This window comes from Streptomyces sp. NA04227 (assembly GCF_013364195.1).
Taxonomy (GTDB): Bacteria; Actinomycetota; Actinomycetes; order Streptomycetales; family Streptomycetaceae; genus Streptomyces.
Genome location: NZ_CP054918.1, coordinates 2,765,885 through 2,817,300 on the forward strand (window position 1 = coordinate 2,765,885; position 51,416 = coordinate 2,817,300).

Annotated in this window: 76 protein-coding genes and 2 tRNA genes (2 of these 78 running past the window's edge); 7 read left to right on the forward strand and 71 right to left on the reverse strand. The window is 69.7% G+C overall.

Translation table 11 applies throughout. From position 1 onward, the window contains the following. From HUT18_RS11610 to HUT18_RS11705, 20 genes are all read right to left on the reverse strand, one after another. Positions 1–358 carry the start of a hypothetical protein gene (locus tag HUT18_RS11610; protein WP_176100177.1) on the reverse strand. Its footprint begins 539 nt before the window's first position, so only the first 358 of its 897 coding nucleotides appear in the window; it begins with the start codon at positions 356–358; the stop codon falls past the left edge of the window. After that, positions 355–1,767 (reverse strand): hypothetical protein, encoded by a 1,413-nt coding sequence (locus tag HUT18_RS11615; RefSeq protein ID WP_176100178.1) that lies wholly within the window; start codon positions 1,765–1,767, stop codon positions 355–357. The genes HUT18_RS11610 and HUT18_RS11615 overlap by 4 nt, the downstream gene beginning before the upstream one ends. Before the next feature lie 152 nt (positions 1,768–1,919). Next, a tRNA-Gly gene (locus HUT18_RS11620) sits at positions 1,920–1,994 on the reverse strand. Positions 1,995–2,241: 247 nt separating this feature from the next. Continuing rightward, on the reverse strand, positions 2,242–2,703 hold the full coding sequence (locus HUT18_RS11625; RefSeq protein WP_176100180.1) for a site-specific integrase: 462 nt from the start codon (positions 2,701–2,703) through the stop codon (positions 2,242–2,244). 432 nt (positions 2,704–3,135) lie between these two features. Continuing rightward, on the reverse strand, positions 3,136–4,062 hold the full coding sequence (locus HUT18_RS11630; RefSeq protein WP_176100182.1) for an ATP-binding protein: 927 nt from the start codon (positions 4,060–4,062) through the stop codon (positions 3,136–3,138). Positions 4,063–4,082: 20 nt separating this feature from the next. Beyond that, a complete protein-coding gene (locus HUT18_RS11635) occupies positions 4,083–4,589 on the reverse strand; it encodes a hypothetical protein (protein ID WP_176100184.1) in 507 nt (168 codons plus the stop codon). A 203-nt stretch (positions 4,590–4,792) separates the two neighbouring features. Beyond that, complete coding sequence (locus HUT18_RS11640; RefSeq protein WP_254878537.1) at positions 4,793–6,541, reverse strand: DNA cytosine methyltransferase; 1,749 nt, start codon at positions 6,539–6,541, stop codon at positions 4,793–4,795. 183 nt (positions 6,542–6,724) lie between these two features. Beyond that, positions 6,725–7,186, reverse strand: coding sequence for a hypothetical protein (locus HUT18_RS11645; protein WP_176100186.1), 462 nt, complete (start codon positions 7,184–7,186; stop codon positions 6,725–6,727). Positions 7,187–7,274: 88 nt separating this feature from the next. Next, positions 7,275–8,348 carry a hypothetical protein gene (locus HUT18_RS11650; protein ID WP_176100188.1) on the reverse strand — a complete coding sequence of 358 codons (1,074 nt, stop codon included), beginning with the start codon at positions 8,346–8,348 and terminating at the stop codon, positions 7,275–7,277. A gap of 89 nt (positions 8,349–8,437) precedes the next feature. Beyond that, positions 8,438–8,890, reverse strand: coding sequence for a hypothetical protein (locus tag HUT18_RS11655; protein ID WP_176100189.1), 453 nt, complete (start codon positions 8,888–8,890; stop codon positions 8,438–8,440). Positions 8,891–8,965: 75 nt separating this feature from the next. Further along, a complete protein-coding gene (locus HUT18_RS11660) occupies positions 8,966–9,403 on the reverse strand; it encodes a hypothetical protein (protein ID WP_254878538.1) in 438 nt (145 codons plus the stop codon). A 58-nt stretch (positions 9,404–9,461) separates the two neighbouring features. Continuing rightward, complete coding sequence (locus HUT18_RS11665) at positions 9,462–9,686, reverse strand: hypothetical protein (protein WP_176100193.1); 225 nt, start codon at positions 9,684–9,686, stop codon at positions 9,462–9,464. A 94-nt stretch (positions 9,687–9,780) separates the two neighbouring features. Then, a complete protein-coding gene (locus tag HUT18_RS11670; RefSeq protein ID WP_176100194.1) occupies positions 9,781–10,608 on the reverse strand; it encodes a class I SAM-dependent methyltransferase in 828 nt (275 codons plus the stop codon). A gap of 71 nt (positions 10,609–10,679) precedes the next feature. Further along, complete coding sequence (locus HUT18_RS11675) at positions 10,680–11,885, reverse strand: ParB/RepB/Spo0J family partition protein (RefSeq protein ID WP_176100196.1); 1,206 nt, start codon at positions 11,883–11,885, stop codon at positions 10,680–10,682. Between the two features lie 57 nt (positions 11,886–11,942). Continuing rightward, entirely contained in the window at positions 11,943–12,284 is a 342-nt protein-coding gene (locus HUT18_RS11680) for a hypothetical protein (RefSeq protein ID WP_176100197.1), read from the reverse strand. 117 nt (positions 12,285–12,401) lie between these two features. Further along, entirely contained in the window at positions 12,402–12,704 is a 303-nt protein-coding gene (locus HUT18_RS11685) for a hypothetical protein (RefSeq protein ID WP_176100199.1), read from the reverse strand. After that, positions 12,701–14,107: a DUF3560 domain-containing protein gene (locus tag HUT18_RS11690; RefSeq protein WP_176100200.1), complete on the reverse strand. Its 1,407-nt coding sequence runs from the start codon at positions 14,105–14,107 to the stop codon at positions 12,701–12,703. Before HUT18_RS11690 ends, HUT18_RS11685 begins: the two co-directional genes overlap by 4 nt. Before the next feature lie 34 nt (positions 14,108–14,141). Then, positions 14,142–14,591, reverse strand: coding sequence for a hypothetical protein (locus HUT18_RS11695; protein ID WP_176100202.1), 450 nt, complete (start codon positions 14,589–14,591; stop codon positions 14,142–14,144). Positions 14,592–14,655: 64 nt separating this feature from the next. Then, the gene (locus HUT18_RS11700; RefSeq protein ID WP_176100204.1) at positions 14,656–15,285 is read right to left on the reverse strand and encodes a hypothetical protein; all 630 of its coding nucleotides are present in this window, start codon (positions 15,283–15,285) and stop codon (positions 14,656–14,658) included. 56 nt (positions 15,286–15,341) lie between these two features. Continuing rightward, complete coding sequence (locus HUT18_RS11705) at positions 15,342–15,608, reverse strand: hypothetical protein (RefSeq protein ID WP_176100205.1); 267 nt, start codon at positions 15,606–15,608, stop codon at positions 15,342–15,344. A 172-nt stretch (positions 15,609–15,780) separates the two neighbouring features. Here HUT18_RS11705 and HUT18_RS11710 point away from each other — a divergent pair, with 172 nt between their 5' ends. After that, on the forward strand, positions 15,781–16,068 hold the full coding sequence (locus tag HUT18_RS11710) for a sigma-70 family RNA polymerase sigma factor (protein ID WP_176100207.1): 288 nt from the start codon (positions 15,781–15,783) through the stop codon (positions 16,066–16,068). Positions 16,069–16,138: 70 nt separating this feature from the next. Here HUT18_RS11710 and HUT18_RS11715 read toward each other — a convergent pair whose 3' ends face one another. From HUT18_RS11715 to HUT18_RS11760, 10 genes are all read right to left on the reverse strand, one after another. Beyond that, positions 16,139–16,585: a hypothetical protein gene (locus HUT18_RS11715; RefSeq protein WP_176100209.1), complete on the reverse strand. Its 447-nt coding sequence runs from the start codon at positions 16,583–16,585 to the stop codon at positions 16,139–16,141. A 66-nt stretch (positions 16,586–16,651) separates the two neighbouring features. Further along, positions 16,652–17,707, reverse strand: a complete 1,056-nt coding sequence (locus HUT18_RS11720; RefSeq protein ID WP_176100210.1) for a hypothetical protein — start codon at positions 17,705–17,707, stop codon at positions 16,652–16,654. A 32-nt stretch (positions 17,708–17,739) separates the two neighbouring features. After that, entirely contained in the window at positions 17,740–18,747 is a 1,008-nt protein-coding gene (locus HUT18_RS11725; RefSeq protein ID WP_176100212.1) for a DUF6884 domain-containing protein, read from the reverse strand. A 132-nt stretch (positions 18,748–18,879) separates the two neighbouring features. Then, positions 18,880–19,530, reverse strand: a complete 651-nt coding sequence (locus HUT18_RS11730) for a hypothetical protein (protein WP_176100214.1) — start codon at positions 19,528–19,530, stop codon at positions 18,880–18,882. Positions 19,531–19,547: 17 nt separating this feature from the next. After that, complete coding sequence (locus HUT18_RS11735) at positions 19,548–20,021, reverse strand: hypothetical protein (RefSeq protein WP_176100216.1); 474 nt, start codon at positions 20,019–20,021, stop codon at positions 19,548–19,550. Between the two features lie 25 nt (positions 20,022–20,046). After that, a complete protein-coding gene (locus HUT18_RS11740; protein ID WP_176100218.1) occupies positions 20,047–20,394 on the reverse strand; it encodes a hypothetical protein in 348 nt (115 codons plus the stop codon). A 219-nt stretch (positions 20,395–20,613) separates the two neighbouring features. Further along, positions 20,614–21,117, reverse strand: a complete 504-nt coding sequence (locus HUT18_RS11745; RefSeq protein WP_176100219.1) for a hypothetical protein — start codon at positions 21,115–21,117, stop codon at positions 20,614–20,616. Between the two features lie 37 nt (positions 21,118–21,154). Next, positions 21,155–22,396, reverse strand: coding sequence for a hypothetical protein (locus tag HUT18_RS11750; protein ID WP_176100221.1), 1,242 nt, complete (start codon positions 22,394–22,396; stop codon positions 21,155–21,157). A 176-nt stretch (positions 22,397–22,572) separates the two neighbouring features. Next, a complete protein-coding gene (locus HUT18_RS11755) occupies positions 22,573–22,755 on the reverse strand; it encodes a hypothetical protein (protein ID WP_176100223.1) in 183 nt (60 codons plus the stop codon). A 9-nt stretch (positions 22,756–22,764) separates the two neighbouring features. Further along, positions 22,765–23,787, reverse strand: a complete 1,023-nt coding sequence (locus HUT18_RS11760; protein ID WP_176100224.1) for a hypothetical protein — start codon at positions 23,785–23,787, stop codon at positions 22,765–22,767. Positions 23,788–23,927: 140 nt separating this feature from the next. On the opposite strand from HUT18_RS11760, the gene HUT18_RS11765 reads away from it, so the two are divergent. Then, entirely contained in the window at positions 23,928–24,197 is a 270-nt protein-coding gene (locus tag HUT18_RS11765; RefSeq protein WP_176100226.1) for a hypothetical protein, read from the forward strand. 2 nt (positions 24,198–24,199) lie between these two features. Here the strand turns inward: HUT18_RS11765 and HUT18_RS11770 are convergent, their stop codons facing one another. The 12 genes from HUT18_RS11770 to HUT18_RS11820 all read right to left on the reverse strand — a co-directional run bounded on the left by HUT18_RS11770 (position 24,200) and on the right by HUT18_RS11820 (position 30,568). Further along, positions 24,200–24,343 carry a hypothetical protein gene (locus tag HUT18_RS11770; protein WP_176100228.1) on the reverse strand — a complete coding sequence of 48 codons (144 nt, stop codon included), beginning with the start codon at positions 24,341–24,343 and terminating at the stop codon, positions 24,200–24,202. 107 nt (positions 24,344–24,450) lie between these two features. Further along, on the reverse strand, positions 24,451–24,705 hold the full coding sequence (locus HUT18_RS11775) for a hypothetical protein (protein ID WP_176100230.1): 255 nt from the start codon (positions 24,703–24,705) through the stop codon (positions 24,451–24,453). Between the two features lie 179 nt (positions 24,706–24,884). Further along, positions 24,885–25,124: a hypothetical protein gene (locus tag HUT18_RS11780; RefSeq protein ID WP_254878539.1), complete on the reverse strand. Its 240-nt coding sequence runs from the start codon at positions 25,122–25,124 to the stop codon at positions 24,885–24,887. Between the two features lie 21 nt (positions 25,125–25,145). Beyond that, a complete protein-coding gene (locus HUT18_RS11785; RefSeq protein ID WP_176100233.1) occupies positions 25,146–26,417 on the reverse strand; it encodes a hypothetical protein in 1,272 nt (423 codons plus the stop codon). Between the two features lie 65 nt (positions 26,418–26,482). After that, positions 26,483–26,890 (reverse strand): hypothetical protein, encoded by a 408-nt coding sequence (locus HUT18_RS11790; protein WP_176100235.1) that lies wholly within the window; start codon positions 26,888–26,890, stop codon positions 26,483–26,485. Between the two features lie 33 nt (positions 26,891–26,923). Next, entirely contained in the window at positions 26,924–27,787 is an 864-nt protein-coding gene (locus tag HUT18_RS11795; protein WP_176100236.1) for a hypothetical protein, read from the reverse strand. Positions 27,788–27,789: 2 nt separating this feature from the next. After that, positions 27,790–28,458 carry a nuclease-related domain-containing protein gene (locus tag HUT18_RS11800; RefSeq protein WP_176100238.1) on the reverse strand — a complete coding sequence of 223 codons (669 nt, stop codon included), beginning with the start codon at positions 28,456–28,458 and terminating at the stop codon, positions 27,790–27,792. Beyond that, positions 28,455–29,582, reverse strand: coding sequence for a hypothetical protein (locus HUT18_RS11805; protein ID WP_176100240.1), 1,128 nt, complete (start codon positions 29,580–29,582; stop codon positions 28,455–28,457). The genes HUT18_RS11800 and HUT18_RS11805 overlap by 4 nt, the downstream gene beginning before the upstream one ends. Before the next feature lie 122 nt (positions 29,583–29,704). Beyond that, positions 29,705–29,827, reverse strand: coding sequence for a hypothetical protein (locus HUT18_RS34170; RefSeq protein WP_303246538.1), 123 nt, complete (start codon positions 29,825–29,827; stop codon positions 29,705–29,707). Between the two features lie 17 nt (positions 29,828–29,844). Further along, positions 29,845–30,051 carry a hypothetical protein gene (locus tag HUT18_RS11810; RefSeq protein ID WP_176100241.1) on the reverse strand — a complete coding sequence of 69 codons (207 nt, stop codon included), beginning with the start codon at positions 30,049–30,051 and terminating at the stop codon, positions 29,845–29,847. Further along, on the reverse strand, positions 30,048–30,236 hold the full coding sequence (locus HUT18_RS11815) for a hypothetical protein (protein ID WP_176100243.1): 189 nt from the start codon (positions 30,234–30,236) through the stop codon (positions 30,048–30,050). The genes HUT18_RS11810 and HUT18_RS11815 overlap by 4 nt, the downstream gene beginning before the upstream one ends. After that, positions 30,236–30,568: a hypothetical protein gene (locus tag HUT18_RS11820; protein WP_176100245.1), complete on the reverse strand. Its 333-nt coding sequence runs from the start codon at positions 30,566–30,568 to the stop codon at positions 30,236–30,238. Before HUT18_RS11820 ends, HUT18_RS11815 begins: the two co-directional genes overlap by 1 nt. A 278-nt stretch (positions 30,569–30,846) precedes the next feature. On the opposite strand from HUT18_RS11820, the gene HUT18_RS11825 reads away from it, so the two are divergent. Beyond that, positions 30,847–31,140: a hypothetical protein gene (locus HUT18_RS11825; RefSeq protein ID WP_176100247.1), complete on the forward strand. Its 294-nt coding sequence runs from the start codon at positions 30,847–30,849 to the stop codon at positions 31,138–31,140. 560 nt (positions 31,141–31,700) lie between these two features. After that, positions 31,701–32,429, forward strand: a complete 729-nt coding sequence (locus HUT18_RS11830; RefSeq protein WP_176100248.1) for a GntR family transcriptional regulator — start codon at positions 31,701–31,703, stop codon at positions 32,427–32,429. A gap of 141 nt (positions 32,430–32,570) precedes the next feature. Here the strand turns inward: HUT18_RS11830 and HUT18_RS11835 are convergent, their stop codons facing one another. The 8 genes from HUT18_RS11835 to HUT18_RS11870 form a co-directional block, all read right to left on the reverse strand. Beyond that, positions 32,571–33,131, reverse strand: a complete 561-nt coding sequence (locus tag HUT18_RS11835; protein WP_176100250.1) for a DUF3307 domain-containing protein — start codon at positions 33,129–33,131, stop codon at positions 32,571–32,573. A gap of 461 nt (positions 33,132–33,592) precedes the next feature. Continuing rightward, positions 33,593–34,183 carry a hypothetical protein gene (locus HUT18_RS11840; protein ID WP_176100252.1) on the reverse strand — a complete coding sequence of 197 codons (591 nt, stop codon included), beginning with the start codon at positions 34,181–34,183 and terminating at the stop codon, positions 33,593–33,595. 283 nt (positions 34,184–34,466) lie between these two features. Continuing rightward, positions 34,467–34,943 carry a hypothetical protein gene (locus HUT18_RS11845; protein ID WP_176100253.1) on the reverse strand — a complete coding sequence of 159 codons (477 nt, stop codon included), beginning with the start codon at positions 34,941–34,943 and terminating at the stop codon, positions 34,467–34,469. Between the two features lie 91 nt (positions 34,944–35,034). Continuing rightward, the gene (locus HUT18_RS11850) at positions 35,035–35,832 is read right to left on the reverse strand and encodes a hypothetical protein (RefSeq protein WP_176096579.1); all 798 of its coding nucleotides are present in this window, start codon (positions 35,830–35,832) and stop codon (positions 35,035–35,037) included. A gap of 19 nt (positions 35,833–35,851) precedes the next feature. Next, positions 35,852–36,298, reverse strand: a complete 447-nt coding sequence (locus HUT18_RS11855; RefSeq protein ID WP_176100255.1) for a hypothetical protein — start codon at positions 36,296–36,298, stop codon at positions 35,852–35,854. Then, positions 36,298–36,486, reverse strand: a complete 189-nt coding sequence (locus HUT18_RS11860; protein WP_176100256.1) for a hypothetical protein — start codon at positions 36,484–36,486, stop codon at positions 36,298–36,300. The genes HUT18_RS11855 and HUT18_RS11860 overlap by 1 nt, the downstream gene beginning before the upstream one ends. Continuing rightward, positions 36,483–36,929 carry a hypothetical protein gene (locus HUT18_RS11865; protein WP_176100258.1) on the reverse strand — a complete coding sequence of 149 codons (447 nt, stop codon included), beginning with the start codon at positions 36,927–36,929 and terminating at the stop codon, positions 36,483–36,485. The genes HUT18_RS11860 and HUT18_RS11865 overlap by 4 nt, the downstream gene beginning before the upstream one ends. Beyond that, entirely contained in the window at positions 36,926–37,963 is a 1,038-nt protein-coding gene (locus tag HUT18_RS11870) for a hypothetical protein (RefSeq protein ID WP_176100260.1), read from the reverse strand. The genes HUT18_RS11865 and HUT18_RS11870 overlap by 4 nt, the downstream gene beginning before the upstream one ends. 136 nt (positions 37,964–38,099) lie before the next feature. On the opposite strand from HUT18_RS11870, the gene HUT18_RS11875 reads away from it, so the two are divergent. Further along, entirely contained in the window at positions 38,100–38,315 is a 216-nt protein-coding gene (locus tag HUT18_RS11875) for a hypothetical protein (protein ID WP_176100262.1), read from the forward strand. A gap of 8 nt (positions 38,316–38,323) precedes the next feature. Here HUT18_RS11875 and HUT18_RS11880 read toward each other — a convergent pair whose 3' ends face one another. The 18 genes from HUT18_RS11880 to HUT18_RS11965 form a co-directional block, all read right to left on the reverse strand. Further along, complete coding sequence (locus HUT18_RS11880; RefSeq protein ID WP_176100263.1) at positions 38,324–38,629, reverse strand: hypothetical protein; 306 nt, start codon at positions 38,627–38,629, stop codon at positions 38,324–38,326. A 176-nt stretch (positions 38,630–38,805) separates the two neighbouring features. Further along, entirely contained in the window at positions 38,806–39,045 is a 240-nt protein-coding gene (locus tag HUT18_RS11885) for a helix-turn-helix domain-containing protein (RefSeq protein ID WP_176100265.1), read from the reverse strand. Further along, positions 39,042–39,422 (reverse strand): hypothetical protein, encoded by a 381-nt coding sequence (locus HUT18_RS11890; RefSeq protein WP_176100267.1) that lies wholly within the window; start codon positions 39,420–39,422, stop codon positions 39,042–39,044. The genes HUT18_RS11885 and HUT18_RS11890 overlap by 4 nt, the downstream gene beginning before the upstream one ends. Before the next feature lie 59 nt (positions 39,423–39,481). Further along, complete coding sequence (locus HUT18_RS11895) at positions 39,482–39,667, reverse strand: hypothetical protein (RefSeq protein WP_254878540.1); 186 nt, start codon at positions 39,665–39,667, stop codon at positions 39,482–39,484. Between the two features lie 43 nt (positions 39,668–39,710). Continuing rightward, complete coding sequence (locus tag HUT18_RS11900) at positions 39,711–40,052, reverse strand: WhiB family transcriptional regulator (RefSeq protein ID WP_176100271.1); 342 nt, start codon at positions 40,050–40,052, stop codon at positions 39,711–39,713. A 280-nt stretch (positions 40,053–40,332) separates the two neighbouring features. Continuing rightward, positions 40,333–40,557, reverse strand: coding sequence for a helix-turn-helix domain-containing protein (locus HUT18_RS11905; RefSeq protein WP_176100273.1), 225 nt, complete (start codon positions 40,555–40,557; stop codon positions 40,333–40,335). Then, positions 40,554–40,910 carry a hypothetical protein gene (locus tag HUT18_RS11910; protein ID WP_176100275.1) on the reverse strand — a complete coding sequence of 119 codons (357 nt, stop codon included), beginning with the start codon at positions 40,908–40,910 and terminating at the stop codon, positions 40,554–40,556. Before HUT18_RS11910 ends, HUT18_RS11905 begins: the two co-directional genes overlap by 4 nt. After that, positions 40,907–41,443 (reverse strand): RusA family crossover junction endodeoxyribonuclease, encoded by a 537-nt coding sequence (locus tag HUT18_RS11915; RefSeq protein ID WP_176100277.1) that lies wholly within the window; start codon positions 41,441–41,443, stop codon positions 40,907–40,909. Before HUT18_RS11915 ends, HUT18_RS11910 begins: the two co-directional genes overlap by 4 nt. Then, positions 41,440–42,123 (reverse strand): hypothetical protein, encoded by a 684-nt coding sequence (locus HUT18_RS11920; protein WP_176100279.1) that lies wholly within the window; start codon positions 42,121–42,123, stop codon positions 41,440–41,442. The genes HUT18_RS11915 and HUT18_RS11920 overlap by 4 nt, the downstream gene beginning before the upstream one ends. Further along, positions 42,116–42,364: a hypothetical protein gene (locus tag HUT18_RS11925; RefSeq protein WP_176100281.1), complete on the reverse strand. Its 249-nt coding sequence runs from the start codon at positions 42,362–42,364 to the stop codon at positions 42,116–42,118. The genes HUT18_RS11920 and HUT18_RS11925 overlap by 8 nt, the downstream gene beginning before the upstream one ends. Next, entirely contained in the window at positions 42,357–43,088 is a 732-nt protein-coding gene (locus HUT18_RS11930; RefSeq protein WP_176100282.1) for an exonuclease domain-containing protein, read from the reverse strand. The genes HUT18_RS11925 and HUT18_RS11930 overlap by 8 nt, the downstream gene beginning before the upstream one ends. After that, the gene (locus tag HUT18_RS11935) at positions 43,085–44,095 is read right to left on the reverse strand and encodes a recombinase RecT (RefSeq protein ID WP_176100284.1); all 1,011 of its coding nucleotides are present in this window, start codon (positions 44,093–44,095) and stop codon (positions 43,085–43,087) included. Before HUT18_RS11935 ends, HUT18_RS11930 begins: the two co-directional genes overlap by 4 nt. Before the next feature lie 2 nt (positions 44,096–44,097). Continuing rightward, entirely contained in the window at positions 44,098–45,147 is a 1,050-nt protein-coding gene (locus HUT18_RS11940) for a YqaJ viral recombinase family protein (RefSeq protein ID WP_176100285.1), read from the reverse strand. Beyond that, a complete protein-coding gene (locus tag HUT18_RS11945) occupies positions 45,144–45,383 on the reverse strand; it encodes a hypothetical protein (protein WP_176100287.1) in 240 nt (79 codons plus the stop codon). The genes HUT18_RS11940 and HUT18_RS11945 overlap by 4 nt, the downstream gene beginning before the upstream one ends. Further along, positions 45,376–46,239 (reverse strand): hypothetical protein, encoded by an 864-nt coding sequence (locus HUT18_RS11950; RefSeq protein WP_176100289.1) that lies wholly within the window; start codon positions 46,237–46,239, stop codon positions 45,376–45,378. The genes HUT18_RS11945 and HUT18_RS11950 overlap by 8 nt, the downstream gene beginning before the upstream one ends. Further along, on the reverse strand, positions 46,239–46,382 hold the full coding sequence (locus tag HUT18_RS11955) for a hypothetical protein (RefSeq protein ID WP_176100291.1): 144 nt from the start codon (positions 46,380–46,382) through the stop codon (positions 46,239–46,241). Before HUT18_RS11955 ends, HUT18_RS11950 begins: the two co-directional genes overlap by 1 nt. A gap of 86 nt (positions 46,383–46,468) precedes the next feature. Beyond that, complete coding sequence (locus tag HUT18_RS11960) at positions 46,469–46,759, reverse strand: hypothetical protein (protein WP_176100294.1); 291 nt, start codon at positions 46,757–46,759, stop codon at positions 46,469–46,471. Next, a complete protein-coding gene (locus tag HUT18_RS11965; RefSeq protein ID WP_176100296.1) occupies positions 46,756–47,031 on the reverse strand; it encodes a helix-turn-helix domain-containing protein in 276 nt (91 codons plus the stop codon). The genes HUT18_RS11960 and HUT18_RS11965 overlap by 4 nt, the downstream gene beginning before the upstream one ends. 244 nt (positions 47,032–47,275) lie before the next feature. Between HUT18_RS11965 and HUT18_RS11970 the strand changes: the two genes are divergently transcribed. After that, positions 47,276–47,755, forward strand: coding sequence for a helix-turn-helix transcriptional regulator (locus HUT18_RS11970; protein WP_254878541.1), 480 nt, complete (start codon positions 47,276–47,278; stop codon positions 47,753–47,755). 7 nt (positions 47,756–47,762) lie between these two features. Next, positions 47,763–48,341 (forward strand): hypothetical protein, encoded by a 579-nt coding sequence (locus HUT18_RS11975; RefSeq protein WP_176100300.1) that lies wholly within the window; start codon positions 47,763–47,765, stop codon positions 48,339–48,341. 5 nt (positions 48,342–48,346) lie between these two features. Here HUT18_RS11975 and HUT18_RS11980 read toward each other — a convergent pair whose 3' ends face one another. The 3 genes from HUT18_RS11980 to HUT18_RS11990 form a co-directional block, all read right to left on the reverse strand. Beyond that, the gene (locus HUT18_RS11980) at positions 48,347–50,167 is read right to left on the reverse strand and encodes a site-specific integrase (RefSeq protein ID WP_176100301.1); all 1,821 of its coding nucleotides are present in this window, start codon (positions 50,165–50,167) and stop codon (positions 48,347–48,349) included. 103 nt (positions 50,168–50,270) lie between these two features. Further along, positions 50,271–50,353: transfer RNA gene (locus tag HUT18_RS11985), tRNA-Leu, on the reverse strand. A 350-nt stretch (positions 50,354–50,703) separates the two neighbouring features. Further along, positions 50,704–51,416: the 3' portion of a cyclopropane-fatty-acyl-phospholipid synthase family protein gene (locus HUT18_RS11990; protein ID WP_176100303.1), read on the reverse strand. 751 nt of this gene lie beyond the right edge of the window; 713 of the gene's 1,464 nt are visible here — the last part of the coding sequence; its start codon lies off the right edge, out of view; the stop codon is at positions 50,704–50,706.

The window sequence follows — 51,416 nt, forward strand, 5'->3', positions numbered from 1 at the left end:
CGAGGTCTTCGATCTTCTCGTAGAGGGTCTTGAGGATCGCCAGATCGTCTTCCCCGGCGATCGAGTTGTGCGAGAGCTGGATGGCGAGGCGCTGCGACTCGGTGAGCAGGTCGGAGGTCTCTAGCCAGGTGATCTCTTCGATTCCGGCCTCGATGGCGGCCTTCGTGCGGTGGTTACCGGAGAGGACGATCCGCTCGCCGGACCCGATGTCGTGCCAGACGAACGGGGTGGAGGTCAGGGCTTCGTCGCGGCGGACGTTCGCGACGAGCTGCTGATACTGCTCGTGCCGCATGTAGCGCGCGTTCAGGTCGAGGAGCTTCAGCGAGCGGGGGTCGCCGGTGCGGATCTCGGTCTTCACTTCTTCACGTCCTTGCCGTATCGCTTCTTCCACTCGCGCAGGACCTCGGCGAGCGGCTTGCCAGAGAATGCGGCTCCGTACTGGAGCTGGTACTGCTGGGCGTAGTACGAGTCGGTCGGGTCGATGCCCTTCGCCCAGTCCTCCTTGAGGACGTCTTTCTGATCACGCTTCAGGAGGCGGAGCACGCCGCGGTACTTCATCGACACCGGGCGCTTCGTGAAAGCGGTGGTGGCGAGCGACTGGTAGCGGCGATGTCCGTGCCGCCAGGTGAGGAGCTGCGCTTCGCGGCTGATCGCGGCCATGACGATCAGCTTCGACAGCTTGGCGTAGCGGCTGGTGGAGACCGGGAAGTCGGACAGCATGTAGACGGTGGGCTGCTGAGGCAGGTGCGCGCCCCAGTTCCCGAGGGTCGGTGCCCACGAGTACGCGAACACGCCGACCAACTTCCCGTCGACGAGGACTGCGACGCCGAGCGATTCGGAGCCGGGGCGGATGTTGGCGTTCATGTACGCCGAGCGGAGCGCTGCGAACTGGCCTCCGCTGAGGACGGCGAGGCTGATCCTGTCGCCGATCTCCTCGTCGCCGAGGTGAGGGCCGGGCCACGCCTCGGTCTTCTGACGGGGCTCGACCAGGCGCATCGGCCCTGAGTTCGCGTAGACGTAGATCGGGATGCCGCGGTTCGTCGTCCTGGTCCGGCCGCGCAGGAACGGCGCCATCTCGGGGACCTCCTCGTTGGTGCCGAGGAGCCAGTGGTCCCGGTCGGTGATCCGTTGGATCAGGTACTCAAGCTCGGGGTCCTCCATGATCGTGAACTCGGGCGGCGTCCACTCGAACATCTCCTCCAGCTTGGCGAAGTCGCGGACGAACGCCGCGCCGGCGCCGTGGAACGGCGGGTAGGACACGACGCCAGCGCCAGGCGGGATCTTGTCGACCCAGGTCAGGGCGTCCTCGGCGCTGTAGGAGGCAAGCTTGAGGACTTCGGCCGCTGCGGTGACCTTCGCGACGGTCTTGGCGTGCAGGTCGGGCCACTGCTGCTCGTATGCCTTGCGCATCTTCGACCAGTAGACGTGCGATTCGTTCTTGCCCATGAGCGGGGCGAGGCGCGTGCACAGCAGCATCGTGGCGAGCTGTTCGGCCGGGGTGTCGTGGCGCTCCAGCGCCCACGGGAACTCGGCCTCGGCGGTTGGGGTGAAGACGAGCGGCATCGGGTCGTCGGCGAGGTACCGGCCGATTGCGGTCGAGTACATGAGCACGTCGCAGGAGTGGAGGTCTTTCCCCAGCGACGCGAGGGTCTTCTCGACGGTGAAGTTCCCGCAGCACACGTTGTAGACGTCGGTCACGTCGGTCCACAGGGAGACGTGCTCTCGGACGATTCGGCACATGTCGCTGGGGATCGAGCCGTGGAACATGGCTGGCTCCCTGGTGGTTCTGGCGGGGCCGGGCGGTGCATCCGGCCGGGCGGGGATGGTAGCCGACCAGTGACGGACCGTGTCCGCGTCGCCGCAGGCCAAGGAGGGCCTAACAACGGGGAAGCCCCCCGGCTGCGGAGGGCTTCCTCTTCTGGAGCGCCGGCCAGGATTCGCACCTGGACCTCCCGCCCGGAAGGCGGATGTGCTGCTGTTGCTACCACCGGCGCACTACGGTCGGCCGCGCCGCTGCTCAGGACGGCCGATCGCAGAGAGGGATGATACACACACTCTCAGCAATCACATCTGCGCGCGGTGGAGGGCTGCAATCGCGGGCTGCACCTAGGCCCGGCTACGCCCGTCGGGCGGCGCCACCGCGTTCCCTCTTTCCGCCAGCACGGAATCCGTGCATCGACTGCCCTTCGCGGCGGGCCGCCCGGGATGCTGACTCCCGACTCAACGCCTCGCCGCGCGAGTTCAGCAGGAGTGGACCTGCGTCGCGTCCAGCCATGGCGGCGCGGACCAGATCGTCCGCCTTGCCGGAGAGCGGGACCGCGCGCTGCCCCGGCCGCGAATATCCTCCGCAGTGGCGGTCTTCCCCTCGGGGTCGATGTCGCGGACGTCGAGGGAGAGGGCTTCGGCCAGCCGGAGTTCGCTCTCCCACATCAACGCCCACAGTGCCCGGTGCGCGGCAGGGATCGACTCGTCGGCGATGAGGCGCCGGTACTCTTCGGGGCTCACCTCAAGTTGCGGAAGGTCGGTGCGGTGCCCCTTGCCGGGCATGCACTGGCGGGCGGCCTCGGCGGCAGCCCTGTCGTACCTCATGGCTCCGGTGTCGGGGTCGCGGTCGATCGCATCGACGGGGGCGAGGACACGGCGCGCGGCGGCGGCGCTCAGGCCCCAGCGCTGGGCGCATTCTCGGACAGTGGTCAACTCCATGAATCCGCGACCTAGACACAGGGTGTGCAGAGGTCAAGCGTTATCCACGGGGGTGGGGTGGCCTCGAAGAACGCGGCACAAGCGGCGCAGAGGGGGCTTCTGGGCGGGGCTGTAGCCGCTCGATCGAGCAGCGTGGAGGAGGGAAGGCTGCCCGATCAGTAGCCCCGGAGACGCGCAGAAGGGGCCCTGACGGGCGTGTGCCGTCAGGGCCCCTTCGGGGCTATCGCAGTTCAGGCCACGAACAGCGTTCCCTGTTCGGCGACTTGCCGTACGGCACGAATGGGTGCCCTGTGGTGGTCGAGGTACGGGGTGAAGTCGGGGCTGTAGCCCATCGTGGGCTCCGATCTGGACGTTCGGGTGAAGAGAAGGAAAGCGTCGGGGCCGTAGGGGCTGTGTGTGCGCCCTGTACGGCCCCGGACCGGCGGCGGCTGGTCAGGCGCCGACGGGTTCGATGGCGTCGGCGGCGCAGTCCGGGCACTGCTGCCGGTAGGTACACGGCCTGTGCGCGCCGCGGCGACCGTTGCAGTGCACGCAGTTGCCGGGGTGGTGGGCGTGGCCTGCCAATAGGTTCAGCGCCTCGCTGAGGGTCGAGGCACCGAGGACACGGATACCGTCGACCTCGCGGGCCTCGGGCACGTTCGCGTCCGGGACTAGGACGACCGGGGCTCCGGCGTCGGCAGCGGCCCGCACCAGGTCGCGAATGTCGCGGACCGACCGCAGCTTGCCATCCAGGCCGAGTTCCCCGATCAGCACGAGCCCGGCCAGCGCCGAAGCGGCGAGTTGCCCGGTCGCGGCGAGCACCGCGCACGCGAAAGCCAGGTCAAGGCTGCTGCCACCGGGCTCGTCGCCGAGCGCGACGACGCCCACCGTGACATTCGACTGGTTCCAGGTCAGGCCGCTGTTCACCATCCCTGCGCGCACTCGGTCGCGAGTCTCGATGCGGTTCCGCTCGCGCACCCCGAACACGTTGAAGTTCGGCACGCCCGGGGTGCTGGTGCCCTCCAGCCGGTACACGGTGGCCCCGGCGACGGCGAGCGCTTCGGCGCTGCCGTACGGCTCGATGGCCGGGGCGGCGTCGCCGAGGGGGCCGTACGCCTCCATGTTGCTGTCCGGGCTCAGCCCGTAGTTGTCGACGCCGCTGCGCTCGCGCAGGTGGGCAACGTGCTGGTCGACGGCCGCGCGGGCGCTGGCGGCCCACATGGTGGTGACCTCGCCGAAGGCGTCCATGGCCTCGACGCCGATCTCTTCGAGTGCGATGGCGCACTTCGTGGCGTCGGTCGGCGCGGGGGCGACGTCCCACAGGGTGTAGCTGCTGCCTTGGTCCTGGCCGACGATGATGTACTCGCGGGTCTCGCTCATGGCGTTGCCCTTCCGGCTGGTCACTGGGCGTCGGTGAGGTCGAAGTGCGCGCCGAGCGCTTCGATCTGCTCGGTCTGGGTGCGGCTGAGGGCGTCGCCGGGGTCGCCGCAGGTGCGGTACAGGTCGACGGCGGAGCGCAGGACACCGAGGACGCCAAGGACGTCGAGGGGTTCGAGCACGGACACGGGACCGGCCAGCGTCGTCTCGGGCGTAACCAACTCGCGCTGGACGTCGACTAGGTCGCGGCAGCGGAAGATGCGGAGGCCGTAGGCCAACTCGCCGATGCTCGACTCTTCCTCCCGGACGTAACGGACGATTGTCCAATCCGGAGAGCGCCCAGCGGCCATGCGGAAGATGGCCTGGGCCGTGGGGTGGTCCTCGCCGAACATGGCGGCGGGGTCGTCCTCGTCGTTCCAGACGTCGAGAACTTCCCGCCATTCGCCGTCGATCAGGGCGGTGTCGGTGTCTTCAAGGTCGGCCGCGCGGACCGAGTCGGCGGTCCAGGTGGATCGGGTCGGGGTGCTCACGCGTTCCTCCAGTGATCTGAATGGGCGGTACGGTGGGCTCCACGTGCCGAATCGGGTTGTGAAGCCCCGCGGTTGGCGCGGCGGCCGACGGATTCCCAAGGCATTTATGCCCCGTCGGCCGCTTTGCTGTTGTTGAAGGTGGTACACACCCATTCTTCCCCAAGTTTACTTTGGAAAACCAGGTTGGGGAAGAAAGTTGCAGGTCAGGCGGTCAGGGCCAGGGAGAGCGGGCCACGCCCCTCGGCGAACCGGGACAGCTCCTCGCCGGTGATCGCCTCGACCAATGCGCAGTACAGGTTCTCGGCGACGCCCGGGGTGACCGCGTTGCCGAGCTGGCGCACCTGATGCCGCTTCGAGCCCATGATCTTGTAGCCCGGCCGGAAGGCCATCGCCCGTGCGATCTCGTGGGGCTGCAACATCCTGAACAGGACGTCGTCGATGTTGAACTCGCCCTTCACCAGGGCGTATCGGTCGCGGGTCGGCAGAGCGCCGATCGGCTCGCTGAGTTCCCGGGCCCGGCCGTTGCCGTAGTACGGGACCAGCAGATGGTCAGGCGCGGCCACCAGACCGTGATGGTTACCGCCAGCCGACACTGTGTGGAGCGGGGCGCTGACGTGCCGGGCTTTCTCCTTGTCGCCGCCGCCGCGCATGGGGATCACGAAGGGCGGCAGATGAGCGAGGGCGGTCTCCAGGCGGGCCGTCTGGGTGCGCAGCGGGTCGCCCAAACTCATGGGCTTCTTGCCGTCGCGTCCCTCACAGGGGACCAGGAAGGGCGGGACCACGACGCCGTCGGTCTCGACTGTTGTGCGGGTCGACATCGGCCGGTCGAGGGTGACAGCCTTGTCCCGCCAGGTACCGCCGGTCGGAACGAGGAGCGGGCCGGGGGCGGCCTGCGGGGCGTCATCCACGTCTCCGAACAGCGTTTCCTGTCCGTCGTTCGCCTGCGCTCCCCAGCCCCAGAACTGGGCGAACCCGGCACGGGTCCGCGCGATCGTGGCCGGGGCCAACCCCTCGGGGCACTCTTCCGTCTTCGGGCGGTCGCCGATCGGCGTCCCGGGTAGCGACCAGTCGATCGCGGCAGCCGCAGGGAGCACCATGGGCTCAACGACTGCGCGGCAGGCCTTGCGGGGGCACCTGTAGTCGTAGCTCTGGCGATACCTGCCCATGTCCTTGCCCGGCTTGCGGAAGACCTGGACGGCCTCAACCTTCTCGTCGCAGTCGAAGCAGAAAGCCGCCGGGCGCAGGATCCACTTGTCCCACTGGGGCGTGCGGCCGATGCTCCTGTGGATGTAGGCGACGTACAGCCGGTCTCGGCTCTGCGGGATGTGGTCGAGGCTGCGCGGGTCGACGTGCATTGAGTTGATCGCGAAGACCCACGTGGCGTAGTTCATCTTGTCGAACTCGGCCATCCAGCGGTCCCAGTCGTCCCAGTCGCGGCAGTCGATGACGTTCTCGACAACACCCGCCTTGACCAGGCCGCCTCGGGCGATCACACCGCGCAGGTACATGGGGACTTCTTCCATGAGGGCGCGCGAGCGCTCCTCTGCCGCCCGCCGCTCCTTGTCGCTCTTGAACTCGGGCTCGTCGAAGTCAATCTGACCCTGGAGCGTCTTGTCGAAGTCGCGCTTCACGCCCCGCGCCGCCGACCACTTGGGGCACTCCGGGCTGGCCCAGAAGATGTCGCACACCGGCCAGCGTTCGACGGGGGCCCGGCGAATGTCACCCTTCCAGACCTCGCAACGCGGGTTGTTCCACGCGTGCGTCGCGAGGGCCACGTCCCAGTGGTTCGCGGCCCTGGTGACCTGGACGTTGGGGACGGCGTCCGCGCCCTGCGTGTCGCCGCCAGCTCCGCAGAACCAACTCATGACGGTGAGTTCGCTGCCGTCGTGCTTGTAGGCGCGGGCCGGTCTGCCTGCGGCCCATGCCTGGGTGGTGGAGTCGATATAGGGCACGGTGAAGCTCCTCGTGAAGCTAGGCGGTTGGCGGCCGGGCGAGCGGGGATTCCCGCCCCCTGCTCACACGGCCGGAGTGGTGAAGGTGGAACCAGTCCCATTCTCCCCCAAGTCAACTTTGGGTATTCGAGTTTCCAAAGTAAAGTTGGCAAAAGAATGGAAGATAATCCCAGGTCAGCGTGATCACGGCAGGGAGAGCGCTGCGGCCTTGCCTAGGTCCAGCCGCCATACCCGAGTACCGTCACGGTCGGGTAGGCGCTCACTGATCGGCTCCCACACCTCGCGGTTGGTGTCGTCGAGGTACGACGTCCACTCGTTCATGTCGAGGACCGCATTCATTCCTTCGGTCTGGCCGAGGTCGTCGACGAACGTGCGGCGCTCGCCGGCCGCCATCCAGTACGCGCCGGTCGCGAACAGTGACCCGCTCCAGGTCTCGGTGAACTCGGCCCATGCGGCATCGAACGGGGCGTCGTGGTCGCAGCCGGTCAGGATGTCGCGGACCGTCGCGGCGGCTACGACAGTCATGGCGCGACCGGCTCGCTGCTGCGCTGCGTACAGCTCGCGGATCGCCTTGTCTACGGCCCGGGACAGCTCGCGGCCGTCAGGCAGCGGGTAGGCGCGGTTCTGGGAGCCGTGGGTGGCCACGTGGCGTCCTCGTTTCGTCCGGGTGGATGAAGGGGGTGCGGCCCCGGGGCGGGCACGTGGCCCGCCCCGGGGGCCAGGTATGCGGTGGCTACTCGGCCGGGAAGACCAGGACGTACGCGCCGTCCACGTGCGGCGGTGTGTCGTCGCTCCAGCCGCACGCGGTCAGGTCGTCGCCGGTCGGATTGAAGGCGAGCAGCCCGGCCAGCCGGTCGTGGACCTTCTGTGCGACGTCGCTGGGCACCGGAGTGCTCGCCTGGCCCTTGGTGTCGTCGACAAGGAACATCACGAACGGCTCGTCGGCGTGAGGGTCGATGACGATGCCAACCGCGTCGGGGCAGGCCGCGCGGACGTCGTCGACGAGGTACGGCACGGTCTCGGTGAGCAGCTTCCGCCGCGCGGTGATGAACCGTTCGCGGGCCTTCTCCAGTGGGCCGTCTCCGCACTCCTCGGCGCCGACGGGCGGGAACACGATGCGGTGCAGTTCGGGCAAGCCGATGTCGCGAGCCGGGCACCATCCGCCGATCTCCAGGTCGGTGTGGCCGTCACGGTGGTCGAGGGCCTTGCGCAGCACCTCGTCCGCCTCGCCCAGTGTCTCGGTGTCGAACGGGCCGTACCCGTCTTCGCCGTCGCTGTCGTCTCCGGCGGGCCAGCCGGGATGGCCGGTGGCCTCAATGTGGGCGATGTGGCCGAGACCGTCCAGGCACAGGAGCGCCGACGTCGCCTCCGGCATCTGGGTGCGGACGATCTCCCCGGCCCGGCGGGCGGACTCGGCGAGTACCTGCTTCCACGCCTCGAACGTCGCCTTCTTCGTGTAGAACAGCGGGCCGTCTGCGACCTCGTACCAGCACCATTCCCAGCCGCCGATCCAGTAGCGGCCGTTCTCGTCGGGCTTGACGACGTTCGCGGCGCTGCCGGGCTCATCGTGGAGGCACGACCAGCGGATATGCAGCACGACCGGCACAGGGCCGTCGATGACCTTGATCTCGTCAGTGCCGTCGTGCCCGGACCTCTCGGCCAATTCCTTGGTGTGGGCGGCGAGCTGGCGTACGGCGTCCAGCGTGAGGCCGGGCGACAGCCAGCCGTTCCAGCGGTTCGCCAGGTCGACCAGCGCGGGGTAAATGTGCTCGTCGTCCACGCAGACGAACGTCTCGGTGTAGCCCATGACAGGGCTCCCTTCAAGTGTGAAGTGTTCGCGGTTGTCTGCCGGGCGAGCGGGGATTCCCGCCCCACGCCCGTCCGGCTGCGCCCCGGCTACCGCTCAGGGCGGAAGGGGATCTGCGGGTGGATGCCGTCGGGACCGATCGCGTACCAGCACCACGGGAACCCGCCGATCGCGTACAGCGGTTCGCCCTGGTACTCCGGGTCGTAGTCCCCGCCGTCCTCGCGGTGGTAGCGGGGCGTGACGATCGTGGTGGCGCCGTCGACGCCCTTGACGGCGATGTCCATCCAGGAGATGACAACGACGAGGCTCCACGGGTCCTCGTCGACCTCGCCGTCGATGAAGTCGATGGCGTCGATGACGTGGACGGTGTCGATCGCGTCGTGCCCGAATTCGGCTGCGGCGGCCTGGGTGTTGGCGGCCAGTTCGCGGACGGTGTCCAGGTCGAAGTACGGGCGGACCCAGCCCTCGTCGTGGCGCTCGTCGGCGTCGACGCAGGCCGGGTACTTGTCGGTGTAGTTGTTGCTGACCATCACGCGGTGCACGGTGGTCTCCCTTCGGTCATGGGTCGGGCCGGGCGCGCACTGGTCGTGTGCGTCCGGCCCGGGGTGGGTGATTGGTCAGAACTCGAACAGCGCGGGCGGCGCCTGCGGCGGCTGGACTGCTGCGGCGCCCAGTTCGGGCACCTCCTGGCCGGTCTGCTCCGTCCACCACTTCGCGAAGTGCGTGCGGTGGCACCAGTTGCCGGGCTTGCTGAGCTTGTCGAAGCACAGCAGCACGACCGGCACCTCCAGGTCGTTCGCGCCCGCGATGGCCGTCAGCTCCTCGCGGATGGCGTCGATGCCCCGCTCGTTCAGCAGCCGCCGGTAGATGAACTCGTACGCGTCCTCGGACTCGATCTTGAGCAGGGACCGTGTGGGCGTCACAGAGCGCGCGATTCCGCCGAGTTGGTAGGAGAGGGGGAAGCGGGGGTGACCGACCGTGGTACGCACCGGTGTGCCCATGTGCGGGGCGAATTCCTGGTACGTGCAGGTGGCCAGCTTGATCTGTTCGGTCACGTTGATCTCTTTCTGTTGTGCCATCCCGGCCGGGCCAGGCTGGCCCGGCCGGGGGACGTTAGCCGCGGCAGACGCAGGTCTCCTTGGATTCGGAGGGCGTGCCGTAGAGCCGGTTGGAGAGCCGAAGGATGCGGCTCGTGAGTTGACACAGGTCGGAGTTCTCGTCCTTCTTCTCCTGGCCGGTGAGGGTTTCGCGGAGCCAGGGGAGGAGAAGCCGCATTTCCTCGCCGGTGAGGACGAAGAGGTCACCTTCTTGAACTGCCCTGGTGGTCTCGCTGTCCATGGGACTTCCCTTGGGTGAGGTAGTGGGTGCAAGATCAACTCTATTGGGTACCCACTATCTCGATCAGGGGAACGGCCCTGAAAAGCCGGGAAGTTTAGGCCGCCGCGAACAGGTCGAGCTGGCGCGGCTGCCGCATGTGCCACTCATGGGTCCTCAGCGGGCCGCCCGGGTAACCGGGCAGGAACAGCAGGCACGTGCGGATGCTCGTCCCGCATACCGCGAACGAGTCGTCGGGCAACTTCTGGATGTCGCCGCCGACTTCGTCGACCATCTCGCGGAACTCCACGGTGGCCTTGTCGCTCCACCACATCAGCCCTTGGCTCATGATCGAGACGAGGATCGAGTTCTCGCCCATGAACCCGATCGCGTGCTTGATGTGGTCGAGCCCGTTGGCGAAGGGCGGGTTCATCACGAGCCGCTCGAACGGCTCCTCGTAGTCCAGCGGGTCGGCGGCCAGGAAGTCGCCGTGCACCACGCGCCGCGCGTCGCCCTGCTCGCGCAGGATCTCCACTCGCCGGGAGTCGATCTCGAAGGCGTCGACGATGCCGCCGCGCCGGGCGATCTCGCCAGCCATCGCACCGGAGCCAGCCGACGGCTCTAGGACCGTCATCCCGGCGTAGATCCCGGCCAGGTCGCAGACCTGCATCACCAGGGCCGGCGGAGTCGGGAACCATCCCTGCTCATACTTCGACGGGTAGTCGTTCGCTGCGAGGCACTGCCGCATGAACTCCTCGATGCGGTACGGGTAGACGTGCGCGCGGACCGCCTTGCGGCCGTCCCAGGCGCCGCCCATCTCCTTGAGCACCTTGTTCAACTGCTCGTACACCGGCCGGTCGATCTCGAAGGGCACGCTGACCTGGTCGTCACGGATCACTGTGCGCGGGTCCGTCAGGACTCGGAGCACTTCGGTTGGGAACTGCATGGGGAACCTCCGCTTAGGGGGCAGCGGCCGGGGCGCGTACGCGAAGCGCCCGGCCCGAAAATGGGGGTGGGTCAGGCGGCGTCGGCCGCGGCCTGCGGGTTGATCTCGATGCCGCCCGCGCGGACGGCGGCGACCGCCTGGGCGTCGCGCAGGTTCTTGATGGCCTTGGTCGTCAGGTCCCGCAGGTGCTCGATGCGCGTTCGGTAGCCGACGACGCCGCCGCCGACTCCGGCCAGCAGCAGAGCCAGTTCCTCGGGGTCGGCCGCGACCAGCTCGGACAGGATCTCGCCGGCCGTGGAGAGCTTGTCGATGCGCTTGGTCAGCCGGATGCGGTCGGCGGTGATCCGCTCGCGCTCCTCGTCGGTGACGTCGTGCGCACCGGGCAACAACTGCTGCTCGCCGCCCGGCGTCGCGGCGGCCGTCGCCTCGTCGGACAGGACGAAGAACGAGCCCTGCGAGGTTCGCCGGTCCTCCTCGCTGCGGACGGCCTGAGCGAACGCCTCCGCGTCGCGCTTGGTGGAGAAGTCGCCCCGGGTCCACTTGGCGAGGAACCGCATCTGGTTCTCGTGGCTGATGTTGGCCACGTACCAGGACACCCCGATGGGCAGGTGGCCTTTGTTGACCGCGTCCTGCAAGGGCTCGGCGAGCTTGAGCAGGTCGATGCGCCAGCCGATGTACGCGGCGGACTTGCCGGTGCCCTCGGCGACCTCATCGATGGTGTACCCGTCGTCGATGAGCTGCTGGAAGGCACCGGCCTCCTCCATCGCGGTCATGTCCGCGCGGCCGACGTTCTCCGCGACGGCCCTCATGCGGATCGTGCGGTCGCCTTGCTTGATGCCGTGCTGAACGACGGCGTCCAGCTCGGTCAGACCCGCGATCTTCGCGGCCCGCCAGCGCCGTTCGCCCATGATGAGCGTGTAGCGCTTGGTGCCCGGGTTGTATCGGACGCTCACCGGCTGCTGCTGGCCGATCAGTTTCATGGAGCCAGCCAGCTCGCTCAGCTTCGCCGGGTCGAAGTGCTTGCGGGGCTGGTCGGGGTCGGCGTCGATCCGGTCGACCGGAATCGTCTTGAGAGACGTGCGCACGTGGGCTGCGGTCGCCTCCGTCTGCTCGGCGATCGTCTCGCGGCGCTTGGCGACCTTGGTCGGCGTGACGACCTTCTTCGCCGGGGCCTTCCGTGCGGGCGCTTTGGTCGCCGCGTTCTTCGGCGCTGCCTTCTTGGGCTCGGCCTTCTTCGCCGGGGTGGCGGTGCTGGCCTCGGTGGTGGTGGCGGTCATCGCCTGTCCTCTCGGGTATGAGGGGTTGGTCGGGTGGTGTGTGGTCTGCGCGGGCGGTCAGGCCCAGAGGTCCCGCAGGTACTCCCAGGCGGAGGGACGGGGGCGGCCGAGGCCGCGCGCCGTGGCCTCCTCGTCGACCGCCGACCAGGCCCAGAAGAAGCCGGGCGTCTCGTCGTCGCTGGCCTCGCGCTCGCGGGCGACAGCCAGCAGCTCCTCGAATTGGGCGCCGGGCAGGTTCTTGACCAGGTCGCGCACGCGGCGCGCGGCGGCCTCGCCGCGCTTGTCGCAGGACTCGGTGCACGGGGTACCGGGCTCGACCTCGCAGATCAGGCACCGCTTGTTGAGGTCGGTGGCCTGTGTGTCGCGGCCGATGCTCACGAGTTCATCGAAGGTGATCACTGGGCCTTCCCTTTCTGCCGATGATGGAGGGGTGGGCAAGATCAACTCTATTGGGTACCCACTATCTAGTACAGATGGTGAGCCGCGAAGATCCATGAATTTTCGCAGGTCAGAGCCCTATAGGACGAGAGGGACACCCCGGGCGGCGGCCTCGTCGCCGACCGCCGACCAGGCCCAGGAGAACCCGGGCGTACTGTCGCCCTCGGCCGCCCGCTTCTGCGCGACGCGCAGCAGCTCCTCGAACTCGACGGCGGTCAGACCGGCGACCTTCAGGCGCACGGCCTGTTTCGCCTCGCCGCCGCGGTGCTCGCAGTCGACCTCGCAGGGCTCGCCGGTCTCCGCGCCGCAGTCGAGGCAGTCGTCGTCCTCGTGGTATGCCGGTGTGTCCCGCCCGACCTTCACCAGCTCGTCGAAGGTCACGACATTTCCTCTTGCTTCGGCTCGCCCTTGGCCGGGGCGGGCACGATCGCGGCGACCTCCCCCCGACCTCGGCGGTGCTTCCACTTTCCGGTGCGCTCGTATCCGCGATCGGCCAGCAGCTCGTCCACCTGCTTCATCAGGTTCCGCGACCAGGTCGCCCGGTGGTACTTCTCTCCCTCCGGGGCGGTGATCGTCTCCGGCTTGTGGCCGGGGTGCGGCTGGCTGTTCCCGTTCAGCCACGTCAGCGTGGCCTCGCTGGCGCTCAACTCGCACTCGATCTGCACGCGCTTCGGAATCTTCGGATCGCTGCGCTTCTTCGGCGTCTTCGGCCTGGCCTTCTTCGCCTCGACCTGCGCCCGGCGGATGTCCTCGGCCGGGGCCTGCGCCGACGCCTCGCCGGCCGACTTGGTGCCGGGCACCTTGCCGTCGGCGAGGAACGCGGCCATCGCCTTCTCCGGGCAGCGGGCGCGCACGTTCGTGTAGTCGACGGTGAAGGTGCCGACCCGGCCACCGTCGAACGTCGCGTCCTCCAGGGACATCACCTGCTTCGGTGCGAGCCGCAGGTTCCACGCGATCGACAGGCTCTTGGGGTTGACCCGCGCCACCTGGTACCACGAGCTGGTGGTGCGCACGAAGTCGCCAGGAGCGAAGTCGTCCGGCCTCCAGATCTTCACGCCGTTCGCCTCGGCCTTGGCGACGACCTCCTCCCAGTGGGTGATCTCCTCCCGCAGGTCGCGCATGATCCGACCGTCCCGGTCGGTGGGCTGCTCGTCGTCGGCGGCACCGCCGTTGCGGCGCTCGATGACGCGCAGCCCGGCCCGCAGATTCTCCAGTCTGCGCAGCGTCCGGTACGGGTCGTTGCGGTGCTGTTCGTAGGCGGCTGCGGCGTCCGCCCGGTGCTGCCAGTGGCTGGCACGGTCCGCATCCTCGAAGCTCTTGCGCATGTTGGTGTCGATGCGGGCGGCGTCGCGGCGGGCCTTCCCCTCGGAGTGGTGGCCGACGAGGATCGGCTGCCCGAACTCGAACCGGCGGGAGATGTCGTCCGCTCTCGCGCGGCGCGCGTTCGAGGAGCTGGCCGCGTTGTCGGCGTAGCCCTCGTACCGCTCGGTGCGGCCCTCGGCGCGCTCGACGCGGTCCGCTTCCGCCTCCGCGAAGGTCCGCCGCGTCCCCTCGTCGATCTCGACGTTCACAGTGTGCCCGGCCGCCTCCAGCGCCCTCGTCGCGTTCTTGATCCGCCAGGTGTCGGCCTCGTTGTCGCGGGAGCGCGGGATGCCGAGCGCGCCGATCGACGGGAACGGGCGGAACCCGTGGTTCTTGACCACCTCCCAGACGCCGTCCCCTCTCACGGAGTCGGTGATCAGGGTGCCTTCCAACCTGCTGTGCGTGATCGTGATGGTCGCCATGCGGCGACCTCCTCTCTGTTCGATGGGCCGCCGGTCAGACGGCCCGGTTGCGGGTCACCGGCGGCCCCCACACCGCCGGCGACGTCTCGGAGTGCCAGGTGTCGGCGTGGCCGCGGCGGGCCTCGTCGTTGTCGTGGACCGAGGTCCCGCAGACGCACACGACGACCGGCTCGGTGGACGCGTCGTCCGCGCGCTGCGCGTCGAGCCGGGCGCGGGCCTCCCGCCGCGAGTCCGCCCATTCACGGATCAGGGCGGTGCCCGCCTCACCGGCCGCGTCGCCCGGGCTCAGGCCACGCTCGATCCCGGCGAGGTAGGCGCTGGCGATCATCACCAACGCGCTGTCCCGCGTGAACTGCTCGACCAGGTCCTCCACTTCCAGGTGCGGCCAGGTGCTGTTGAGGGCCTTCGCCGCGAGCGCGGCGATCCTGCCGGTGGCCTCGCCGAGCCGTTCGACCTCGTTGGGGGAGAGCTGCTGTCCGGGCATGCGCGACCTCTCTTTGGGGCGTGGTGAGGGCGGGGCCGATCGGCCCCGCCCGGTGGTCGGCTGGTCAGCCCGCGAGGTTCTCTTCGCCGAGGCTGGTGAGCGTCACGGCCTGGCCGCCGCGCAGATCGCCGGACGTGTCCACCACGGCCCAGCCCATATCGATGGCGTACTGGACCATGGACCGTCGGGGGCAGGACCCGACCTCGACCTTCACTCCGTCTTCCTGGAGCGTGACGCCGTTGCGCCGGATGGCCTCCAGCACCACCCGCTCCTGAGAAGGCGTCGCCTTCCCGGCCTCGGTGCGCTCGTCTGCGGCCGGGACGTCGTCCTCGTCGACATCCAAGGTGTCGACGGCGTTGAGGAAGCGGCGCAGGCCCTCCTGCTCGGCCAGACGTGCGGCGTTGGCGACCAGGCTGGTGCTCATGCTCATCCCGTAGGAGAGCAGGGACTCCAGCGCCTCGGCCTTCTGCTTGGCCAGGCCCTCGCGGACGCCGTGACGCTCGATGCGCTGCATGAGCTGGCGCCAGGGCTTCGCGTTCGCGGAGGAGACCAGGGCGGCGTCGATGGCCATGGAGAGGTCGATCACGGCGCCCCTGCCGAGTTCGTCGGCCAACCGGGTGCGGGCCTCCTCGTCGGCCTTGAAGGCGCGCTCGGCGCGGTGGGTGAGGCAGCGAAGGGCAGTCGTGGCGTCCATGGCGGGTCCTTTCGGTGGGAGGGGGCGGGGCCGGTTGGCCCCGCCGGGGAGGTAGGTCAGCGGACGCACTTGGACGCCATGAAGGCGTCGACGATGGCGATCGTCTGGCCCCAGGTGGCTTCCGCGTCCATGTGTTCGGTGCCGCCGTAACCGAGCCGGCCGGTGACCCGCGCCTTGGCGGGGACCTCGTCCTCCCCGGGGGGCAGGTTGACCGTCCACGAGTAGCCGCCGTGGCTGACCTCGGTGAGTGCGCCGAGGTTGGTCTGCGTCCAGTTGGTTGCGATCCCGGCCTTGGTGAGCACTTCTGCGATCACGGCGTCCATCTCGTGTCCTTTCGGGGTGGTTTGTTGATCTACATACATCCTTCCACAAGTTCACTTTGGAAAACTCATTTGGGGGCTGAGTATTCACGGAATATCAGCGAGTTGACCTGCGGAAATACCCTTCACGCAGCCTTGATCATTCTAGATATTGGGTACCCACTATCCTTCGGTTATGGATCAAAGCCAGCTACCGGAGCCATACGCCTCCCTCGCCCGCCTCGCTGACGGGGAACCCACTCTCGACCAGGCCGCGGCCCTCACCCGCGCGCTTGAGAACGTCCCCGCCCTGCAACGCTGGCTCAAGGCGCAACGCGGCCGGGTCGTCTCCGACCTCCGTCAGAACCACAGCCGCAAGGAAATCGCGTCGCGCATCAACTGCACGCCGCAGCGCGTCAGCGACATCCTTCAAGGGCACAGCCGAGGGGCTGGCCCCCGCCGCACAGTCAGGCCCGAAGACTGACCGGCCAGTCCGCACACGAAGGCGCCCCGCACACTTCCCTGTGCGGGGCGCCTTCTCGTGCCGGACGCGGTCAGCTCCCGACGATCCGTCGAAGGTCAGCGAGGACCGGGCCAATGTCCTCGTATCCGAACTCGATGTGGCTGATCGCCTTTTCCCCCTGGTACTCGCCGTACTGATGCGAGTTCGGCGCGGTCACCAGGAGGCGACCGTCGCGCAGCTCCGCTCCCGCCCCGTCCGCATGACTGCCACTCCTCCACCACTTCTGGTAGGAGCCGTGCTCGACGATCTGCTCCAGCGCGGCGACCAGCGCGAGCGGTTCCCCGGGCGCGGCCACCGTCCTCTTGTCGACAAGTTGCCAGGCAGCGTCCCGCTCGGCGCCGGTCATCTTGCCCTGGTGGAAGTGCTTTCGCAGGTAACCGTCCATGTACTTTGCGGCGGTCACGTACGCCGATTCGCGGCGCACCTCCACCACGTACCACGGGCTCATCTGCTCGGTGGGTTCCAGTACGGCCGCCATGAGGGGCCTCCTTCGGTGTCAGGTGGGTTGGTGTCTGCGGTGCCTGCGTCGACGGTGAGAGGGGGGTCAGGTGGCGCCGAACAGCTCAAGTTGTTCGGCGTCGTCGGGTACGGCTGGGAGAGGCGGGAGTTCCTGAGCGCGCATCGTCGTGGGCCAGGGAATCTGCGGCTTTGGCGTCGGATGCTCGGCCTCGGCTCGCAGTTCGGCGACGAGACCGGGGTCGATGCGGTGCTCGGCGATCTCCTCAGCCGTAGGGACCCAGCCCGTGGGGATCGACCGCCCGAGCCGGTGAGTGATGCCCTGCACTGTGGCCCACACGCTGTACAGCCGGTCGTCGCGTTCCTCCCATGCGTGCTTCGCGTCCATGGCTTCGCGTAGCGCGTTTGCTTCGGCTCTCCGATTCCGGTCGTTCTCGGCGCTTGCGCGGTTCCGGCGGGCAACTTCCTCGCCATCGAGGAGAGGACGGAGCGGGCCGCGGTCCTCTTTGCGGTCCTTCACGGCTGGGGCGGGCTGCCAGCGCCGCCACAGGGTCAGCGCTTCCCGGCCGTCGGCGGTCACTGCGATCCGTCGCCCTGGACGGGTGAGGAACCCGGCCTTCAGAAGGGGCGCGAGGCGGGACTCATCGAGGGCGCGTCCAGGGCCGCCGGGCGCCAGGTAGTAGCGCAGCGCTCCGTCCGGGGCGTAGTGGAGCTGACTGGCTGCGGCGGCGGCCATCAAGTCGGCTTGGCCAGTGGACCAGTTGAGGTGTTGAGCGCGCTTCTGCTGCCGGGCGCGTTCACGGCGTTCGGCAAGGACCGTGGCGGGGACCGGGGGCGGGGGCTGCTCGCGGACCCGGTCCCCGAAGTTGGCGATGGACGTCAGCGGCCGGTCGCTCGGGTATTGCACCGAGACCCGGAAAGGGAATGGTCCGGCCGCTGCCTGCCGCTCGATGTCGTCGGCGTGGGCAGCGATCGTCTCCTCCGCGTGCCTGGTGAGGACCAGCACGTAGGTGCCGATCCTCTCCCCGTCACGGTCGGCGCCCTCAACGCGGAAGTCCTTCCCGCGCCCCTGGGCGAGGCCAAGGCCGCGCAGGATGCGCGCGATGGCCACGGTCGGGGAGTTGGGTTGGCTGGTCTTCGTCATGGGCTGAGATCTCCTTGGACAGGCCGGGCCGGTCAGCGTCCGTCGTTGGCGGCCAGTTCGATCACCAGCGGCCACCCGGCGTGCTGCGCCTCGTCAAGGGCGTTGTCGTGGGCCTCCTGGTGGTCGGGGACCACGTCGCCGTCGCGAACCATGCCGCTGGTGGCTGCGTGGAATCCGTCGACGACTTCGGCGGCCTGGTCGGCAAGGTCGTCAAGGGCGGCCTGCCGGGCGAACTCCGGTCGGAGGTCGGTCCAGAAGTAGCCGCACCCGGGCTCAGGCTTGCCCTCGAAGGAGCGAGCGGCGACCACATACACATCCACCGTTTCCTGCTCGACCATGAACCAGGCAAGGACCTTCGCCCACGCCTTCTCGGTGGTGTACTCCTCCACCAGGTACGTGAACGGGCCCTCGCCGTCGAGCCGTCCGGGACCGGCGACGGACACCGTGAAGTCGCGCGCTGTCTGCTTGTAGTCGTACGGCAGGTCGTAGAGCGGGCCCCGCTCGGCGACCTCGTCGACCCGATGGGCGGCGGGCATCTCCGGCTTCTCGGACCGCGCGGCCTTCTGGCTGGCGGCCTTGCGGGTCAGCCAGTCCAATTCGGCCGCGCCGCGCAGTTCGTTGAGGAGCTGGAGCTGCTTGCCGATGCCGAGTCCGGCCAGCGGCGCCTTAGCGTCCGGCCACACCTGGCGTGCGGCCTGGACGTAGGCGGCTCCGGCGAGGATGGTCACCTCGCGGGCGCGGTCCACGCCGAGCTTGCGGGCCTGCGCCTGGAGCAGCAGGTCCGATACCGCATCGCGGTCGCCGATGTGGGTGTCGTAAGGCTCCAGCTCGGTGTCGAGGGTGACGAGGCCATGGCGGGCGCTGAGCACGAGGACCAGGGCGTCATGCTGCTCGGCGAGCGAGGCGGCTGCTCCCCAGCAGGCGCGGAAGTACGAGCCTGTGTACAGCTCGCGTGCGGGGGCCGTGTGATCGAGCTTCTTCACGGAGCAGGCGATCACGTAGACGCGGTCGGTGCGGGACGTGGGCGGCACAGTGGCCATCTGGGGTCCTTTCGTCGGTGGCCGGGTGGTGTCCGGACGCTGTCCGGGCAGGTGACGCGAGGTGCGCACCGACTGTCCGGACAGCGCCCGGACACGCGTCCGGGACGTGTCCGGGGCGTGTCCGGGCGACAGTCAGGCCGGGGTGAGGGCGTTGACGAGGGCGCGGGCGAATTCGCCGGACACCTCGTGGCGGTGGCCGGTGATGTGGCGTCGGGCCTCGTCGCGGTCGCTGGTGTGGCGGGCGAAGCCGCACTCGCAGATCGCGACGCTCGCCGACGAGTTCCGCCGCGCGCCGCCGCCCGGCGGGTAGCGGTACCCGTCCGGCTCGGTGGTGCGGGTGCGGTGGTCGCGGGCGAACAGGCCGATCTGCGCCGTGAGGGACTGCCGAACCTGGTTGCGGTCGTCGACTACGACCAGGCCACGTGCCCGGAGGCGGGCGGTCGCTGCCGGGGGGATGAGCCAGATGCCGCCAGTCATGACCCGCTTGATGGGGTCGTACTGGGCGTCGCGGACGGAGTCGATGAGCAGCAGGTCGGAGCAGGTCGCGTCGGTCAGGGCCTTCGCGACGGGCAGGTGCGGCCGGAGCCGGATCGAGCGGGGGTGGCTGGTGACGTGCTCGCCGACCTGCCGGTGCGCGGTCCAGGAGATGAGCATCCCGCCGTCGGTGGTCACGTCGATGTCGAAGTTGCGGCGCACGGCCCGGCCGAGGAGCCACAGGGCCTGTCCCTCAGTGGCGTTGCCCTCGGTGGTGCCGCCGATGTGGGTGACGGTCTCGTAGAACATGCTGGGCCCTTCGCTGGTCAGGCGGCGTCGGAGTAGAGGGCGTGGACCAGGTCGGCCCATCCCCGGTGAACGTCGATCAGCGCGTCGAGGGCAGCCATCGCCATCTCGTCGTTGCAGTCGTTGATGCGGTCCAGAGCGCCCAGGCGCCAGGCGCGCAGCGAGTTGGCGTGCGCGCGGGTGGTGGAGTGCGGCAGGTCCAGCGCGGGCAGTGTGGGCAATTCGCCGGTGACGGGCGCGGTGACGTAGGGGAGGAGGATCGTCGGGACGTCGGTGGCCGCCAGGCAACGGCGGGCGGCCTTCAGCGCGGCCTTGGTGGCGTCGTCGAGTTGCCCGGTGAGGTCGTCGGTCGAGTCGAGGAGCGCGGCCGAGGCGTCGTGGAGGTGGCGTGCGGCGGCCTCGTAGGCGCGGCGCTGGGGGTGGATCATGGCGCGCCCGCGTACCAGGTTGCCGAGCAGCCGGGCGCGGGTCGCTGCCTTCGCGTGTGCGTTCACGATGCTGTCCTTCGGGTTCGAGTGGTCAGGCGGCGGCCATCGCGGCGGCGGCCGAGTGGTAGCAGGCGATGGAGCGCAGGCCGGCCGGGCAGTTGCAGTTGCCGGTGATGGCGGTGCGGTAGACCTCGCTGCCGTCGTCGGAGACGACGAGGAAGATCCGGTTCGCGCGGAGGGGGATCACGGCGCCCAGCTCCAGGAGCTCGACAGCCTTGGTGACTTGCCAGCCGTGGTGTCCGCCCTGGTTGGTGCGGGCGGCGCGGTGGATCTTGCGGCGGCACTTCGGGCCGTAGCCGTCGGGGCTGGGGCGGCGCAGGATGCGGCGGCACTTGAGGCACCGGGCCGGGTGGTTCGTGGTGGTGGCTTGAGTGCTCATGTCGCGCCCCTTTCGCCTTACTTGGTGGTGTGGTGTGACATTCACCATCTTACCCAAGTCAACTTTGGAAAATCCATTTGGGAAACCTGGATTGGCAAAAGGACAGCAAAGATCGGCGTGTCCGGACGCCCCCCCGGACAACCCCGGACAACCGGTCCGGACAGCACGACGCCCCGCCCTCCCACCAGGGAGAACGGGGCGTCCGGATGTGTCCGGCGGCTACTGCGCGGGCTCGGCCGCCGGCCGCTTGCACTGGTCGTGGCGGTCGCAGTTACACCGCTTGCAGTCCACGCACATCTGGCCGGCCACCAGGCCGCAGGCGCCGCACCCGCCGGTCGCGTCCAGTTCGGCATCGTCGAGCGCGATACACAGGTCCACCAGCGCCTTGTGGTTGAAGCGACGCCGGGGCCTGCACTTCCCGTCGCAGAACTCCGGCCCACCCAGCAGCACCGAGTCGTCGTCAGGGTGCCCTTCGCACTGGAACGCGCACGGGTCGCCGGGCTCGACCGTGATCGTCACCGCGTGCGCCTTCAGCACGCCCTCGCCGCCGTTGTCCGCCTGCGACCGCGCCGCATCCACCGCCGCGATGGTCTGCGGGTAGTCGTTGATCTCCTGGTTCTGTGCACGGTGCACGCCGAAGACGAGCGTCCGCAGCTCGACGTCGTCCTTGCAGTCGAACTGCTGCTCCTCGATGGCGGGGTGCTCGATGGTGACCTGATACATGCCGTGCTCCTTCATCGTGTTGGCTGGGGGGGGCGGGTCAGCAGGGGAGGGCGGGCGCGATGCGCTCGACGGCGACGATGTCCCAGGCCGCGCTCTCCACGGACATGCCGAGCGTCCAGGGCGCCCGGTAGGTGGCGTGACGGTCACCCTTGTCGACGCCGTACACCCGGGCCCAGAACTGCGGGGCGGGGGCGGCCGAGATGCCGGTGTCCAGGACGGTCAGGCGCGCGCCGTGCGCGTGGAGGATGTCGCCGGGCACCACGGACAGTCGGGGGACCTCCAGGGCGATCCGCTGGTTCCCTTCCGCGTGCAGCTCGGCCAGCGCTGCCGGGTCGGCCTGCGCGAGGTAGCGCAGGGCATCGCCGAGGTCGCGCACGGCCATGGCGTGCTCCTCGCCTGTCGGCGCCTGGGGGCCACGCAGGACGGCGGCCGAGGTGCGCGCCGCGCACTTCGCCTCGTCGACGCGGGAGGTGTCAACGAGTTCGCAGCGGTCCGCTCGCCAGGCCGAGCCTTCTTCGGTCTCGACCCAGGTGTGCGGGCCGCTGCGCATCAGGCTCGCGACGGTGCGGGTGCCGCCGTCCGTACACACGATCCGCTCGCCCTTCTTGAACGGCTGCGGCTGGTGCAGGGGGTCCAGGTCGACGCCGCACGCGGCGGCCTGTGCCATCGCCTTCTCGACGCTCGCGGCGTACCGGCCGTCTTCGATCTCGTGCGCGGGGCCGGTGAGCTTGTGCAGCTCGCCGTTTCGGGTGGTCAGGGCGACGGGCCAGGCGTCCGTCAGGATGGCGACGATGCCTTCGCCGGGGATCACGAGCAGGTCGCCGTCGTGGATGCCGTCGCCCTGTGAGGCGTCGTACGCCTCGGCGGTGCAGTCGAAGCGGTGCACGGCCGGGTTGGTAATGGGCGGGCGGGCGGGTTCGGGCGGGTTGGCGCCGTCCTTCTCGGCTGCCGCGAGGGCGGCCTCGCGGGAGGTGGCGCGGTCGCGTGCGTGGTCGACACAGGAGGGGCAGAAGTCGGCGACGCGGGCGGCGCGGGTCTCGTCCAGGTCGCGGGCCTTGCGCCGGTCGCACAGCGTCATCGGGGCGAACGGGTCGGCGAGGTGGGGGGCGTCGAAGTCGTCTTCGCCGTCGGTGCGGACGGCGGTGACGTCGGCGCGGGCGCGGAGGTCGGCCATGTTGGCGCGGGCCTGGTCGGCGTCGGTGACGGTGGCGCCGAGAGCGAAGGCGGCGGACGCGAGGGGGGAGGCGGAGGCCAGGCGCTCCGCGTAGGACTCGGTCACTATTCGGGCCTTTCGTGTGATGGTGGGTGGTTCACCATCAATTATACCCAAGTTAACTTTGGAAAAACCATTTGGGTTTGACGTTTTTGCAGGTCAGCGCCCTGCGAGCGGCAGCGCCTCGACCGTCACCGCAGGGCGGGGCGAGGCGGGGCGAGGCGCCGACCTGCCCGGAGTCGTCAGGTGTCGCCAAGCGCGTCGGGGTGGACCGGGCAGGGCCCGAACCCGCTGCCTTGGCTGGCGAGATGGGCGTGACGGCGCCCGCTGAAGCTGCACGCCGCCTTCGGGTCCTCGTCGCAGAACTCGACGCACGTGCAGTCCTGCACCTCGTCGACGGACGCGCCTTCCTGGTGGGCGGCCACGGCGTGGCCTCAGTGGTTCGCAGCCTTGGGCACCTTGACGTCGGGCCTGTGCGCGAAGACGCACCGCGAGGAACGCAGCATCCTCTCCGTCGCCCAGCCGCGCTCCTTCATGCGCTCCGCGAGGATGTCGAGGCATGGACCGTGCCAGGGGTCGTCGCGGCGGACGGCCCGGCCGCCTTCCAGCCAGTAGAGGGCGACGCGCCCGTGGGTACGCGGGTCGATGACGTACCCGCGAACATTCCGCTGCTCGTCGACGGGTTCGCTGATGTCGTGATGGTCAGTCAGCGTGGCGTAGGCGAGGCCACTCAGGACCTCGCGAGCGGCTGCGACATCGGGGTCCGTCACGTGCTTGGGGGTGCAGCCCTGGGCGGTGCCTTCGTGCTGGACTACTACCCCTTCAATGGGTTGTCCGGACACATCCGGGGCGGTGCCGGTCGCGTCCGGCTCGGCATCCTCGTCGTTGTCCGTGAAGATCCGCACGGTCAGGTCGAGTTCCCCGTCGGGGGCCATCGCCAGGCGGTGGGACAGCTCAGGGAAGGCACCTTCCTTGCCGTCGGTCAGCGCGTTCACGGCGGCGCGGACGCGGTCGGCATGGTCGCGCTGGAAGGTCATCGCGCGGCGCTCGGTGTCGCCGTTGGCGAGGGCGTCGGCGTACACCGGGTCGTGCGCGCGCAGGTAGTCCAGGGCGGCACCCAAGCGGGCAAGGGCTTCCCGCCAGTCCTGGCTGGCGGGGTCGGGGTCGGTGCGCACGCGGGCGGCAGCCTCGTTCGCCTCCTGGCGGTGGGCGGCGATGGCTTCGCGGGTGGCCGCTTCGGCGTACCGCTCACGCTCGTCGGCCATGCGGCGTGCGACGGTCACGCATACGCCGCAGAAGCGGTCGGTGGCCTCGATCTCCTCGACGGTGAGGCGCCGGATGGTGGGCCTGCCGCACAGGCCCATGCCGGTGTCGTGGGCGTAGTGGGCAAGTAGGCCCTTGCCCAGCCTGGCGGGGTGGACGTTCGCGCGCTCGTGGAGCGGACGGTTGCCGGTCATTTGGGATCCTTTGGTCGGGTGGTGTGTACAGCACCATCATACCCAAATGGATTTTGGAAATATCATTTGGGTGCGAGTTTTTGCAGGCCCCCGGGACACCAGCGCGTTTGCCAAAGTCGCCTTGTGGAATGCTGGGGGGCATGACCGATCGCCCGAAGGCCAAGCCCTCCCACGAGCCGAGCCAGGACCTCACTGATGCTCAGGCCGCGATGGACGAGGCGTGGAAGGTGTACGAGGAGAAGCGTCACGCCTATCGCAAGGCCATCGCCGACGAACTCCGCGCCTCTGGGATCTCGCACGCGAAGATGGCCGCGCTCACCTCGTACACCGAGGAGACCGTCCGGCACATCGCTCGGGAGTACAAGGTCCCGCCGAAGCGCAAGCCGACCGTCCGCCCCCTCAAGGACTGACGTCACGCCCCGCGCTTTGCCCGGTCCACCCCGCCGCCTCTCGCGCGAATGCGGGCGATCTCGACCTTGGCGCGCGCGACGACCGCAACCACGGCGACGACGCAGCCGCTCAGCAGCACCCACACGAACGCTGTCGTACCCGCCATCGTCGTCTCCTGCCTGCCGCACCTGAGGAGGCAGGAGAGTACCGCCCCAGCACACCGACGGGCCGCGCACCAACTCGTGCCCGGCCCGTCGGTGTGCCCGGGGTTGGTTACATATCCGGCTCACCTGCGGTGACTGTGAAGCCCAAGGCGATGTCGACGGTGACCGGCTCCCCGCCGACGCTCGTGGTGACGCGGAGCTGGCGCGTGCCGTCCGGGCTGGGCTCCAGCTCCCACATCTCGTGGACCAGCTCGGAGGCCGGGCCGGGGATGAGTTCGCCGGACCGGGCGAGCAGGTGCGTGATCAGGCTCGCGACCTGGCGGACGGCCGGGTGCTCGGCGGCGGCTTTCGCGCGGGGACTCATGGCGGGCTCACATTCTTCCGGGTGGGATTAACTTCAATTCCATTCTTTCCGAATTACCTTCCCGGCATCCGCGAATTCCTGGATTGGTTCACTTAATTCGCCGATAATGCAGGAGGGCCCACCACCGGTAATTGGTGGCGGGCCTCTGTGATGTACGGGGCAGGCGTGCGGGCTTGCGGCTACAGCACTCGGAACAGGAAGGCGACGAGAATCGCGGCGATCATCAGTGACCCGGCGATCTGTTGCTCGCGCGGCAGGTCGAAGAAGTTGAACCGCTTGGGCTCGATGATCTGCTCGCCGTCGGGGATGTGACCGCCGTGCTTGAGGACGCGGTGGCTGTGGCGCTCCTGCGCGAGTGCGCTGCGAGTGTGCACCGGCAGCGACGTGGTGCGGCACTGCGTGCACCGGTAGCGGTACATCGCACCCCCCTCCATTTCAGATCACCCCCCATGATGCTCGATTTTCCAGGCGGACGGGCCCCTCTCGGTGTCCTGCACATACCGGTAGCCCTTCGCGATCTCCTCGCCCGTCCAGACGTCGTCTGGCGTATGGGCCCCCTCTTCTGGGGCGTTGGTGGCGTTGTTGGCGTTGGCGTTGGCACTCTCACCTGCAACAACGCCGGACCCCTGGGGGGAGCCCTGGGTGGGGGGCAACGGCGGGAAATCGTCGCGGTGCACGCCCGGCCCGTTCCCGGCCTCTGCGCGCACCCCCGTTCGAATGGCGATGTGGGCCTCGCCGAGCACCCTCCGGACGGCCCGGGTGTCGGCCAGGGAGAGGTGCTGTCGGAGGGTGGTGAGGAGCACCCCGCGCCCCTCTCCGACGAGCCGGTGGAGAGCGTGGATTACGTCGTTGCGGGAGGGCCCGGCGGGGGTCTCGTCGGCGCCCTCGGTGGACTTCTCGTCGGCACCCTCGGTGGACTCCTCGGCCGGGTCGTCGGCGGGGCCTTCAGGCGAGCTTTCGGGGGCCTTGGCGAGATCGGCCGCAGAGGTCGTTTCGTGGGTCTTCCCGAGTCGCTTGAGCCTGCCAAGGACTCCGCCGCTGGGGGTGTCCTTGGAGTTCTCCTTGCTGGCTTTCTCCACCTTGGCGGGAGCTTCTTCCGGGTTATCGCCACCCTTGGGCTTCTCCCCCGGCTTTCTGATTTTCTGGCCCTTCTCCCCCGTGACCTTTTCGCTCTTCTCCCCCGCCTTGTTGCCCTTCTTCTTGCCACCGGGCTCAGGGATTCGGCCGGTTCCGGCGGCGATGAGGAGCAGGAAGAGAGCGGCGGCTACGGCACCCGGGGCGGCAGGGTGCTGGGCGGGCGCGGTCGCCAGGACGTAGCCGAATGCTGCTGTGATGCCGAGGCGGGCGGGAATGCTGCCGCCCTTGCCGATGGAGCCGGTCGCCCAGGCGTAGAGAAGGACCAGGAGTAGCCGCCCGCCGCGCAGCAGGCACAGGACGCCGATGATGGCGCCGTGCCCGGCCCTGGCGAGGCCACGAAGCAGCGGAGGGCCGCCCCGGCGACCGGCGGCCACGGCGAGCGGTCCCAGTTCCTTCAGTGGCCTGACGTCGTAATAGGGGCTGAGGTCGGGGAGTGCCAGAGCGCGGCGACGCTGCTCGGGATCCTCCTCGCCGACGTCGTCCTGGTCCTCGTCGTCGGCCAGCTCGGGTTCGTCGTCCAACTCGGGCTGGGCGAGTGGCGGGACGGGGAAGGGGACGGCCACGGGCGCAGGCATGCCCCACTCCCCCGCCGCCTCGTCGTCGGGGTCGGGGACTGGGTACAGGTGCGGGGCGGTGCTCATCAGGCCGCCAGTTGTGCGGAGACGAGGGCGATCTTCTCCGCGAGGATGCCGAGGCCGCCGTCGGCGCTGGAAGCGATGTAGAAGAGCGGGATGCCCATCGTGACCAAGCCGCGCAAGGTCAGTTTCTTCCACGAGATGATCGCCATCATGCACAGGCCGATCGCGGGGAGGGTCAGTTCAGGGGCCACGCTGTTGACCAGTACCAGCAGGTCGTTGACGACGCCCTTCACGATGGAGAAGGGCCAGCCGGTTGCCGCGTAGGAGGCTCCGGCGAGGATGGACAGGAAGAGGGTCCATCCCCAGCCGAGAGGCTTGACCTTGCCCCCTCCGGATGTGCCAAGGATGAGAACAACGGTGAGGAAGGTGGCGAGTCCGAAGGGGCCGAGCGAGCCGATCAGGCTGTTCATGCGGTGTCCTTGGAGTGTGGTGGTCGGGCGGGGCTACAGCTCAAGGTCGGTGGAGCCGTACAGCAGGGTGCCGACGACCATGGAGATCAGCGGGATGCGCCCAGCGAGGGCGAACAGGGGGAACCAGCCGCGGGTGCGGTTGTCGAGCGCCCAGACGCCGACGGCGACGCCGTACCAGAGACAGACGTGCCGGTCGGTCCACGAGCCGTAGGTGTGCACGAGGTACGCCGTCTCGGCGGTGAAGTACTGCGGGATGCCGAAGAAGAAGCCGGCGGCGAGTGCGGTCCCGTTGTAGAGGGCCCAGCGCTTCGGGGCTTCCAGCCCGAGCCACCACTGGATCAGGGACTGTTTCGGCGCCGGCTTGCTGTCGAGGTAGGCGGGGCGCTGGTAGACCCGGGGAGGGCCGGTGTGCTTGCGGCGCCACTTCTTGCGGAGCCACGCTGGGATGGCGCTGCCGTCTTCGGCCTCGTCCTCGTCACTGCCGTCGGGGGCTTCGAGCTGCATCGCGCATTCCTGGCACCAGTAGGCGACGACTTCACCTGTGGTCTGGGAGTGAACCGCGTGCGGGGTGGGGTGGTCGCAATTCTTCGTGGCGGTGGCCTCTCCCCCGCCCTCGTCCTTGGTGGTGGACGTGCCGGGGACTGGGGGTTCGCCTGCGTCGAGGGGCGGCTTCTTCAGCGACCACCAGTCAGGCAGCCGGGCGGCGCCTGAACGGGGGTCCGGAACGGTGTCCGCGCTGGCCGGGGCCGTGTCCGGGCTATCCGGGGCGTTGGTGTCCGCCATGTCCGGGGCCGGGTCCGGCTGTCCGGCGTCGTCGTTCTTGGGCGCGTGGTCGGGTTCGATGCGGTCGGCGAGGTCGTTGAGGCGGCCGAGGAGGACGCGGGGCCGGAGGTCCATGGTCAGTTCCTTCCGTACGGCTTGAGGGCCCGGGCTGCGCGGCTGCCGAGGTCGCGGCCGTGGCCGCGGTGGCGTCGGGCGATGCTGCGCAGCACGGGCACGGCGCTGTCGGCGGGCACGATGCGGATGCCGTCGAAGATGAGCTCGCCGCCGTCGACGGGAGCGCCGTGCATGACGACGAGGGAGATGACTGGCACGCCCAGCACACGGGAGACGGTCGCGGTCTCATGGCGTAGGCCGCGCAGCCGGTCGGTGACGTCCAGGTCGCCGTGGAGGAGGCGGCCCCGCACGATGCGGACACGGCACCGGGCGTCCCAGCGCTTGGTGTCGACGGCGATGGCCACGCCCCGGGGCGACACCACGAGGTGGTCGACGTTCGCCCGGCCGGTGGGCAGCGCGAGGTCGTGGAGGACGGTCCAGCCGAGCGGGCGCAGGACGGCCAGCAGACGGCCGGTGCGTCGCTCACCCTCGGCACCGGCGGCGAACTGAGCGGCCTGAGCGGCCTGACGGCCCCGTACGGTCTGGATGCCGACCAACTCCGCGAGGCGCACGAGCGGCGTGCGGAGCTGGCGGGCGCGGGCCGCCGCCGACCGCCCGGCCCGGCCGGGGCGGCTGCCCCAGACGAGCCAGGCGAATACGGCGGCAGCCAGCAGGAGCGTGCCGATGCTCATGACGCGGTCCGCTTCCGACGCTGGATCTCGCGGTGGACGGTGCGGCGGACGGTATCCGCCGCCGCCTTCGGGTGGACCTTGTGGACGCGGGCGAGGAAAGCGGGGTCGTCCTTGTCCATGTGCGGGTTCTGGTCGAGGGCTTCGCGGGCCATGGCGGCGATCGACGGAACGGCGAAGTCGCGCACGGCGTCCTCGTTGCCCTGGCCGCCGGACATGTCCGCGCCGTTGTCCGTGTCCTGCCCGGACGCGAGCGGGACGAGCGGCCCGGGCGGGGTGGTCGCCTGCGCGGACACGGTCCCGGACGACTGTCCGGCCGCGGTGGTCTGGGCGGGTAGAGCAGGCTCCGGGGCTGGCTCGGCCGGGGTCTGTCCGGACGCCGGGGCTGACCCGTCCGGACGCTGTCCGGGCTGGGCCGGGGCGGTCAAGGCGGCGGCCGGGGCGGTCATGAGGGCCTGCGCGGTCTGGTACTCCGGGCCGCCGACTGCGCGCCGGTACGCCTCGCCGCGGTATAGGCGGCGCAGCTTCTCGCCAAGCAGCGCGCGGCCGGCCGCCTCCTGCTCCTGGGCGACGACCCAGTTCGTGACGCCCTTGGACAGCTTCACCTGCGTACGGCGCAGCAACAGCGCCCAGAAGCCCTTGGAGAGAAGGTCGACGACGGCACCGACGGCACCGACCCACGGGAGACCGTTGCTGTAGCCGTAGACGAACACGGCTCCCATGCCGATGACCAGGGCGACCCATCCAGCGATGCGGGCGGGGCGGGCGCGGTCGGGGTCGATCCGGCCGTCCAGCCACTCAAGGGCAAGGCAGCCGAGCCATGACGCGGTGAAGACCAGGCCGATCAGGTAGGCCACGAAGGGGTGCAGCAGCTCTGCGAGGAGTCCGCCGACGCTGGCCGAGGTCCCGATGAACGCGGCGACCGTGAGAAACACAGCGAGGCCGATGACGCCACGCAGAACGACGGTTTCCCAGTCCTTCGGCGGGACGGGCTCCTGAACGTAGTAGCCCTCGGTGTGGGTGGACTCTCGCCCGTCGATGACGGTGACGACCTGCCGCTGCTTCTTCACGCGGCGGTACTTCACGCCGGGCTCCTGGTACTGCGGGGCGTCGGGATTCTCGGGCATCGGGATGCCTTTCAGGGGGGCGACATGGAGGGGAAGGCCGGGCCCGCCTTCGGGCAGCGGGCCCGGCCTGTGGTGCAGGCCGCAGAGGGGCGGCCGTTCCCCAACGCGTGCTCCAGCCGCCGCTACTTGGGCGGGTCGGAGTGCTTCTGCGTGGGGCGCTTCTCGGGCGGGTAGTAGCCGCCGCGGTCCGGGTCGTAGACGGTGGCGTGCCGGTCCTCCGCCCGTGCGGGATCCCGGGTTGGCATGTCCTTGGGCAGCGGGCTCACGAGTCGCCCCCCGTCCCGTGGGCGCCGAGGGCTTCCACAGCGGCGACAGCGGCCCTGGTGAGACCAACGACCTGCTCTCCGCTGGTGGTCGCGGGCCGGCCGAGCATCCCGGCCTGGCAGTTCGCCTCGATGGCGTGGGACAGGCGGACGACGGCGCCGATCGCCGCGTAGACCGCGGGTCCGGGGTTCTCGACGTTATTCACTTGCCCCACCTGGCCTTGGCGGTGTCGGCGGCGCGGGCCTTGGTCAGCCCGGACTGGATGCGTGCCTCTGTCGCACGGTCCTCCCGCTCCTCGGGGGTGCCGTAGTCGGCAGCGCACTGCGCGAGGAGGTCCGCGGCGGACTGTCCCGGCTGGGTCTCTACCTTGTCGCGCTTGAAGAGAGCCATCAGACGGCACCCGCCCGCGTGGACAGGGAGGCGAGGACGCCGCGAAGGCGGATCGCGTACTCGCCGCGGGTGATGCCGCCGGTGTGGCTGGGGGCAACGGTCAGGGCCGTGCGCGAGACGTGCGCGGCATCGCTGCCGATGCGGCGGCCGCACACCTTGTACGCCTCAGCGCCGACGCTGACCAGCAGTGCATCCTGCTCCAGCAGTGCCGTGGGCCGTGTCGTCGTGAAGTGGGCGGCGACCTCGGCCAGGACGAGGGCGACCTTTTCGGTGTGCTCGGGCTGGACGGAGGTATGGCCGTCCGCCGGAATCAGATCAGTAGAGTGGCCCATTGCGTCAACTCCTGTAGTGGCAGGGCTTGGCGTTCCCGGCACCGTGTGCGACCGCGGAGCCAGGGTTGTGGCGGCCCGGTATGCGACTACCGGGCCGTCACTTTCGGTTTGTCCCGGCTTTGCGTGCGACCGCGCGGCTGGGGCTGATGAAGTTGTGATGCGACGATGACGGTGCGTCAACACCGCCGAACGATAGGCTAGCCTATTGCTCTCCGGCGGTGCTACACACCCGGAGAGGGGCGACTGTGGCCAGTTCGAACAACGAGGAGGTACAGCGAGTGAGAGCCGCGATTGCCGCCCTGTTCGAGGAGGACACGCCAGAGGAACGCTTCATCCGACTCACCCGCCTGCTCACCGACTGGCCGGAGCTGCACGCACAGGTGCGGCAGATGCGTCAGGCGACCGGGGACGATCTGCACGACAACGGCATGACGTACAAGGAGATCGGCGCACTGATCGATGTCACGGAGGGCCGTGCGAGGCACATCGCCAAGGGCATCGTGCGCCCGGTGCGCGACAACGCGAAGGCGAAGAGGAAATCCGGCGAAAAGCCCGAGGCGGCTGGCGAGTAGCGGCCGGGCGCCGTGGACAGCCGGCCGGCCGCGTCGCGGATACCGGATGGCCCGCGGGGGCGGGGATATCGGGCGGGCGCGACAGGGCGACCGGGACTGAGCATGCAGCGGCCCCCGCTCCGGGGACTCCAGGGCGGGGGCCGCTGCTATGTGGTCACCGTCGGCCATTGCCGCCGCGCGACCGGTCGTTGACTTCCTTCACCTTCTCCGAGACCGTCTTGCCATCCTGGGAGCCGTGCGGGTCTCCCGGGTTCTGAGGGGCGTTACTGGGGGCGTGGTTCACGGTCACTCTCCCGCTCCTGCGACTGGGGTTGGGGTTGGGGTGTTGTGCGTGCCCCCGGCGGGGTTGCGACCCACCCGCCGGAGGCGTTGCGCGGCCCGCAGACGGCGCCGGCCGTTAGTGGCCATCCGGTGCCGCCCCATGGATGCGGGCATGACCGATACGTGCAGAAGCCTGTCCTGCGACTGGCTATGCACCTCGATCCAGCAGCTCTAAGGTGTACTAGTACACCTGTCGGTGTCAATCCTGTCGCCGATAGTCACGAGGAACGGAGGAGGGTGTGGCACAAGAGGAGAAGGCGAAGTACCTGCAGATCGCCGAGGAGATCATCGAGCGGATCGAGTCTGGTGAACTCACGCCGGGCGATCACGTGCCGTCGGTCCGGGACATCATCGCCGCGCACCAGGTGGGCGCGGCGACTGCGGGCAAGGTGCCGGGGGTTCTGCGGCAGCGCGGCTACGCCGAGACAGTACGAGGCGTGGGCACCGTCGTCCGCGCCCGCCGCACTGTCGTGCCGGGCTCGGAGCGGCTGACCCGGTTGCAGACCAACACGAGCCTCGGGCCGGACGAGCGGGTCGAGATTCTGGCGCTGCGCCGCGAACCGGCAGAGCAGGAAGTCGCGGACGGGCTCGGCATCGAGCTGGGTGACCAGGTGGGGCTCAGGCGGCGCCGCTACCTGGACAAGGCCGGAGTTGTCACCGTCTCGTCGACGTGGGTGGCGGGTGCTGTCGTGGACGCGGCGCCCGCCTTCCTTGAGCCGTCGCCGCTGCCGAGGATGACGTTCGGGCTCATCGAGGAGGCCACCGGGCGTCGCGTCTCGCGGCGGCGGGACACTCACGACATCCGCCCGGCCCCTGCCGACATCGCCGGGCACATGGGAGTCGACAAGGGCACCCTGCTCCTAACGGTGATCAACCACTACTGGGACCAGTTCGGCGAACCGACTGAGTTCGCGATCGACTACGTCGGCCCCGGTCGATCGCTGTCGACGGAGTACGCCGTCGACTGAACTCCTGGTCCGCGTGCAGCACCGCGACTATGTGCACAGTTCGGCCCCCTTCCCCGCTGGTCGCTGAGAAGGGGGCCGAGTTGCGGGTCCGGACACTGTCCACGAGTCCTGTCCGGACGATGTCCGTGCTGGTAGCGGGGGCTATCGGCGTCCGGCCGCGAAGAGGGCGGCGACGCCGATCACGGCCCGGTGCAACGCCTGGTCAATGAGCGCGGGGGCGCCCGGGTCGTTGACGAGCCAGCCGCTCTTACCTGCCTTGTGCGCGGCGCGGACGACGAGCGGGGCGCCGTCCTCGGCGGTCTCGGGCCAGTGCCCGGCGCAGCGGTCGATGACGTAGTGCGACCCGCCGGACAGGGCGAGGGCCAGGCCCGCGCGCCGCCAGTCCAGGCCGAGGCGCAGGTATCGGTCGGCGGCCAGCAGTGCGAGGGCCTGCGCGGCGGTGTATGAACCGACGTGCCGTGCGCAGACGAGGGCGCCGTCGCGCCCGTCGTTGCCCTTGGCGACAGCGTCAGCATCGCGCTGGAGGATGTAGTCACCGATCTCGTGCGCTGCCATTAAGGCGACGTACGCGGCTCCGGCGCGGGCGCCGGGCGACGCGGCTCCGGTGACGCGGGCGGGGAGGTGGACGACGGCAGTGCGGGCTGCTCCGGCCGCCGTACGGGACGCGGTGCGGGCGGCGCGGCGGGCGGGATCGAGGTTCATCGTGAGGCTCCTTCGGAGAGGGTGCGGGCAGGGACCCGGGCGGCGGAGGCGGCTGGGGCTCGGTGGACAGGAATAGTTGGGTGCCGCCACGTCGTCGTCGCGCACGGTGCGGCTCCCTTCGGTGTCGGGGTCCAGCCTTGCGGGGCGTCGGCTGGCGTTGTGCCCAGGACTGGGCAGTACGGAAGTGGGACAGCTCACGGACAGCGGCGGCGGGGTGGGCTGGCCGTCCGGGGTGGTGCGGGCCTGTTCGATCGCGGCGAACGCTTCGGAGAGGGCGTCTCCGGCCAGGCTGCGAGGCACGGTGGCCCGGTACTCGACCCGGACACCGTCCAGGACAGGTTCGACGCGTGTACGGACGATGTCCGAGCCAGTCGGGCCGGGGACGTCGTCGCAGAGCGGCGGCATGTCCGGACGGTCGTCGACGATATTGTCCGAGCTGTCCGGACTGTGTCCGGGGCGGGTCACTGCTCGCTGCCCGCTTCGTTCAGAGTCGACCCGGCCGGGGGCGTCTGCTGTCGCATCGGCTCGGCGTCGGGCACGGTCACGATCGGCACGCCGGAGGTGAGCTTCGGGTCGGGCGGCTGCGCGGCCTGGTCGTGGACGAGAGGCGGGCAGGCGGGCGGTTGGTTCCACATGGGGTGCTCGGGGCGCAGCAGGACGTACGCCACGTCCAAGAGGCGGGCCGCCGTGCTGTCGGCGGCCTCGCGGCTGACCGAGTACGGAGCGCACCGCGTGAGCGCATACGCCAGCTCGGCGACGGCTAGGGGCCGTACGCCGTCGGCGGGCCGCAGCGCCTCGTCCCACTGGAAGTCGCAGCGCTGGCAGGAGCGTTCCAGCCGCTCGGGCAACGGACCGCGCATCTTAGTGCGGCCGTTGTAGTCCCACAGGCCGCGCGGCGACTCCGGCCGGTAGCGGGTGAACGCTTCGTTGTAGGAACACTTGGTGCACACGGTCAACTCGCCGGAGTACGGCGGCAGTTCGCTGCCGAGCTGCTGCTCGCCGACCTCTTCCGGGAGCCGCTTCCTGGTCGCGGTGGTGGTGTCGTGGTTCACGGGACGTGCCCTTCGAGTCGGGTCTGATGGGTCCGTGCGGGTCACGCCGCGCCCGCGCGGGAGACGGGGATGGTAGGGCCTTCAGCTATCCCCGGCCCCGCGCCATGCCCACCCTCGGCGGTAGGCGGGAACGGGGGTGCTGAGGGACTGTTCGGCTCGGTCGCGACCGTGGCCATGCCGTCGAGCGCGAAGGCTTCTCGCCCGCCGCGAGGCGTGGCCGAGCAGGTGCGCGCGGCCTGCCGCACCGACCCCGCAGTGGCGACGGCCAGCAGCACAGCCACGGTTACAGCGGGTCCTCGCCGTTCTCGTCGACTTCGCGGCGGGCGCGCTGCTCGGCGGCGATCTCCGAGGCGGAGGCAACGGCGAGGTTGTACATGGTGGTGACGGCGTCGCCGATGTCGCGGCAGTCGGGCCGGTCGCCGTGCTCGGCGAGGACCGTGAACAGGGCGTGCGCGGTGTCCTGGTCCTGGTTGGACCATGCCGTCATGAACCGTGCGGCGAACCGCACGGGCGGTGGAAGGTCGTCGGACGAGCCCTCGCGGCCGTCCGGGGCTTCGACGTAGATCCCGAACGTGCAGTCCGGGCCGTGGTCGCGGCGGATGCCGTGCGTGGCGGTCTCGGCGAGGGAGCCGAGGAGCGCGTACGTCGAGGCGGGGCCGTCGTTGACGATCGGCTGGAGGAGGTCCAGGCCAGCCTGGTGGTCGCCTGCGACGCCGTGCGCGACTGCTTCGAGGATGGTCTTGGGGTCCGGGGCGGGCATCGGTGCGTGCCTCCTGCGTGTGGGCTGGGATGATCCGGCGGAGGGTGGCCGCTCCCGATTCGGGCGGGAGCGGCCACCTGTACGAGGTGGGTCAGAACGCGGCGGCGGTCATTTCGCGGCCCAGGGCCTCGCCAACGGCCTGCACCAGGTAACCGCGTGCCTCGTCGTGCATGTCCTTGTGGAACGCGAAGTGCACCCGCACGATCGGCTGTTCACCAGCTGCCCACGTCAACGAGTGCCCGTCGGGCTGGAGTCCGTCCGCGTCGAGCTGGGCAGCCCACGCAGCAGGATCGGCGGCAGCGTCCGGGTCTTCGACCGCGGCCACCGGCTCGTCGGCAGTCTCGGCGTGGAAGTGCGAGCCCGGCTCGGTGATGGCGGGCAGCTCCGCCGCGCAGTCGTTGCAGCGGCGGGACTTCACCCAGCCGGCCGGGCTGCGGTACTCGCCGGTCACGTCCCACGACTCATGTCGGCAGTCCGGCGTGGGACTGCACTGGTCGTCGTGGCCGATGCGACGCTCGCACGTGAACGGGGCACTGACGCGTCCGAGTTCGGCGCCGCAGCACAGGTACTCGCCGACCTGCACGCCAGCAGGGCAGGCCGCGGTGTGGGGCACCGCGTGCCCTTCCGCGTCGCATACGACGGTCACCTCCGGGACGAGCTGCCCGGAGGCGGCCAGCGCGGCGGCGATGACGACCAGGTCGGCGACATCGCCGGGGAGGTCGACGCTTCCTCCGCCCGGCGTGGTGACGCCGCAGTCGCCGAGGTCGTTGGCGACGGCCCACACCGCGCCCGTGGGGTGCCGCAGGATCTCCAGCGGCCGTTCGGTGTCGCCGGTCCATCCGGCGCGTTCAAGTGCCTCGACGACAGCGAGGCGCGAGTTCCAGGTCATCAGGAGGGTTCCCTTCAGGTCAGAAGCACAGGTCACAGGTGCAGTGGACGCGGAACAGGCGCTCGGTGCCCTGCTCGTCGCGGCGGAAGCAGGACCGGCACGCGGACATCGGCCAGTGGCCGACGGGACCGGACGTCGGGCAGTCGGGACAGCCGTTCGGCCGCGGGTCGCGGTCGCGGGTCGTGGCGACCTCGTCACGGGTCAGGGCGGGAACTTCGTACGCGGTGCTCATGGCGGTGATCTCCAGGTCTCCGAGCGGCTGCCCGGCGTCGATGTGGTCGTGAAGCTGGCGGATTCGCGTGATGGCACCGCCGCGGTCGCCGCGGCCGCTGAGCGCGCGGCGCGAGGCGGCCGGGATCTGGAACCAGCAGCCCGCGCACAGGTACAGGCGGGACGGCTTCGGCGTGCGGCAGGACCGGCAGAGGCTCCCGGTGTACGCGCCGCGCGGTGTACGGGAGGCGGCCATCAGGCGTTGGCCGGGACGAACGGCTTCTTGCCGACGCCGTCGCAGCGGGCACCGGTCGAGAACCCGGCCGCGGTCATGCCGTAGTGCCATCCGATCAGGCCCTTGCGGGTGAGGTGGAACGTACGGGGCGAGCACTTCGGGCACTCCCCGCGCGGTTTCGGCACGCCGCTGCTGGTCTTGGTCGTCATCGTGTTGGTTCTCCTTCGGGATCGTGCGGCGGGGCCGGGTGCCCCTGCCGCAGGTTCGAGGGGTGGCGGTTGCCGATCGCCAGCGCCCGGGTCACAGCCCGACCGCCGAATCGAGCGGTCGCCGCGTCGTGGCCACGCGCCTTGAGGAAGCGCAGCACTTCACCGGGCTCAACACCCTCCGGCACCGGCTGGGCCGGGCGGCGGGCCGCAGTGCCACACAGCAGGCACCCGTTCTCGGCCCCTGGTTCGACGGGGCCGCCGGGGTGCCGCGTGCAGCGGTTCGCTGGAGCGCGCTTGCCCTGCGCCTGCTTCACGAGCTGGTGCGCGCGATGCAGCTCAGCCTCCAGTTCCGCGAGCGTCGCGTCGGTCACGTCGTTCCGGGAGGTGAACGCGGTGATCTCCCGCAACGCCTGGCCGATCGCGGGCAAGTAGTCAGGGTTCACCCGTTGCTCACCGCTTCCAGGGCGCGCCTCTGCTCCTCAGCCGCCATGAGGCAGTCCGGGCAGCAGTCGACGTTGCGCAGCCGGTACTCGCGTCCGCAGCCGCAGACCCGCAGCAAGGCTGTGGGGTCCTCCTGGGGCCACTGGACGTGTTCCACAGGCTTCCTGGGGGCTCCCTGTCCGCCGGTCAGCGGGAGCAAGAACGCGCCCTGGACGGGCTTTTGCCGGGCTTCCTTCGCCGCTTTGGCGTCGTCCATGACGCAACGGCCGCAGACCTCGCGGTCGGGCCGCACGATCGTGCCTTTTTGGCAGCGAGGGCAACGACGCACGTCCTGCGCCTGCCGCGCAGGGGAGGCGTCCTCGGTCTTGTTGGGGGAATCGTCGTCTTCTCGCGCGCCCGCGCCAGCCTCAGCTTGAGGCACTACATCAGCCAACTCTTGGGTTCTCTCCTGGGTAACCCGTGGGGTGTTCGGGCCGCAGAGGCCCGAACCATTCGGGCCGCAGAGGCCCGAACCCATAGGGGCCGCAGAGGCCCGAACCGCTTCTTCTTCAGTTCGGGCCACAGCGGCCCGAACTTCGGCCCCGTCAGAGTTCGGGCCGCTGTGGCCCGAACTCTCGTCGGGCGTCTCGGCGTCTTCGGTCTTGCGAGGGCGAGCTGTCGACTTGAGGTAGTCAGCGGCGCCCGACCAGTTCGGCCACGGGCAGGTCAGCGTCACGTAGACCGTGGGGCGGCCGCGTCGGCGTTCTCCGATGGTGGCAACCACACCGGCGACGATCGCGGCCTCCAGGTACCTCCGGGCGTCCTTCTCGCGGCATCCGGCCGCCTTCGCGATGTCCTGGATGCGGATCGGTTTGCCGTCGTTGAAACGGAGTTGACCGCTGGTGGACGCCATCGCTCGGAGCGCGTACAGCATCGTGAGGAAACCGCCCTTGAGCGGCCGGGGCATCTCCCGCGTCCAGTGCCAAGCCAGCCTGTTCCCGAACTCGTGCGGCGGGCAGCCGGAAGCACGCTCCGGCTGCTGCTGCTCGTTGGTCACGGCGTCTCTTCTCGGTCGTGCAGTCGGGTGGTGGACCAGCGGCTTGCCCGTGGTCAGGTGATCACTATGAGTGCAACTTTAATCTTTGGCAAGTGTGGCAATGTTCGCCAGATTGGTCACGGGTTACACTCTTGCCATGACCGCTGCTCAGGACCCAGCCGTCCCGGAACTCCAGCCCGACGGCGTCCAGAACTTGCCGCTCACGCATGCCCGCGCCCAGCTCACAACGCTGATCGAGGACGCCCGAGAACGGAACGTGGTGACCGCCCTGACTGTGCGCGGACGCCGTCGTATCTGCCTCGTCACGCCCGAGTTCTACGAGCGCGCCAAGAAGGCTCTCGGCGAGAGCTGACCGGGCGCTCACGGACGGCCCCGAGCCTTGCGTCGGTACGCGGACATGTCCGCGACACCGGGCGGCAGGACAGGAGGGACGGGTCGGCCGTGCCGAGGCATCGGGCCCGGACACGTCGCCACGTGCGGCTTGTGCAGCCTCTCCCAGCGCATGACGGGCAGTTCGTCCGTCGGGCGGCGGGACACCCACGTGCCCGTCCCGTTTCGGTAGACCGCGGTGTTCCCTTCGACGTCCGGTTCGATGTCGACGGCCAGGCGCTTCCCGGCCTCGGTGGTGGTCCACAGCACCAGTCGGCGGCATTTCGGGCACTGCATGGTTTCTCCTCTCGCGCGCGGGGTCGAGACCGCGCCGCCCCGCAGCGGTGGGGACGGCACGGCCAGAGGGCGTGGCGGTCAGTCCACGACGATGTCGACCACCACGGCCAGGAGGAGCAGCAGCGCCAGCACGAGCGCGACCGTCACCGCTATGCGCAGCGCCCGGCCTCCGGCGCTCACTTGCGGTTCTTTCGCCCGCCCAAGCGGGACCGGAGCGTGACGTTCGCTTCAAGAAGCAGCGCCCGGGTCAGCCCGTACGACAGGCCGTGCTCGATGCCCAACTCCCGGATCGAGGCGCCCCCGTCGTACTTCCTCGCGAGGGTCTTCCGCATCGACTCGCGCTCCCCACCCCGCAGCCGGGGCCGGTACTCGGTGTCCTGGCGCGTCTTGCACTTCACCGTCGGGTCGGTGGTCATCCATCGTTCCTCTCGTGTCGATCCTTCTGCGCGGCGCGAGCATCGAGCCCGGCCGCGTAGGTCACCAGCTCCCGCAAGGAGCCGGACCGTTCGCGCCGAGCCGCCCGGAAGGCGGCCACGACCAAGGCGGTGACGGTGTCCTGGTCGCCGTTGGCGTGAGCGGTCACCAGCCGGGCGGCGAACAGCCGCTCCGGCCGACCTTCTGCGTCGCCAAGGTCGTCCAACACCCACACCTCGCCCAGACCGCTGTCGGGCGGCCCGTACAAGGCGAGGAGGGCATGAACTGCGGTGTACGCGAACACCCGGCACGCGGAGAGCACGTCGAACAGGTCGCCTCGCTCGGCGAGTTCACCGACTGCTGCGGTGACGCCGTCCACGTCCCCAGCGCGGGCAGCGTCAACGGCCGTCCGCGCCAGGTGAGTCAGCAGTCCAGGGCTCAGCACGCCTTCAGCTCCCTCTGCGCCCGGTACGCGGCTGCCGCGTCCTGCTGCTGCTCGGCCAGCGCGGCTTCGGCGCACACCTTGTGTGCCGGGGACCGCTGCGAGTCGCGCAGGTTCGTGGGCCGACCGCAGTAGCGGCACGGCTTCGCCTGCTGGTGCCAGTGGTCAGACGACGACCACACGAGCAACCCGCTTGGCGGCAGCGCCGGTTGAGGCGCCGCCGGTCTACGCTGCCGCGCTGGCACGGGCCCGCTCCTCGCGTTCCCGGCGGCGCCGCCGCTCTGCCTCGAGGCGGGCCTGGCGGATCATCTCGGCCCGCTCGCGCTCGTCGAGGCCGCCCCACACGCCGTAGTCCTCGCGGTAAGTCATGGCGTGCGTGAGGCATTGGTCGCGTACGAGGCACCGGTTACAGAACGTCTTGGCGTACTGCACGTCGAGTTCGATCGGTGCACCGGACGTGCCAGCCGGGAAGAACAGGGCGGTCGGCTCCCCGGCGCAGGCCGCGTCTTGGGTCCAGTGGTACGGGCGGGGAAGGTTGTCGGGGGCATAGCGGCTCGGTCGCGGCATCGTCGGCAACTCCTTGCTCATCGTTCGGTGTCCGGACACGTCCGTGCGCGTGTCCTCGCAGGTCAACGCCCTCGTCTGTGAAGCAGCCCCCGTATGTCCGGATTACCGTCCGGGGCATGTCCGGGACGTGTCTGCGACCCGCAGTGCTGTGTCCCGCGTAGGGGCCGGTGAAGGCCCTGGCCGAGGGAGCCGGCCCCGACGAACACCGACCCCCACAAGCCGGTCGCGCGGACAACCGCGTCGGCGGACGCCTCGCATGTCAGGAGGACTTCGAGCAACATCACGAGTCCCCGGCGCCCGCTTCACGCCAGCGGGTCACGGTCCGGTCGGCGACGCCGAGCCGCTGGGCGATGACCGACCCCGACATGCCCGCCTCGGTCATCTCCCGGCATGCGTACTTCTGCTCTTCCTCGGTCAAGGCCGGGCACGGCCCCCGGCCCGACAGGGCCCGCTCGACCGCGATGAGGTCGATGCCGCGGTGCCACGTCGAGCCGGGGAACATCACGCGAGCCCTCCCTCTCGCATGACGCGGTCGGCGAGGTGCCCACCGGCGACACAGCACGGGTAGCCGCACGTCGGCCTCACATTGCCCTCCGGGGCCCGGCCGTGGTGCCAGCGGAACGACAGCCGGTACGCGGTGTCGACCTGACACTGGTGCGCGACCACCGGAGTTCCCCGGGCTCCAGTCGCACCGGTCCAGTGCAGATGACCGCCCTCGACCTCGATCGTCCGGTCGGCGAACATCTCCTCCAGCGACGCGTAGCGCTTCCGGGGCGTCGGTGTGTGCACGGGCGTTGCTGGCGCGCCCGGCTGCACCGAGGCCGCAGCCGCGTCGAGCGCTGCCGTGTCTCCGGTCATGGCGTCACCTCGCTGTTCGGCTCGGCCCGGTACAGGTGGATGACCGCGCCCTGTACGTCCAGGACGTCGGAGACGGCCCCGTGGTCGGTGACGTACCGCTTCTCCAGGCGGCGGTAGCCGACCAGCAGCGCGTCGTCCTGGTACCCGCCGGCCGTCGTGATGGCGTCCTCCGTGCTGCGCGCGAGCTTGGAGAGGTCGGGCATCACGGCAGGGCGGGCGGGGGCGGACGGCTTGAGGACCCCGGCGTTCCGGCCGGTGCCGTAGTGGTTCTTGGGCCGGGTGAAGGAGAACACCATGGCCGCTTCCAGCGGGCCGGTCAGCGGGCGCCAGTCGCGGTGCCGGGCGATCTCCTGACGCATCGCCCACACCACGGCTTCACGCCACGGCTTGACGTGCTTGGAGGACTCCAGCATCCGACCCTTGCCGATGTGCTTCTTCGAGCCCTGCGGCGCCGGGAGCCCGTACACCTTCACGCTCAGCACCGGCCCGGGCCCGGGCCGCGTCTCGTCCTTGAACAGGGCCGTACTGGTCATCGCGCGTCACCGCCCATCAAGCCGTGGGGCAGCGCGGGGGCGTCCCGGAAGCCGGTGAGTACCAGCCGGTCGACGTCCGAGACATGGCAGTTCGCTTCGGCCTCCAGCCACCGGCCGGACAGCTCGGCGACGTCGAGGCCGGTGTCCGTGGTGACCTGGTCCATCAAGACCGTGACCGACTTCTCCAGATGCCAGCCGACGACGACGACGCTCGCGGTCCGCGCTTGCTTGTCGACCTCCAGCACCTCAACCGGCGTCGTGAACCGCTCGTCGTCGAGGGCCGCGAGGTACGTGCGTCCGAGTTCGGTGATCGCGGGCAGCAGGTTGATCGTCTGCACCAGACCCCGCACCCGGAGTTGCGCGGTCAGTGTCCCGTCGTCCTGGGCCTCACCGCCGTTGGCGAGAGCGCGCAGCAGCGCTTCGGCGGCCGCGTCGACGGGCATCTCCCTGGCGAGGCGGGTCACCCGAATCTGCGCCGCCCGCCACGCTGCGGTGTGCTTCGTGGTGGCCGCCGAGCACGGGCATCCGTAGACCGTCTTCTTGTGGTCCTGCGGGGTGAGACCAACGCACTTCAGCAGGCTGTTCCGGCCACGGCAGCACAAGTCCTCGGTGCAGCAATGGCAGTTGGGGCAGTCCTTCTTGGCGGGTCGGACGTACTCCGGCCCGAACGTCTCATGCATCGTCGTTGTCCTTCTTCGTCGTCGCCTTGCACACGCGGCATCGGCGGACGCCACCGGCGTCGAAGCTGTGAGGGGTGTCCCGGCCTTCGACCGGGCAGGGTGCCCAGACCGGGTCGGTGCGAAGCCCGGCCCGGGGCGGGTCGGTGCGGCGCTGCCCGGGCGGCGGCCACGAGCGGACCGCCGCCGCGATCGTTCCGCCACCGACGGCGATGGTGGCCAGATATAGGACGTGCTCACTCACCGGCCCGCACCCCCGACCGCATCGGCGGGATCAGCGGCCAGTCCGTACGGACAGTCGCCGCCCGGTGCTCCTTGCCCGGGGTCGACGCGAAGTGGATGCGCAAGCTCTCCTGCTGGTCGGCGGCCCAACGCACCTGCTGCTCGTGCAGTTCGATGAGGGGGACGCGGGTCAGCCACCGGTACCGGTGGGCGATCTTCCAGGTGACGCCGCAAGCGGCGACCGCGTCCGCGCTGGAGTCGTGTGCGGCATACAGCGGCACCACGTAGTGACGGCACAGGTCGTCCAGACGACGCCCGCCCGGCCGGTACCTGTCGACGTGCCGGTCCAGGACCTTCGGGTCGAGGACGAGGGGCGCCGATCGCGCGAACAGGCCGCGTACACCGTGGCGTTCCGCTTCGGCCTCCAGCATCGTCAGGTCGAACACCGCGTTCATCACGACCACCGGCAGGCCCTCGTCGACCAAGCCGGCGACAGCGTCGACGATCTCGCTGACTACGGCCCCGGCCGGGCGGCCCGCAGCGCGGGCCGCCTCGGTGGTGTAGCCGTGAACTGCCGTCGCCCCGGCGGGAATCTCGACGCCCGGGTCAGCGATCCACGTGCGCCTCTCGGTGGGACGGCCACCGCCGTAACGGACGACGGCGGCCGTCACGATCCGGTCGGTCTCGGGGTCGATCCCGGTCGTCTCCAGATCGAGCCCAACGAACGGCTTCCGATGCCACGTCACCGGCGGTCCCCCTTCCCGGTGCGGCGAGCCTTGCGGCTGCCTGAACGCTTCGGCTGCACCCGCTTGCGGGGCAGCGTCGCGACCCTCTTCGGCTCCTGCGACCCTTCAGCCACCGCGTGTGCCACCTCGGCGTCTGCGAGGGCCTGGGCGTCCTCATCAGGGGCGTGGAGAACCTGCGCCTGCCCGGCGTCTCCGGCGTCATCGGCTCGGCCGAGCTGCACCAGCTCGGCCGACATGGGCACGACCTTGTGCAGACGGCGCAGCGCCGACTTCGACCACATCGCGTCGAAGTCCGTGTGCCAGAACGAATCGTTCTTCCCGGACTCCTTGGCCCGCTTGTACGCGGCGCTGTACTCGTCGCGAATGTCCTCGGCGTCCTCGCGGGACAGGATCACGACCTGCGAGCGGGCGCCCGAGGTCATCCAGCAGAACGCGTACGCCAGGATCGGCTTCCCGCGTTCCTCGCGGGACAGCTCCAACGCAGGCTTGTGCGTGAAGTCGAGCGGCGCGGGGGCGGTGGGCTCGAAGTTCCACTCATCCCCGGCGTGGATCAGGCCGACGTGCACCGAGCCGACACGGCCGGAGCGGTACATCAGGTCGACGTAGCCCTGGTACATCGGCACGAACACGGCCAGCTTGCCCTCACGGCGGATCACCGCGTGACGGCCGTTCGGGATCAACCCGAACCTGGCGCACGTCAGCAACGCCTGGAGGAGGCTGGCGGGGGTGCAGGACGCCAGGCCGGGCAGGACCGCCCGCACGGCGGAGAAGAACGCCCCGGTGTCGACGTGGGACGGCAGCGCCTTCGTGAAGTGGGCGCCGTACCGCTCCAGCCAGGCCAGGACGGCGTCGGTGGTCTCCCCGCCGTCCTGACGCTCGGCGGCGTGCAGCTCCTCCGGGGTGCCGCCGTCGACGGTCTCGGCTGCCCTCACCGGCTGTGGCTTCTTCGGCGCCTTGGCCTCGACTGTTGCCGCGCGGACGCGGTCCTTCAGCGTGGTCGTTGTCATCGTCAGACTCCCTTCGCGGGCACGCGTAGGACACGAGCGCGGTGCTCGTCGTAGATCTCGGGGTGGTCGACCTTGAGCCCCTCGGTGTCGATGGCCTCGACCATGTGCGTGTACTTGGCGGCCAGTTCGGGGTGCGCCTCGCGGAACTTCTTCGACGCGAAGGTGCCGTTGGCCTTCCACGACCAGGCCGCTTTGCCGCCCGCCTGGGCGACCTCGTTCTCACCGGTCAGCAGACGCATCTCGTTCTCAACGAGACGCAGGTCGGCGGCGAGGGCCTTCTCCTGCTCTTTGAGGTCAGCCCGCCGGGCGCGCAGTTCCTTCGCCTTGACGACGTCGATCTCGGCGATTGTCTGAGCCTTCACCGACCAGAGCTTGGCCAGCAGGTTGGTCGTCGCCTCGTAGCCGTCGGCGGGCGGCTCGAAGCCCTCTACGACGTGCCGCTGGTACCAACTGCCGCAGTAGTCGACGAGGTAGCCGATCATCTCCTCGTCGCGTTCCAGGCGGGACCAGCGGATCGTGTTGCCGCCGACGAGCGCGGCCACGTAGCCGTGAGACCAGCCGCCGACGGCCATGTACCAGTGGCACTGGATCGCCGGGGCGTCCGGGATCTTGCCGTCCTCCCAGTCGTCGATCTGGTACGCGGAGCGGTTCTTGCACTCCAGCGGACCGGAGACTTGGCCGGTCTCATCGAGGGCGTATCGGTCGACGTTGGCGAGCATCCACGACCGGTTGACGTTCACGAGCGTGCCTGGCGGCATCACGACCGGGATTCCGGACCGCTTCGTGAACATGCGGGCGATGAAACCCTCGATCTCCGTGCCGATCTCGGCGGCCTCCGAGCTCACCTCGTCGGGGCGGCCGTGCTTGGCCTCGAAGACGTGGCGCGGGCTCGTGTACTTGCCCCCGCCGAGCCCGAGGATCGCTGCGACGTCGCTGCCGCCGATCCCGGCCCGGCGGGTGGCCTCCCACTCCTCGCGGGACGCGTCAGCGGGCAGCAGCAGCCGCGCCGTGGGCGCCTCAACGCGGGCGGCGGGTTCGATGATCGTGGTCACGCGGGGTCCTTCCGGAAGGAGTTGAGGCGGCGGTCGGCGGCTAGGGCCTCGATCTCGGCGGCGAGCCGGGTCGGGTCCTCGCTGGTCCACGCCGCGGTGGCCAGGTCCGCGCCCGATTCCAGGGCGGCGGCGGTCTGTCCGAGCACGGCCAGGAAGCGCTCGGGGTGCTCGCTCTTGGCGACCCGCTTCCGCGCCACGTCGGCGGGCGGGCGCAGGTCGCGCGGCAGGTCACGCATGAGCCCTCGCCTCCCGGCGGCAGGTGCCGCAGCGCAGGCTGACGAACTCGCCGTCGCGCCCGCGGTAGTCGACCCAGCCGCCGTCGCACTTGGTGCAGGCGTCGCGGGCGGCGGCCAGCTCGGGCAGGTAGCGGGCAGCGTCGCGGAGCGTCATGCGCGTCTCGCGGGCGGTGCGCTCCTCCTCGACGCGGCGCCCGGCCTCGCCGTAGCCGCCCAGTTCCAGGAACCGGGACGCGTCACGGGCGCTCGCGGATCGCAGTACCAGCGCGAGGGCATTCAGCAGGGCAACCGGCTCGTCGTACTCGCCGTCGCCGACCTCGTCGAGGTCGGCGTGATCGCGCAAGGCGTCCAGAGCGAGCTTCCTGTCACGCAGGTACTCGGCGAGCACCGAGGTGTACGTGTCGACGTGGCCGCACGGGTTGTCCCACTTGTCGACGGTGTACCAGTCACCGTCCTCGTGGAAGCGTTGCGGGACCGCCGAGCCGCGGGGGCCTCCGCAGCGCGGGCACTCGGCCGACAGGACGATGGAGCGGACGCTCACGCCGACGTAGCCGCTGCCCGTGCCCCGGTCGCACACCCGGTACGTCATGGACGTCGGCCTCGGCGCGGGCTTGGGCAGGCCGGCCGTGTACCGAACCCACACCGCGGTGCCGTCCTCGTGCCTGGCGTCGTACGCCTCAAACGTCCCGGCCGGGGCGTAAGCGGGCATCCGCTCAGCACGAGGGATGCGCCGCGCAGCGCCACGTCCCGCTTCGGTCGACGCGTAGACACCGGCGAGGACCCAGCCGCCGCGTGCGGCACGTGCCGCACGGACGACGTCGCTGTGCTTGGTCAGCGTGCGCCTGGTGCTGGTCATCAGCGGCCACCGCCGCTCTGGCCGGTCCGCTGCCGGGGAAAGGCCACCAGGGCGCGGCGCAAGAGCCGGTTCGCGGGGTGCCGCAGCCGGGAGCAGTGCGGGCAGGTGAGCGGGTCGTGCGGGCAGCTAGGGTTGCCGTTCAAGGTTCCTCGATTCGTCGTGGTTGAGGTGCCTGGTGATCCGGGGGCGGTGTCGGCCCTGCACGGCCTGCCGTCCCGGGGTCGCCGCTCTAGGAGGCGGCGCGCTGGCGTCGCCGCCCGGAGGGACGGAGCGCCGCCAGTTCAGGCGTCGGGGGGATCTGCACCGGCTCGTCGAAAAGGCCGGGCGGGATGACGGTGAACATCGCCTGGATCAGGGCGAGTTCGCACTCGCAGAACGACGGCTGCTGGCCGATCTTCTGGTGCGGGAGGCGCTTGATGTTGTCCTCAAGGAAACGCCGATTGCACTTCAGCTTCTGGGCCGCTTCGTTGTAGTCGTAGTTCCGCACGCTCGTGCAGCGGCAGTAGGCCCGGCCCGTCATGCCGGGACCTTCTCGCCGTGGTGGTGCGGCGAGAGCGCCGTGGCGGCCGGGCGCGAGATCCGGCCGGTCACCAAGTCGTCGATGTCGATGCCGTAGGCGTCGGCGACCGCGAAAAGAGTCGCCACGGTCGGTACGGTGCGGCCCGCGATGAGCCGAGAGATAGTCGACTCGCGTACGCCCGCGCGCTGGGCGATGGCGTGGTGCGTGAGGTCGCCGACCGATTCCGCTTTCTTGGTCAGCACGTCCGCGCAGAAGCGCAGCGTCGTGGCCATGAAACCCTCCAAAGGTCATGCATGCGTGCACGTCGTGCATGCATGCACAGACTAGACGGCATGCATGCGTGCACGCAAGTAGACACGAAGGGGCCATCTGGCGCGACTTTCAAGGTCGACTGCGCCGGTGCACCCGCCTCCAGCCTGGGCGTACTCATGATCTGCGGCCCGACCTGGAAACATGCACGCATGCACGCTATTCCCTTGGGCATGCATGCGCGCTAGCCTCCGAAGCATGCGGAGTATGGAAAACCACCCCCAAGCACCAGGGGAGACACCCTCGGCGCGATTCGGCGCACTCGTCACCGACCTGGCCACCAAGGCCGGATATGACCTCTCCCCAAGGGCCGGTGGCAAGGCGGCACTTGCCAGGGACATTGGCAGCATGAGTGCGTCCGCTGTCAGCCGCATGATCGATGGCAAAACCCTCCCGATGCCTCACCAGCTCGAAGGCATCGCCCAGGCGCTGCACGTGGACGTGAGGACACTCCTCGTGACTGCCGGAGTAATTTCAGACAAAAGCTGGCCAAAAGACGAAAATTCGCAGGTACGCTCTGTTACTCAACAGTCACAGCCGATCTCCCCAGAGGATGCGGCAAATGCCTGGGGCATCACCGACCTCGGCATCCGCAGCATGCTCATCGGCAGCATCCAGCAGGCGATCCGTCTGCAAGCTGAGGTCGACGGCCGCCGAGACACCGGGAGGGAGGCAGCAAGGGGGTAACACCGGCATGGCACTCAGGACGATCATCGCTGCCGTCAGCGGACTCGTCACAGGAATCACCATCACGATCGCAGCCACCGACAGAATTCCCACGAACACGGTCGACAACCTCGCCTTCGCTATCGCCGTCCGGGTCGCGCCCATTACCTGTGCCCTGCTCATCGGGCACGCAGCGCTGCGGAAGTGGCTCGACGACTACACCGTCCAGGTCCGCGGCGTTTTCAGGGACGCCTCCCCTGACCAGACGTCGACCGCCGCCCAGACCGGTGTCGGCATCAGCCTGTCGAATCGTCGCTCTCCCACCGACGCCGAACGGGTCAACGCTCTGACCGCCTGCCTGGCAGAGACGCAGGTTCAACTGCACGGCGAGCAGAAGAAGAACGACAACCTCCAGGCCGAGTTCGACGAACTGGTCGAGGACTACAACCGCCTCGTCACCGACGCCCTTCAACGAGCTGCGGACCGATTCGAGAACAAGCCCGCCGATCCGGCCCGGCGCTGCGTTGCGCGAAGAGCAGCATCCGGGCCGGTCGTCTCCATCACCACTCAGCGACCTGCCGAAGCGATCGAGCCGCGCGTGACCTGACCGCTCTACTCGACCGGCGAGTCCTCGGCGAAGCCCCCGCCGACGGACAGCGCCGGATGCGCGGCACAGGCCGCCAGCGCTTCCTCCCGCGCCCTTGCGAACGATTCCTGGACCTTCTCCAGATCGACTCCCCACGCCTCGGCCCGGGTCAGTGCCGCGATACCGTCCTCGTGTCGCACGCGCGAGACCGCGTCCTTCTCGGTGTACCGCTCCTCCCACTCCCACACCCACCGGGCCGCGACGTCCTCCAGGTCCACGCCAGTGCGCAACTCCGACCCGTCGGCGTTGTAGAGCGCCCCTCCCCACCAGACCCGGGCACGGCCGGGCATCCCCTCCCTGACGTCCTTGAGTCCGTTGGTCTGCTGGCGGCGCCACCAGTCGGCCGCCATCGTCTCGACGCGCACGGTGTCATCGGGGTGATCGATCTGCCACTGGTCGGCGACCGCCTTCGCATCGCCCCGCTTCCAGAACGCCTCGACGTGGGTGGAGAACTCGCCGTCGAAGTGCACGACGTGCACACGACTGCGGTCACCGGTGGCCGCGTCCGCCGCCAGGACCTCGTCGACGACACCGGGCCCGCCCCGGCCCAACGACCGGTCGATGATGTCCATAGCCGCATCGTCCGCCTCGGGCAGCAAGTGCCCGTACGTGTCCGAGGTCGTCTTGATGGACTCGTGCCCCAACCGGCGCTGCACGTACGTCAGTCCGCGCCCTTCCGACAGCAGTACGGCCGCATGGCTGTGCCTCAGGTCGTGTGGCGTCGGCCGCTTCTGCCGTGACAGGAGCCCTTGCGCTTTGGCCCGCTTCACCGCGCGCTGCCACCGGCCATGGAACGTCGAGTAGTGCAGCCGCTGGCCCTGCTCCCCCGTGAAGTACAGCCGCGTGGGGTGCTCTCGGTCGTCGCCGCCGAGCTCGTTCGCCGCCTCCACTACGCCCCAGGACACGCGGATTGTGCGTCGACTGCGCTTGGACTTCGGGATGCCGACCTTGTAGCCGCCCGCCCCGTCCCGTTTCCACGCCCGCTTTACCTTGATCTTCGGCTCGGCGGTGTCCCAGTCGATCAGGCACTCAGGTGCCAGGCACGTTACTTCGGACCATCGCATGCCGGTGCCGTACTTCACCTGCGCGAGGAGCTGGTCGCTGCGGCGCTCAAGGCAGGAGATGACACCCGCGACCTCATCCGGCGTCAGGAACTCCACATCCTCGCCGTCTTCCCCACCGTCATCGTCCGCGCGCGGCAGCCGCGTGCCCTCGCAGGGGTTGCGGGCCCGCAGCGGCGGCTCCGCCTTCACGGCCTCGTCGAGGATGTTGCTCAGCAGCCCATGCAGGTTGCGGATCGTCTTCGGAGACATGGGCCGCAGCTTGCCGGTGCCCGTCTTCGGCACCTGCCCGCGGTGCACCTTCGTCTTCTCCAACTTCCGTACCCACGCCCGCACGGTGTCCTTGCTGAAGTGCTCCGTGCTGCGCACGTCGCACTCGCCGAACGTCGGGTGCACGTATCGGTCGAGGTCGCGGAAGCACGCCTGCCGGTAGTGCTCCTCAATGCCGGTCTTGTTCTCGACGAGGTTGGTCGCGAACTCCCGGAAGCGGTAACGCTTCTCGTCAGGATCGGCGGCGTTCTGGTCGACGTAGCCCTGGCCCTTGACCCACCCGGCCGGCCACTGCTGCCCGGCCTCGTCCACCGCGTCCTTGAACACTCCGGCCGAGGTCTCGTCGTCGAAACGCTCACCTTGCCAGTCACCGTCACGGGCGCCGCCAGCACGCCACTTCACGCGGTAACTGGTCACCTCACCATGCTTGTTCTTCAGCGGTTGCACGTAGGCCATGCGCGCATGCTAGAGCCTCGTGCGCCAACGGTGCGCCAGAACGGGATAACTCGACCTCCGAGAACATCTCGTTCTCGCAGGTCAGAAGGGGGAGCAAGAGGAGTGCCCGGAACCGGACTTGAACCGGTACGCCCCCGAGGGGCAGCGAGGTTTAAGCTCGCCGTGTCTGCATTCCACCATCCGGGCAGGCCATGGCTCCGCGTTGAGCGGTTCGAGCCTAGCGGGGCGGGACCCTGCGCCAGACGGCGCCAGCGGCCGATACTGTCTTATTTTATGGGCGTCTGAGGGTTCGTCAGACACTGTTATCAGCCGTTTACACGCGCTCAGCGGGGACTTGCCCCCAGCCTGAGGTAGTTCATGATTGACGGAATATCATCGCCCCGGACGCGGCTTCCCCGGCTCCCCTGACCTCCTCCGGAGGCTACCCACGGCCGGACCAGGGACTTCCGCTTGCGGCGAGAGTACGTCAACTTGGGGGCGGCAAGGCCAAGTTGACACACTATGGCGGAGTGCCTTGCACCCCGCCACACGAGGGGCTAATTCCAGCCGCGGGCCCTGAGCGGCAGCCCGGAGTCACCCGGAGTGCCCGGCTCCCCCGGCTGTGGCGTACGTACCGCGAGGACCTGGTTCACCCCGATGCTGTTGCCCTCGAAGGCGAGTGCGCAGGCGGCCATGTACAGACGCCAGACCCGCGCCCTGCCGTACCCGGCCAGCCGCACCGCACGCGGCCACTCCGCCTCCAGGTTGGACACCCAGCGCCGCAGCGTCGGGCCGTAGTGCTCGCGCAGCGACTCCACGTCGCGGACCTCGAACCCGGCCCGCTCCAGCAGGGTCACGGTGGTGCCGAGCGGGGCGAGTTCGCCGCCCGGGAAGACATAGGCGTCGATGAACCTGTCGACGTGGTACGCCTCCTCCGCGGACTGCGGGCGGCGGCCGATCTGGTGGTTGAGCAGCCTGCCGCCGGGGGCGAGCAGCTCGTACAGCGCACGCGCGTACGCGAGATAGCGGACGGATCCGACGTGCTCGGCCATCCCGATGGAGGAGATGGCGTCGTACGGTCCGTCGGCGACGTCCCGGTAGTCCTGCACCCGGATCTCGACCCGGTCGGCGAGCCCCGCCTTCGCCACCCGCCGACGGGCGTACGCCGCCTGCTCGGCGGAGAGCGTCACCCCCACCACCCGCACCCCGTGCTCACGCGCCGCGTGCACGGCCATCGAGCCCCACCCGCAGCCGACGTCGAGCAGCCGCA

What these genes read in the sequence shown, in the direction of transcription:
- HUT18_RS11945 (WP_176100287.1), bottom strand. Translation starts at nt 45,383, where the DNA reads ATGCGTGACCTGCCGCGCGACCTGCGCCCGCCCGCCGACGTGGCGCGG.
- HUT18_RS11710 (WP_176100207.1), top strand. Translation starts at nt 15,781, where the DNA reads ATGGATCAAAGCCAGCTACCGGAGCCATACGCCTCCCTCGCCCGCCTC.
- HUT18_RS11910 (WP_176100275.1), bottom strand. Translation starts at nt 40,910, where the DNA reads ATGACCGGAGACACGGCAGCGCTCGACGCGGCTGCGGCCTCGGTGCAG.
- HUT18_RS11705 (WP_176100205.1), bottom strand. Translation starts at nt 15,608, where the DNA reads ATGGACGCCGTGATCGCAGAAGTGCTCACCAAGGCCGGGATCGCAACC.
- HUT18_RS11745 (WP_176100219.1), bottom strand. Translation starts at nt 21,117, where the DNA reads ATGTATCAGGTCACCATCGAGCACCCCGCCATCGAGGAGCAGCAGTTC.
- HUT18_RS11615 (WP_176100178.1), bottom strand. Translation starts at nt 1,767, where the DNA reads ATGTTCCACGGCTCGATCCCCAGCGACATGTGCCGAATCGTCCGAGAG.
- HUT18_RS11860 (WP_176100256.1), bottom strand. Translation starts at nt 36,486, where the DNA reads ATGACGACCAAGACCAGCAGCGGCGTGCCGAAACCGCGCGGGGAGTGC.
- HUT18_RS11820 (WP_176100245.1), bottom strand. Translation starts at nt 30,568, where the DNA reads ATGGGCCACTCTACTGATCTGATTCCGGCGGACGGCCATACCTCCGTC.
- HUT18_RS11835 (WP_176100250.1), bottom strand. Translation starts at nt 33,131, where the DNA reads ATGAACCTCGATCCCGCCCGCCGCGCCGCCCGCACCGCGTCCCGTACG.
- HUT18_RS11665 (WP_176100193.1), bottom strand. Translation starts at nt 9,686, where the DNA reads ATGGACAGCGAGACCACCAGGGCAGTTCAAGAAGGTGACCTCTTCGTC.
- HUT18_RS11875 (WP_176100262.1), top strand. Translation starts at nt 38,100, where the DNA reads ATGACCGCTGCTCAGGACCCAGCCGTCCCGGAACTCCAGCCCGACGGC.
- HUT18_RS11845 (WP_176100253.1), bottom strand. Translation starts at nt 34,943, where the DNA reads ATGCCCGCCCCGGACCCCAAGACCATCCTCGAAGCAGTCGCGCACGGC.
- HUT18_RS11790 (WP_176100235.1), bottom strand. Translation starts at nt 26,890, where the DNA reads ATGAACAGCCTGATCGGCTCGCTCGGCCCCTTCGGACTCGCCACCTTC.
- HUT18_RS11960 (WP_176100294.1), bottom strand. Translation starts at nt 46,759, where the DNA reads ATGACGGGCCGGGCCTACTGCCGCTGCACGAGCGTGCGGAACTACGAC.
- HUT18_RS11670 (WP_176100194.1), bottom strand. Translation starts at nt 10,608, where the DNA reads ATGCAGTTCCCAACCGAAGTGCTCCGAGTCCTGACGGACCCGCGCACA.
- HUT18_RS11975 (WP_176100300.1), top strand. Translation starts at nt 47,763, where the DNA reads ATGGCACTCAGGACGATCATCGCTGCCGTCAGCGGACTCGTCACAGGA.
- HUT18_RS11720 (WP_176100210.1), bottom strand. Translation starts at nt 17,707, where the DNA reads ATGACGAAGACCAGCCAACCCAACTCCCCGACCGTGGCCATCGCGCGC.
- HUT18_RS11880 (WP_176100263.1), bottom strand. Translation starts at nt 38,629, where the DNA reads ATGCAGTGCCCGAAATGCCGCCGACTGGTGCTGTGGACCACCACCGAG.
- HUT18_RS11715 (WP_176100209.1), bottom strand. Translation starts at nt 16,585, where the DNA reads ATGGCGGCCGTACTGGAACCCACCGAGCAGATGAGCCCGTGGTACGTG.
- HUT18_RS11630 (WP_176100182.1), bottom strand. Translation starts at nt 4,062, where the DNA reads ATGAGCGAGACCCGCGAGTACATCATCGTCGGCCAGGACCAAGGCAGC.
- HUT18_RS11730 (WP_176100214.1), bottom strand. Translation starts at nt 19,530, where the DNA reads ATGTTCTACGAGACCGTCACCCACATCGGCGGCACCACCGAGGGCAAC.
- HUT18_RS11695 (WP_176100202.1), bottom strand. Translation starts at nt 14,591, where the DNA reads ATGCCCGGACAGCAGCTCTCCCCCAACGAGGTCGAACGGCTCGGCGAG.
- HUT18_RS11775 (WP_176100230.1), bottom strand. Translation starts at nt 24,705, where the DNA reads ATGAGTCCCCGCGCGAAAGCCGCCGCCGAGCACCCGGCCGTCCGCCAG.
- HUT18_RS11970 (WP_254878541.1), top strand. Translation starts at nt 47,276, where the DNA reads ATGGAAAACCACCCCCAAGCACCAGGGGAGACACCCTCGGCGCGATTC.
- HUT18_RS11855 (WP_176100255.1), bottom strand. Translation starts at nt 36,298, where the DNA reads ATGGCCGCCTCCCGTACACCGCGCGGCGCGTACACCGGGAGCCTCTGC.
- HUT18_RS11950 (WP_176100289.1), bottom strand. Translation starts at nt 46,239, where the DNA reads ATGACCAGCACCAGGCGCACGCTGACCAAGCACAGCGACGTCGTCCGT.
- HUT18_RS11900 (WP_176100271.1), bottom strand. Translation starts at nt 40,052, where the DNA reads ATGCCGCGACCGAGCCGCTATGCCCCCGACAACCTTCCCCGCCCGTAC.
- HUT18_RS11800 (WP_176100238.1), bottom strand. Translation starts at nt 28,458, where the DNA reads ATGAGCATCGGCACGCTCCTGCTGGCTGCCGCCGTATTCGCCTGGCTC.
- HUT18_RS11885 (WP_176100265.1), bottom strand. Translation starts at nt 39,045, where the DNA reads ATGACCACCGACCCGACGGTGAAGTGCAAGACGCGCCAGGACACCGAG.
- HUT18_RS11650 (WP_176100188.1), bottom strand. Translation starts at nt 8,348, where the DNA reads ATGGGCTACACCGAGACGTTCGTCTGCGTGGACGACGAGCACATTTAC.
- HUT18_RS11795 (WP_176100236.1), bottom strand. Translation starts at nt 27,787, where the DNA reads ATGGACCTCCGGCCCCGCGTCCTCCTCGGCCGCCTCAACGACCTCGCC.
- HUT18_RS11935 (WP_176100284.1), bottom strand. Translation starts at nt 44,095, where the DNA reads ATGACAACGACCACGCTGAAGGACCGCGTCCGCGCGGCAACAGTCGAG.
- HUT18_RS11785 (WP_176100233.1), bottom strand. Translation starts at nt 26,417, where the DNA reads ATGCCTGCGCCCGTGGCCGTCCCCTTCCCCGTCCCGCCACTCGCCCAG.
- HUT18_RS11920 (WP_176100279.1), bottom strand. Translation starts at nt 42,123, where the DNA reads ATGCATGAGACGTTCGGGCCGGAGTACGTCCGACCCGCCAAGAAGGAC.
- HUT18_RS11805 (WP_176100240.1), bottom strand. Translation starts at nt 29,582, where the DNA reads ATGCCCGAGAATCCCGACGCCCCGCAGTACCAGGAGCCCGGCGTGAAG.
- HUT18_RS11915 (WP_176100277.1), bottom strand. Translation starts at nt 41,443, where the DNA reads ATGACCAGTACGGCCCTGTTCAAGGACGAGACGCGGCCCGGGCCCGGG.
- HUT18_RS11700 (WP_176100204.1), bottom strand. Translation starts at nt 15,285, where the DNA reads ATGGACGCCACGACTGCCCTTCGCTGCCTCACCCACCGCGCCGAGCGC.
- HUT18_RS11765 (WP_176100226.1), top strand. Translation starts at nt 23,928, where the DNA reads ATGACCGATCGCCCGAAGGCCAAGCCCTCCCACGAGCCGAGCCAGGAC.
- HUT18_RS11760 (WP_176100224.1), bottom strand. Translation starts at nt 23,787, where the DNA reads ATGACCGGCAACCGTCCGCTCCACGAGCGCGCGAACGTCCACCCCGCC.
- HUT18_RS11690 (WP_176100200.1), bottom strand. Translation starts at nt 14,107, where the DNA reads ATGGCGACCATCACGATCACGCACAGCAGGTTGGAAGGCACCCTGATC.
- HUT18_RS11980 (WP_176100301.1), bottom strand. Translation starts at nt 50,167, where the DNA reads ATGGCCTACGTGCAACCGCTGAAGAACAAGCATGGTGAGGTGACCAGT.
- HUT18_RS11965 (WP_176100296.1), bottom strand. Translation starts at nt 47,031, where the DNA reads ATGGCCACGACGCTGCGCTTCTGCGCGGACGTGCTGACCAAGAAAGCG.
- HUT18_RS11770 (WP_176100228.1), bottom strand. Translation starts at nt 24,343, where the DNA reads ATGGCGGGTACGACAGCGTTCGTGTGGGTGCTGCTGAGCGGCTGCGTC.
- HUT18_RS34170 (WP_303246538.1), bottom strand. Translation starts at nt 29,827, where the DNA reads ATGCCAACCCGGGATCCCGCACGGGCGGAGGACCGGCACGCCACCGTC.
- HUT18_RS11780 (WP_254878539.1), bottom strand. Translation starts at nt 25,124, where the DNA reads ATGTACCGCTACCGGTGCACGCAGTGCCGCACCACGTCGCTGCCGGTG.
- HUT18_RS11815 (WP_176100243.1), bottom strand. Translation starts at nt 30,236, where the DNA reads ATGGCTCTCTTCAAGCGCGACAAGGTAGAGACCCAGCCGGGACAGTCC.
- HUT18_RS11850 (WP_176096579.1), bottom strand. Translation starts at nt 35,832, where the DNA reads ATGACCTGGAACTCGCGCCTCGCTGTCGTCGAGGCACTTGAACGCGCC.
- HUT18_RS11725 (WP_176100212.1), bottom strand. Translation starts at nt 18,747, where the DNA reads ATGGCCACTGTGCCGCCCACGTCCCGCACCGACCGCGTCTACGTGATC.
- HUT18_RS11675 (WP_176100196.1), bottom strand. Translation starts at nt 11,885, where the DNA reads ATGACCGCCACCACCACCGAGGCCAGCACCGCCACCCCGGCGAAGAAG.
- HUT18_RS11740 (WP_176100218.1), bottom strand. Translation starts at nt 20,394, where the DNA reads ATGAGCACTCAAGCCACCACCACGAACCACCCGGCCCGGTGCCTCAAG.
- HUT18_RS11625 (WP_176100180.1), bottom strand. Translation starts at nt 2,703, where the DNA reads ATGGAGTTGACCACTGTCCGAGAATGCGCCCAGCGCTGGGGCCTGAGC.